This window comes from Clostridium sp. (genome assembly GCF_036781005.1).
Lineage (GTDB): Bacteria > Bacillota > Clostridia > Clostridiales > Clostridiaceae > Clostridium_B.
Genome location: NZ_DAIQBT010000018.1, coordinates 1 through 57,671 on the forward strand (window position 1 = coordinate 1; position 57,671 = coordinate 57,671).

Here is a 57,671-nt window from a genome sequence, read left to right on the forward strand (position 1 = left end):
GCAAGTGTACAGGAATTTCTTTTATTGATTCCACCACTTTAGATGTATGTCATAATAGGAGAATACATTCCCACAAGGTTTTTAAAGGAATTGCAGAAAGGGAAAAGAGTTCAACAGGGTGGTTTTATGGCTTCAAACTTCATCTTGTCATAAATGACAGGGGTGAAATTCTTTCTTTCTATCTGACACCTAGAAATGTAGATGACAGGAATATAGAGGTAATAGAACAACTCTCAAAAGAACTTTACGGGAAATTATTCGGGGACAAAGGTTATCTTCCTAAAAAGCCTTCTTTGAAATTGGACAAACATCCTTATTTAGCTTAGTCACAATATCACTTTAAATGTAAATAAATGTTAAATTATTTCTTCATTTGTAGTTAAATTATTTTTTAGATTTTCTATATCTATATTTACACAAAATTGTATTTTATTTTTTTCGAACTCAGAATATATAATTAAAAAAGAGGATTTCTCCTCTTTTTTATTAAATTTAATATGCCGCTATATATTTTACTTCTCTTTCAAAATCTAAAATATATCTATCTACATAATCACCTGTTATATCAATTAAATGTAATGGTGATACTTTATTTTCATATAATAATCTTATTAGATTATGTACCTTATGCCTGTATGGACTTATATGTTCTATGCAATCTCTCTGTACATTCACTAATTCTTCATTCAACATGTCCTGTCTTTCCACTTCTATGCCATAGGATTGAACTTCTATTGACTCTTTCTCATAAGTTATAATCGTTTTTCCCTTAAGTAATCTATAAAAATATACATACTTTGTATTTTCTACTACTTCCGTGGAAATAAAATTCTCTACTACCATAAATCAATACCTCCCCCATAATTATTTACAGTAATAATATTATTAAAATTATATTAACATATACTATAAAAAAAATGTGTCAGTTCATAGATTAATGAAATTATAAATTATCCCTTATATATGACAATAAAAATCTTGTACCTACGGTTATATAAGAATATATATACTTATATACAACTTATTAACAATTTTTATTAAACAATATTGTCGAAAATTCCACTATTTTGACTTTCTGTTTTTTATTAATTTTTAGTACCATCACTATTAAACCTGCTATTTTCACTTTAACTTATATCCAATCAGCTGATCCTTCCCGGCCTTAACAATTTTACCCACATTATATTTTATATCTTTAACAATCTCTGAATTTGTTATAATAACTGAAGTTATAAGAGAATATCCTTTTTCTTCTATAAACTTTCTATCTAACTTTATTATAGGTTCCCCAACCTTTACATGTGCCCCCTCCTCTGCAAGACTTTCTAATCCTTCCCCATTTAATTCCACAGTATCAACACCTATATGCACTAATATTTCAGTTCCATTTTTTAGAGCCATTCCAAAGGCATGATTTGTCTTAAGTATGAGAATTACAGTTCCATCTGCAGGAGCCAGAACTATATCTCCAGTAGTATTAATTGCAACACCATCCCCGGCCATTCTTCCTGAAAATATTTGATCTGGCACTCGTGATAAATCTATTATTTCTCCATCAATTGGGGCAGTTAATTCAAAATTTTTCTTTAGAAAATGAAACATCCTTTAATCACTCCCAATATATTATTTTTACAATTTCATAATTTTATTATACTCAATTATGATGCATATTAATATACTGGTGAAAATTAAAATCAAAATATATTTTTATCTACAAAATCTATGTTTACCTATAATTTTAATTAGAGGTCTTGACCATATCCATGAACTAGTGGCAGTAGAAGGATTAAAATAATACATTGCACCTTCTGAAGGATCCCACCCGTTTAAAGCATCTCTGGCGGCATTTATGGAACTCTGTTGCATATTGGCATGCACCTGGCCATCTACCACCGCAGTAAATGCTCCCGGTTGATAAATCACTCCTGCCAAGGTAGATGGAAACTTTGGATCCCTTGTTCTGTTTAAAATCACAGCTCCAACTGCAACTTGCCCTTCATAAGGTTCTCCTCTGGCTTCACCATTTATAAGTCGTGCCAGCAGCATTACATCCTGATTATTGCTTTCACCTCCAGATGAACTACTACTCACATTTATAGCCAGGGCTGACAAAGTAGCATCTCCTACTACTCCATCTGCATTTAATCCATTCTTAGATTGAAAATATTTTACTGCAGTATAAGTTTGATATCCATATATTCCATCTACACTTCCATTATAATATCCCCAATCTCTGAGTTTTGTCTGTATTTTCATGACTACATCTCCCCTTGACCCATAATAATAGGCTATGGCTTTTACCGCATTTCCATAGGGAAGTAAAAACAACGAAGTAGATATATATGTAAATATTATAATAAGTATCAATATTAATTGTATTTTCATTTTCATAATTTTCCTACCCATACTAGCAACTCTCCTTTTGAAATTTTATTATGCAAATTTAGTTTGCTCATATATGCAGTAAAAAATACATAAAAAAATACTATTAATTTCACTATTCCAGTGACTTTAATAGTATTTTCTAAAAATTTGAATAATGATACTGATTACCCTACCTTTCTCAACCTTTTTTTCCAATTAGGTATTAATATGTCCTCCACTATATCATTCATTATTACTATACCACAGAGTTTTTCCTCATCATCTAATACCGGTAACGAAAAAAGATTATATTTTGAGCAAATTTCTATAGCTTTATCTATATTTTCATTATGGTTTATGGTAGATATACTACATTCCATTATATCCTTTAACCTATCTTCAAAGTTTGATAATATTAAATCTTTGAGAGATATCACCCCTTGAAGTTTTTGTTTATCATTAATAATATATATATAATAGGATACTTCATCTTCCGGTTTGATTTCCTTCAAAAGTTCAATAGTTTCCTTCACTGTTATGTTTATATTAAAAGAAATGAAATCTTTATTCATTATACTCCCAACAGTTTCTTTTCCATAACCCATAAGTTCCTTTACTTCCTCTGAGTCTTCTTTTTTCATATTAATAAGTATCTCCTCAACAGTTTCTTCATCTGCTTCCTCTAAAATATCTGCTATTTCATCGTTAGGCATATTATATAATACCTCATCCCTTTTAGATTGACTTAAGTTTTCCAAAATATCTACTTGTATTTCAGGATCTATTTCCTCCAAAGTGTCTGCTGCCAAATTTTCATCTAAACTCTCAAAGACTCTCTTTCTATAGTTTATATCCATGTCTTCTAATATATCTGCTAAATCCGCAGGATGAAGCTTAGATAATTTTTTATAGGGTATACACAACTTAAGATTATTATCTATAACCTCCAGTGACTCTACATTATTCCATATTATTAAGCTGTCTTCAGGTTTTTTGCCGAAAAAACCATAACATTTCCTCACAAACTTCTCAATGCCAAACCTTCTGCCTAAAGCTAAAATTCCGGTATCTACAGCTACAACTCTATATTCTCCTGCTATTTCTGTAATTCTTATATCATTTACTTTTACAAGCTTTTTGCCATTAATATCTACTATCTGTTTATCTAATAAATGCTTTGACAAAAGATAAGAATACTTCTGAAGTATTATTTCTCTTATTCCTTCTCCTTTTATTACTACCTTGTCATTGTCTTCATAGAAATTTATATTTTTACACTCACAATTATATATCTCCGACTTTTTTTTTACCTTATATCCTATGGCTCTTGGTATTCCATCATCAACAGATACATAAATATCATACAATCTTCCTACATATTCATTAAATTCATCATAGATCTTCCTGTAGAGAATTTTGCTCAAAAAGAAGCTAGATAATTTTTTCATAAATATTCCTCCTCTAATATACAGAGAAATATTTCATAAAAATTAATACAGCCACTTATTTGAAACACTTCTCTATATATTTTTCAATTTTTGTTTTAAGATACACCGACCTCCATAAGGTCCGTTTTCCATTTAACACACCACCTAAATTAAAAAATTCAAACATATGCAAAACAAATTAAAAAAAGCCCTAAAGGGGCCCTTATTAAACTAAAACTTTTTAAATCGTCTGAGTTTTAGCACTATATAGCTTTAGACCGATAGTCCAGCTGCATTAAGTAAAACCTTAATTCGGTAGTACCTGTTGACCCATTGGCATCTCTCGATGTTTCCGGGCAGCAGCATATGTCTATATAGGAGCCTCACCTAACATAATAAAATATATAATTTTATCGTATACTATAATTATATTACAAATTCATTGAAATGCAACAGTAAATATAAAATTTATTTATATTTACCCATTACAGAAATTTATTTTAAATTTACTCATTTTACTGGCATATATCATACTATAACTTCAATTATCTTAAAAGCCAATATTAATTTACCCAGGTATTATAATTCTTTTTAACCTTATTCAAAGCATAAATTAACGCAATAACCCAAAATATATCTCCAATTATATTCTCTGTTAAAATCTTTATCCCTACAACCCACAGTATGGATTCTATTACAGTTACGGAGGCTGCTGCCAATACCAAATATATTCCTAATCTACTGCTGCTTTTTTTATTAACAAATCCTATTATAAAGAATACTATCAAAGTATTAAATACTATGTATGTCCAATATATATACATATGCTGTAAAAAAACTAATGTGTATGCAGATTCTTCTACACTCTGCAATATAGCCCTACAATTATACATAATAAAAACATACAATAATGTCAAAACTGAAGATACTATAAATATATAATAAAATTTAATATTATTTTTTCTTATAAAAATATATAATATGGTGAATGCAATTATAGGAATTGCAATTAGATTTAAAAAAAAAGGAATTTTAAGCATATATAAATACTCCATATTAGTATCAAAAAGCATAATAAATATGGAAATATACCTAAATAGCATAGCTGTAATAACAATAAGACTTATTACCTTTATTTTATAAGGTAAGAACTTAACCCAGATCAAGCCCTGAATTAGCAATAAAAATACAATAGGTAATAGAAAAATATAAATTGCCATAGATCCTCCTTGTTCTTAGTAGTATCCTAAATTATATTTATTATTATTACCCTATTCATATTACTATTTTTAAGTAAAAACTTATTGAAATTATAATTTCTTCTGTATTCCCAAAACCTCTAATCCACCTTTTATACATTCTACCATAAGAGGAAAATCCGGTCCCCTTTCCCCATCTATATCAGTTACTATACCTTCCTCACAGTATACTTCTATTTTATTTGATTTAAAATATAAAAGACCTGTTGTATTTTCCAGATGATCGCCTCTCAACATTTTTATAAAAAGGGCAATAGTATCCTTTATAATTCCCGCTTTTATTATAATTATGTCCAGTAATCCATCATCTATTTCAGCTTTATATGCAAATTTAAGATTACCTGCTGTCTGACCATTAAATATTAACATGAGATACATATTTCCTTCAAAAATAGCATTTTCAGATTTTACCCTTACTTTCAATTTTCTGAGATTGGTAAGTTGCTCCAATCCCTTTACATAATAAGCCAGCTTTCCAATGGTATTTTTTAAATTCACATCTGTTTTTTGAGATACATCTGTAAACAAACCCGTACTAGCTACATTTATAAAATACTTATCATTTACCTTTCCTAAATCCAACTTTTTAGGAATGCTGTTTACTATCTGTTCACAAGCTTCTTCAATATTTTCTGACATACCTATAAATTTGGCAAAATCATTAGCAGTTCCCACAGGAAGTATAGCTATAGGTATATTTATATTTAATCTTTTCATATAGTTTACAGCAGTATCTACTGTTCCATCTCCTCCAGCCACCAATATATATTTATAGCTCTTATCTATATCTTTAAAAGCCTCTTTCATACTAAATTCAAAACTAACTCTAAAAGGTATTATTTGATATCCATATTTTTGATGTATCCTAATAACGTTTTCTATATTATATACTATAGTTCTTTCCCCGGAATATGGATTATAAATAAATTTTACTTTATTCATATTTAACTCTCCTAAATGATAAAGTTATTTAAATGCCCAGGTAAAATTTACCATAGAGAAATATTTATCTCCATCTGAGCCTTAGAAGAACTTATCCAAGCGTATAGCAGTGCTTATCTCCCGATTGGAGTATTAGCAATGGCAACGTTCAGATAAAACCTTACTGTTAAATGTATAGTGTATCATAATTATATCACCACAAACAACAAATCCACAAGATTAGTTGTAATTCTTGTGGATTTATTTACAAATTGTTAATCTCTAAAATTGTGAGTTAGTAGGTTCTGATATACTGCTTAAGGCATCTCCTGCCTGGCTGTTGGATTTAGGATTTATTGCCAGATCACCTAGAGATACTATGCCAACTACGTTACTATTTTCTACCACCGGAATTCTTCTTATCTGTCTTTCACTCATTATTCTAGAAACATCTTGAATATCCATATCCGGTGATGCTGTTACTGGATTTGATGACATAATATCTCTTACTGTTTTGGAATTAGGATTTTTACTTCCCATGGCTCTTGTTGATATATCTCTATCGGTCAAAATTCCTATAATTTTTCCTTGTTGACATACTGGCAAAGAACCTATATTATTCTCTATCATAGCCTGTGCTGCCTTATCTATGGTATCATCCGGGGTTAAACTAGCTACTGACTTAGTCATTACATTTTTAACTTTCATAATAACACCTCTTTAAACTTTAGATTTCAAAAATTATTATTTCCTAATTTAAAGAACTATATTACTTATAAATACTGGTACTTTTATTCTTTTTATATATATAAATTGAAATAAAAGCTACTATAAAGATAATTATGACAGGTACAATAAATTTAAGGGAAAAAGGACTTCCTAGATGTTTTCCCATTAAAGAATAAGCTATAATTTCTGGAAAAACCCCTATTAAAGTTCCTAAAATAAAATCTCTATATTTAATTTTTGTAAGTCCCGCACTATAACTTAAAGGATCATATGGAAATACAAAACAAAGTCTCATCATAGCCATAATCTTAAAACCATATTTTTCTATGTTTTTATTTAATTTCAAAGCCTTTCCTTTCAAATACTTGTCTACAAACGAACGTCCCAAAAACCTAGCTAAAAAGAAAGCTATGGTAGCAGAGCCAAAACACCCAATCATGCTTAACAATACGGCTACATAATAATTAAAAATATTCCCTGCAATAATAGACATCAAAGATGCAGGTATAACAAATACTATGGGCCTTAACATGTAAATTAAAAGAAAAATCAGAACTGATAGTTCACCATAACTTTGTATATACATTTTAATACTTTCTGCATTTATATAACTCAAGTATTTTTTATTTTTAAATATTATAATTATAATCAGTATAATCAATGAAACATTTACTACATATTTCAAAATATTTTTTTTATTATATATCATAAACTTTTAACTATCCCTCTAACAAAAATTTATATTAATAACTCTACATTATTTTTGTAAATAATGTACTCATGTATGTATATAAATATAATATATATTATATTTTACTTAACTAATTTATTAAAATAGGTTATAATTAGCTTATGTAATTATATACTTTTTACTCATTTAAAACAATAAAAAATATTTTTTATTTTAAGGAGTGATTACAATGGCTAAAATAGCCAAAAGTTCTGTACCTAATGTATTCACATTTACAAATCTCAGTTGTGGTGTAATGTCTCTAATGATGTCTTTTGAAGAAAATTATATATGGGCTGGTGTATTTATATTACTGGCATGTTTAGCCGATAGGTATGATGGACGAATTGCCCGATTTTTAAATGTTTCTAGCAACTTAGGTAAAGAATTAGATTCACTTGCAGATTTGGTTTCATTCGGCGTAGCCCCTTCTGTATTGGTTTTTAATATTTATAATTTTTCACAGTTGGGATTATTGGGGTATTTATTAGTGCTGCTGCTGCCAATATCTGGTGCTTATAGACTGGCTAGGTTTAATGTTAATGATTTTAACGGGGAATTTGTGGGTATTCCTATAACTTTTACAGGTATGTTTATATCCCTTTATTGTTTACTTACTTTAAATCACCCTATCCCTTTTGAAATTACAATTATACTTATCATGGCACTTTCTTATCTTATGATATCTAATTATAAGTTTAAAAAAGTTTAATTTCAATTAAAATCAAATAAAAGATTAGGTGAAAATTATTGTGCCTAATCTTCTTTTATATCCCCCATATCATCATTATCATCTTCTAAATCATCCAAACTATTTAAAAACAATTCTTCATTTATTTCAGTTTCTATGTATTCAACCAACATTTTTCCCTTCATGATTTCAGCTCTTATTTTACAATAATCCACATATCCTCCAGCAGACTTTTCCAATACATTTAATACTTTATCAATTATATCCCCCAGTTTATTTGCCCTGTGCAGTGCATCTTTAATATCCTTTTTATGAGATACTGCCATAGAATTCATCTCTCCAGCACCCCCTATAAGCAGCCTGTAATTATTAGATAATTTAGATAATAAATCTGTCAAATTATTTATATCACAATAATACTCCTCCATTAATTTTCTATGAGACATATTTATCACCCTATCTTAAACTTGTCATAATATAATTCATCTAAATACTGTAATTGATTTATATTTTCTAATGTATTATCTTACAACTAATATAACTATATTATTATTTGATATAAATCATGCTAATTAAAGAAAGGAATTAATGATAAAAATAAAAATAGTCTCATAGATAAAAGCCATGTATAAAGGAGATACCTTTTATGCACATGGCTTTTATCTATAAAAATACACTCTTTAATATATTATTATTTTATACCTTTAAAATAAGTTTAATACTTACATCTAAATCTCTTTTCAAATTCATCCTTTAATCCATCTCTAAAATCAGGATGTGCAACCTTTATAAGTTCTTTAGCTCTTTGTTTCAACGTTTTACCTTTAAGAGAAGCAATACCATACTCTGTAATAACATATTGAAGATCATTTCTTGAGGTTGTAATTGCAGCTCCTTGACTTAAAAACGGAACTATTCTTGAAACCTTTCCTCCTCCTGCGGTAGATGTTATAGCAAGGATAGATTTTCCTCCATCAGCCATACTAGCCCCTCTCATAAAGTCAACTTGTCCACCTACACCACTTATCTGTCTCATTCCAACACTTTCAGCACATACCTGTCCCATTAAATCTATTTCTACGCAAGAATTTATACACACTAGCTTAGAATTCTTCATAACTACTTTAGGATCATTTACATAATCTACAGGATAAGCTTCCACCATAGGATTATTATCAACAAAATCATATAGTCTTCGTGTTCCCATCAAGAAGGTAACGATTATTTTTCCTGGATGAAGTGATTTCTTCTTATTTGTAATTACTCCTGCTTCAACTAATTCCACAACACCATCAGATATCATTTCTGAATGTATACCCAAATCTTTCTTATCCTTTAAGAATAAAAGTACTGCGTCAGGAATAGCCCCTATTCCAAGTTGAAGTGTAGAACCATCCTCTATAAGTGATGCACAATTTCTTCCTATTGTCTTTTCTATATCCGTTATCTTTGGAGGTTTTAACTCAGCTATTGGATCTGAATTTTCCACTATGTAATCAATATCAGAAATGTGTATAAAATTATCTCCTAAAACTCTTGGCATATTTTCATTTACTTCTGCAATTACAAGCTTAGCATTTTCTGTAGCAGCCTTTATATAATCTGTGGATACCCCATAACTACAGAATCCATGTGCATCAGGTTTACTTACTTTAATAAGCGATACATCTACCGGTATATAATTTTCTTTAAATAATCTTGGTATTTCGTGAAAAAAACATGGAATATAATCTGCTCTACCTGAACTTAGGGCTTCTCTTGTTCCGCCTCCTGCAAACAAAGAATTATAATGAATATATTTCTCTAACCCTTCTTGAACATATGGCTCATTTTTGGTCATAGGTATCATGTTATATAACTCTACACTCTTATATTTTTCCTTATTTTTAGCTAATGCATCAAGAAGAAATAATGATGCTTCGCAGGCATTACCGAAAACCACCCTATCTCCACAGCTTATCTTAGATACAGCCTCATCTTCACTAACAATTTTACTTTTATAAAGATCTTGCCAATTTTTAAAAACCATTTTTAAAACCACCCTTCAAAAATTTTATTATTTAATCTTTTAAATAAAGACACCTTCCCCATTAACCTCATACGGATAGGTGAGAATATAAATATAATTGCTTGTTAAAATAATAACAACACTTGGCAAAAAAAATACTACTCAATCTTATAAAAACATATTACAAAATGCCTATCATTCTAATTTGAGTATAATATACACATCATTAAAAGTCAATATATTTTTTATTTACTTAATTTATAACATATTGCAACCTACGCAATTGTAAAAATGCATTTATTTTATAATTTAATTCCACAAAGTTCTCATTTAATCATGCAATACAAAGTAATTATTACCGTTAATTATACATTATTCACTATAAAAACAACTTCCTCCTATAAACTCTCTTAAAATAGAATTATCAGGAACAAACTTCAAATCTACAGATTTAAAAAAGTGCAAAAAGCTTTCAAGCCTTAATGCTTCATAATATACAGGACTGGAACTCTTTATTTTTGTCAGTTCCTCTAATGCATAATTTTTCAATACACAAAGCTCATACACCAGCGTAGAATTAAACATAATATCAGCATTTTCCTGAAATACAAATATATTTTTTTCCTCTCCTTTTCTTATAGAATGCCACATTTTCAAAGTATCCTCTCCACTAAATGCTCTATAAAAGAAATCCCTTACCATTCTCCTTATTATTCTTACATCTGTAGTAGCTATCCTATTGTGATTATCCAAATTTAACTGTGTAAGAGCACTTATATATATTTTAAACTTGTTTTTTACATCTATTGAAGAAGTTAATATTTCATTTAATCCATGTATTCCTTCAATTACAATCACTCCATTTTGCGGAAGTTCTATTTGTCTTCCATTCCATACCCTTTTGCCTTCTTTAAAATCAAAGGATGGAATTTCAATTTTTTTACCTTCCATCAGATATTCCAAATGTTCATTAAAGAGTTTCAAGTCCAGGGCATATATGGATTCAAAATCATAATTACCATTTTCATCTTTAGGAGTATTCTTTCTGTCTACAAAATAATCATCTAAAGAAATTGGAACCGGTTTAATTCCATTTACCCTTAGCTGTATAGAAAGCCTTTTTGCAAAGGTAGTTTTTCCTGAGGAACTTGGCCCTGCAATTAATACAACTTTTATTTCATTTCTATCAGATATCATATCTGCTATATATGCAATTTTTTTCTCATGAAGTGCTTCAGCTACTCTTATCATGTCTATAATTTCATTGCTTTTTACTTTATCATTCAGTGCACCTACATTTCCTACATCTAATATATTATCCCACTGCTTGGTTTCATAAAATATATTACTCAATTTTTTATATTCCAAAAATTCGGGTAAACTGTGAGGATCTGACTCTATAGGATATCTAAGTATAAATCCTGGTTCATAATACATAATATCATATAGTTTTAATATACCTGTAGAAAATGCCATGGAACCATAAAAATAATCATATCTTCCATCCAATTCATACAATTTTACTTTTTCTGCATTTATGTGCTTTAAAAGCAGTATTTTATCTTCCATTCTATAACTCTTGAAAATTTCTATAGCATCCTCTTTTTTCATTTCCACTTTTCTTATACATATATCTTTTTTTATTATTTCATCCATTTTACACTTTATAAGTTCTATATCTTCTTTAGAGAGGAGTGTACTCTTATGAATTTCTCCAAATATGCCCTTACCTAATGAATGTTCTACAATCACCCTAGCTTCTGGAAATAAATCGTATACAGCTTTTATAAGCACAAATTGAAGTGTTCTTATATAAGTCTTGTTGCCCAATGTATCCTTTATATCCACAATTTCAAATATTCCAGATTCCTTTAAAGAATTAGTAAATTCATAATACTTGCCATTTACTTTTGCCAATACTATAGGTACATTACAAATGTTATAATTATCTTTAAATATTTTATATAAACTAGTTCCAAATGGAACTGATATATCCCTGTTATTTAATTTTAATTTTAACATAATATCCTCTTTTCTGTGTGAAAAAGGTTCACTACAGTTATTTTTCAATTCAATATCTTTATTACCCATGCAAATTTCAACTCCTTAGTAATATATTATACTTCATATTTAATTATAATTGTGCTAATTTCACTTATAATTTTCTATATTAAATGTAAAAATATAATTAACTATAAAATTTTAGAAGGTGATTCTTTATGTTTACAATACTCTTTAGAACTATTGTATTATATTTACTGGTAGTTATATCTATGCGTCTTATGGGAAAAAAACAAATAGGTGAAATGGAACCTTTTGAACTAGCCATAGCAATAATGATATCAGAATTGGCCTCTCTTCCAATGCAAGATACCAGAGTTTCTATAATTCACGGCATAATACCTATAATAACACTTTTAATGCTGCAAACTTTAATGGGGTTATGTCAGTTAAAAAGCGAAAAAATCAGATTACTTTTTAACGGAAGGCCTAGTATATTAATTGAAAAAGGAAAACCAAATTTAAAAGAATTAAAAAATGAAAAATTTAACATGAATGATTTAATAGAAGAACTTAGAATGCAAGGATATTATAATTTAGCTGATGTGGAGTATGCCATACTTGAAACCAGCGGGCAGCTATCTATTATACCAAAAACAGAATCTGCTCCTGTAACTAGATCGGATTTAAAAATAAAATCCACACAAGATACCTTGCCTATAACCCTGGTATTAGATGGAAAAATAAATTCAAAAAATCTAATTAAAGCCGAAAAAACCGAGGATTGGCTATATAATATGTTGAAAAAAAACAGTATACATTCTACAAAGGATATATTAATAGCTATCTTAGATACAAAGGGAAAATTTTATTATCAATTAAAAGAAAAAAGTAACTAGGATGTGATTAAATGAAAAGCACAATAATATCTTTCTCCATATTTATTTTAATGCTGTTTTCCATAATATTCTCAATAAGATATTTAAATACAGTCTGTATGAAATTAGAAAATCTAAATACTAAAATAGAACAAACACTTCAATCTAACAACTGGAAAGAATCCTATAAAAATTGTCAACATTTTATGACAGAATGGAAAAAATATTCCTCTAAATTATCTATATTTGCTAATTATAATGAGATAGACGATATTAACAATGAACTATGGAGACTTGTTCACCATATAACATACAAAGATAAAGAAGAAGCTTTAATCTCTGTGGATATAATAAAAAATTCAATTTACAGTATACTTCATATGCAACAATTGAATATGACAAATTTATTCTAGTAAATACACTTCATGGATATAGTAGTAAAAATAAATTATTTATGATATACTATAAATGTATATATGCTATGTTTATAGTATATCGTCTAATATATAGCATATACTTAATATCAAGAGATCTGGGAATTAATATATAATTTATTTACCTAAAAAATACATTTTCCCCATAATAGTTTACCTAAATTTTTATGGGAGATAAATAGCAAGTTAAAAAAATTTTAAAAATTAAGTTATGAAAAATAATAAGTATTAATGTATAATGGAAATTGCCTGTTAGCAGTACTGGCATTTAAGATAAGATTAAGAATATATATTTTAAAAAAGGCATCTGGAAACAACTAAATAATTGATATAAGGATCTATTTTAAAAATAAACCTATTATCTTGCAATTAATATTTACTCTCAGATACCTAAAATATTTTATTATTGAAAGGGTGAAATAAGAAATGGCATTAGTTACTACTAAAAAAATGTTTGAAAAGGCTTACAAAGGGCATTACTCAATAGGTGCATTTAACATCAACAATATGGAAATAATTCAAGGGGTGGTAAACGGGGCTAAAGCTAAAAATTCTGCTGTTATCCTACAATGTTCAGCAAGTGCAATGAAATATGCAGGGCCAAAATACTTAAAAGCTATGGTAGATGCTGCTGTAGAAAATACTGGTATAGATATTGCCCTCCATTTGGATCATGGTCCAGATTTCGAAACTGTAAAATTATGTATAGAAACTGGCTTCACTTCTGTTATGTTTGATGGTTCACATCTAGATTATGAAGACAATGTATCTCAAACTAAACAAGTAGTAGAATATTCTCATTCTCACGGCATAGTAGTGGAGGCAGAACTTGGTGTACTGGCAGGAGTTGAAGATGAAGTATCTGCTTCTGATCATATATACACAGATCCAGAACAAGCTGTAGACTTTGTAAATAGAACCGGTGTAGATTCTCTAGCTATAGCTATAGGTACATCTCACGGAGCTTTTAAGTTTCCTCCAAACTTTAAACCTAAATTAAGATTTGATATATTAGAAAAAATACAGGAAAACCTTCCGAACTTTCCTATAGTTCTTCATGGAGCTTCAGCTGTAGATCCAAAGGCTGTGGAAACTTGCAACAAATATGGTGGAAACATCGCTGATGCCAAAGGAATACCTATAGACATGCTTAGAAAAGCCTCTAGTATGGCTGTATGTAAGATAAATATGGATACAGATCTTAGACTTAGCATGACTGCCGCTATAAGAAAAACTTTTGGAGACAATCCAAAGATTTTTGATCCAAGAAAATATCTAGGTGCTGGAAGAGATGCTATTCAAAAAGTTGTTGAAAATAAAATAGACAACGTTTTAGGCTCAGCTAATTCCTTAGAATAAAAATTATATTATAGAACTTTCCAAAATTCAGGAAAGTTCTTTATTTTATGCAATAAAAATTTTATTAAATTAATTATGCCAAATGACTTTTATGGTATAATGCAAAATAAGTAGTTTTGTAAATGGAGTGAACTTTTATGAAGGAATATGAAACACGAATAATAAAAATCCATCCTGAAGACATACGAAATAAATTAAAAAAAGTCAATGCTTTAAGAGTTAAGATGGAAAACCAGCTAAATGACATATATGATTTTGAAAATGGACTTTTAATCAAAAATAAAGGATATGCTAGAATAAGAACAGTAGAGGACTTAATACATAATTCCACTCATTATTATATGACTATCAAAAAACTTTTGAGTCAGGAAAAATATAAAATAATGGAAGAAAATGAAACAGAAATATTAAATGGGAATGCAGGAAAAAATATATTTGAAGCACTTGGATTAAAATTATTACAATCTATAAAAAAATATAGAGAAAGTTATAGATATAAAAATAGTTTAATTGAAATAGATATAAATGAAAAATCCTTTTGTCCATTCCCCTATTTGGAAATAGAATCAACAAATGACCAGGAACTTCATGAAATAGTAAATTTGCTAGGCTATTCTTTAGAGGACACTACCTCAGAAACCATATATGAAATATTGGACAAAAATAAAAAAAGATAGGAAAATTATATGTTTGGTTATGTAACCCCGTGCAAGATGGAACTCAAACTAAAAGATTATGAAAAATTCAAGGCTTATTATTGTGGACTATGCATATCCATAAAAAATAATATAGGAAATATACCTAGGGTTTCTTTAAATTATGATATGACTTTTTTAGCTTTACTTTTAGATTCACTAGAATATGACAATCAAATTTATATAAAAAAACGTTGTTTGCTCCATCCTGCAAATAAAAAAATTATTCTAAAAGATAACGCTGCTTTAAAATATTCAGCTTTTTGTAACATATCTTTAAGCTATTTTAAAGTTTTAGATGATATTTATGATGAAAATTCCTTAAAAGGCAGAATAATATCCCTGTGCTTAAAAAGATACTTAAATACTATGCCAAAAGACTTCAAAGAAATTTTTAATACTATAAACCACAAATTAAAACATTTATACACATTAGAAAGAAATCCAGAAAACTTATCTATAGACGCTTTATGCCATCCTTTTGGAGATCTCACTGGATTTATATTAAAATCCTATAATAATTCTACTACTACTGGTGAAAACTTGTACTTACTCGGATATAATCTTGGAAAATGGATATATATCATAGATGCATTGGATGACTTAAAAAAAGATATGAAAAAAAACAAATTTAATTTAATAAATGTGTGCTTTAATGAAAATAAACTTTGTTATGAAAATTTTATAATAGAAATATCCCCTAGAATAGATTTTATTTTAGGAACTTGTGCAGCACAATGCACAAATATTTTTAATAAACTTCCTATAAAAAAAAATAAAGAATTAATTTATAATATACTGCAATATGGACTTTTAGATAAAATGGATAGAGTATTTAAAAGGGGTGTTTACAAAAATGAAAAATCCATATGAAATACTAGAAATAAAGGAAACCGCTTCCCAAGAGGACATAAAAAAAGCCTATAGAACCCTGGCAAAGAGATATCATCCAGATCAATACGGCAACAATCCACTTAAAGATTTGGCAGAAGATAAAATGAGAGAAATAAACGAAGCTTATGATTATTTAATGAAAAACCCATCAAATGGAACATATAATAGTAGAAATAATGATACTTACAGCGGCTCCAATTCCTCAATCTATCAATCTGTGGAAAATGATATTTACAACGGTAATATGCAAAGTGCAGAATCAGTACTTATGGGAATTAAAACCAGGGATGCCCAGTGGCACTATCTTATGGGAATTTTAAATATGAGAAGAGCCTGGTATAATGACGCTTATAATAATTTGACCACAGCTTGTCGTCTTGATCCTAACAACTTTAAATATCAAAATACACTTAACAAACTCAGAGGAATGAATAATTCTTATAGACAGCCCTATTATGATACTAGAAAAAGAGATGATATATGCAATATTTGTGCCACCTTGTATTGTCTTGACTGTCTTTGTGATTGTGGTGGCGGTGGCTGTTAATATTTTAAAGAAAGGATGGGTTTTAATATGGCTAGGATTTCTAGTAACTCCTCATATATTGCAAAGGGAAGCCTATTAACTGCTATAGGCGTTATTTTAGTGTATTTAAGTGGAATAGTTCCTTTAAACAAAACTTATTTACTGACCTTGTCTTCATTTATTATCCCTTTAACTGTAATAATTACAAATGAAAAAATAGCCTTTATAAATTATATCTCAACTGCCCTATTATCTTTTCTTATATGCGGATTAAAGGGAGCAGTATTATCCTATGTAGTATTTTTTGGTCTTTACGGACTTGTTAAATACTACATAGAAAAAATAAAAAAATTGCCTATTGAAATCATATTAAAACTATTATTTTTTAATCTATGTCTATTAATATTATTCTTGTTATATAGCCTGTTCTTCCCTGAACTCTTAAAAATAAAGTTTAACTTATACTTGATTATAGCAGGAATACAAATAATATTTTTAATATACGATTATTTATTAACATTGTTTATAAATTATATTAATAAATATATGCTAAAGGCTCTGAAATAAATTAAACTTTATTAAAATGAAACTATTGACATATAAATTTATGATGATATAATATTTAGTGTTGAGATTCACATAATATTGCCCATTCGCCAAATGGTAAGGCACCTGTCTCTGGAACAGGCATCTGTTGGTTCGAATCCAGCATGGGCAGCCAAAGAGAACTCTTGTTTTATGAGTTCTCTTTTAAGATTATTTTAAAATTATAATTTACTTCTCTATCAAAGAATAACTCTTGACAAGAAGTTCATTACTATTGTAAAATGTAAAATAATTCAATACTGGGCTTTGAAGAAGGAATAGTAGTATTTATATCACCAAAGAGAACTGTTGCAGGGTGAAAAACAGCGTGAATAGAATATGAACTCACCTTAGAGCCTTATCTGAACAAAATCAGATACGGTAGAAACCGTTATTTATTTTGAGTGAAATCAATTTTATTGATTTAATTAGAGTGGTACCGCGGAAAGTAGTCTTTTCGTCTCTTGTAATCCTGAGAGATGAAAAGCTTTTTTATATTCTAAAACTATACTGAAATAAAAAAATGTGGAAGTATCAATAAAAATTATTAAAAACCTACTGTTTCTTATCTGATGTAATTTATCAGAATCTCTTTAATCTATAAAAACATAAGTAAAAGGAGAAGATATTATGTACAGTACTAAAACAGATAAAAAATGGCAACAAAAATGGGACCAAACAAATATTTATAAATTTGATGAAAAAAAATCAAACAAAAAATTATATACTCTAGAAATGTTCTCTTATCCTTCTGGCAGCAATTTACATGCAGGTCACTGGTTTAATTATGCACCTGTAGACTCCTGGGCTAGAATGAGAAGAATGCAAGGATACAATGTATTCCAACCTATGGGATTTGATGCCTTTGGTCTTCCTGCTGAAAATTATGCCATAAAAACTGGAATCCATCCAAAAGATTCTACTGAAAAAAATATTGATACCATGGAAAAACAGCTTAAATCCATGGGTGCTATGTTTAATTGGGAAAATGAAGTGGTTACCTGCCGCCCTGATTACTATAAATGGAATCAATGGCTATTTCTCCAATTACATAAACATGGTTTAGCCTACAGGAAAAATGCTCCTGTAAATTGGTGTCCCAGCTGCAATACAGTACTTGCCAACGAACAAGTAAAAGAAGGCGAATGTGAACGCTGCGGTACGGAAGTCACAAAAAAAGATTTAACCCAATGGTTTTTTAAAATCACAGATTACACCGAGGAATTACTTAAAGATCTTGATACCCTAGATTGGCCTGAGAAGACAAAAGCTATGCAGAGACACTGGATAGGTAAATCTACAGGCACAAACGTAACTTTTAAAGTAGTAGATTCTGATGTGAAATTTAATGTATTTACTACTCGTGTGGACACATTATTTGGCGTTACCTACGTAGTTATATCTCCTGAAAATGATTTAGTAGACAGTATTACTAAAGATGAATATAAAGAAGAAGTTGAGAACTATAAAATAGCTGCTAAAAAACAGACTGATATTGAAAGACAATCAATTACCAGAGAAAAAACAGGAGTGTTCTCAGGCTCTTATGCTATAAACCCTATAAATAACAGGAAAGTTCCTATATGGATAGGAGATTATGTACTAAACACCTATGGTACAGGTGCTGTAATGGCAGTTCCTGCTCATGATGAAAGAGACTTCGAATTTGCTACAAAATATAAATTACCTATTGAAAGAGTTATAGAAGGAGGTTCTTCCTTACCTCATATAGAATATGGCAATATGATAAATAGTGGTAAATTCAATGGATTATATACTCCAGAAGGTAAAGAAGCTGTAACTAAAGAATTGGAAAGTATGGGTTTAGGTTCTGGAAAAACAAACTATAGGTTGAGAGACTGGCTTGTATCCAGACAAAGATACTGGGGAACACCTATACCTATAGTATACTGTAAGAAATGTGGTACAGTTCCTGTACCAGAAAGTGATTTACCCGTTGAACTTCCTTATAATGTACAATTTTCTCCTGATGGAAAATCTCCTCTTCTAAAGTCAGAAGAGTTTATTAATACCAAATGTCCCATTTGTGGTGGACCTGCAAAAAGAGAAGCAGATACATTAGATACATTTGTATGTTCTTCTTGGTATTATTTAAGATATGTTGATAATAAGAATACAGAGAAAGCCTTTGATAAGGATAAAGTAAATAAACTACTTCCCGTGGATATGTATGTAGGTGGTCCTGAACACGCATGTATGCACCTTTTATATGCCAGGTTTATTACTAAAGCACTTAGAGATATGGGATTTTTAAATTTTGATGAGCCTTTCTTATCTTTGAGACATCAAGGACTAATACTTGGACCTGATGGTCAAAAAATGAGCAAATCCAAAGGTAATACCATATCCCCAGATGATTGCATACAAAAATATGGCTCAGATGTATTTAGAATGTACTTGATGTTCGGATTTGATTACGCTGAAGGTGGTGCTTGGAATGATGACGGCATTAAATCCATGAGTAAATTTGTAGATAGAATTGAAAGAATTGTAGGAAATATAAAAGAACTTATAAATAGTGATGAAAACTTTAAAAATTCAATAGATACTGCGGAAAAGGAATTGAATTACTCAAGAAATTATTCAATAAAATCCGTATCGGAAGATGCCGGAAAGTTTCAATTTAACACAGCTATTGCTAGAATCATGGAATTTACAAATTCACTTTATAAATATATTCAGGAAGATATTAAAAATATATATCTCCTAAAAGACACTATACTTGATTTTGTAAAAATAATAGCTCCTTTTGCACCTCATTTTGCAGAAGAACAATGGGAGACATTAGGACAGAATTATTCTATATTCAATGAAAAATGGCCTGAATTTGACCCTAAAGCCTTAATAAAGGAAGAAGTAGAAATAGCCATTCAGATAAATGGCAAAATCAAAACAAAGGTAAATATACCTACAAATTCAAGTGATGAAGAAATAAAAAAGTTATCCCTATCTAATAATAATATTAAACCTTTATTAGAGGGAAAAAACATAAAAAAAGTTATAGTAGTAAAAGGAAGGCTTGTAAATATAGTAGTTAAACCTTAACCACCAGTCCACTGGTGGTTTTTCATATCTACTGTTTATAAATTTTAAGTAATTTTTCTGTAGCTCTCAGTAAATTTACCAATTCAAATACTTCTCCCTCTTCAATTAATTTATTTAACTGACCTTGGTATCTTGTTGCTTCAACTAGCTTACCCATGGATGACAATGTTAATATATTATTCATTATGTCAGAAACTAAATTGGATTTTACTTCAAATAACTTTTGAGCATCCTTTATTTCATCTTTAATTTGAAGCATTTGTTCATCAAGCTGAAATGCAGCATCTGCAGCATTTTTAAGCTTCAGTTTAATATGATCTGGAATATCTTGCTTATATTTATAATTCAAAGAATGTTCTATAGTAGCCCAAAAATTCATGGCCAATGTTCTTATCTGAAATTCTGCCAATATTTCCATTTTGCCTTCTGCCATATTGACTGGATATTTAATTATTACGTGATAACTTCTGTACCCGCTTTCTTTTACATTATCTATATAGTCTTTTTCATACATTATATCCATATCTTTTCTGTTTCTCACTATATTAACTACCTTGTCTATATCATCCACAAACTGGCACATAATTCTTATACCTGCTATATCTTCTATTTCATATCTTATTCTATCAAGTGGTATATTAAATTTATTAGCCTTTTCCAATATACTGGATATTTCTTTTACTCTTCCTGTAACAAATTCTATTGGCGAATATTCATTTCTTTTTCTATATTCTTTTCGTATACTTCTAAACTTCACTTTTAATTCTTCTACAGCCTGGTCATATGGTATTAAAAATGTTTTCCATTCTCCTACTGCCATATAAATCACCTCCAACAGAAAAGTATATAATAACATTATATCAAATATACAAAATATATGATTTTAATCCCCAGTTTTGTTATAATAATTATACTACTTAGCGGAGGTGATAACGACATGACTGATAACACATTTTCAACTTCAGACACTTCAGAAAATAAGAATCATCTATATGATGAAGATAAGCAAAAGCTAATGCTTTACAATAAAAAGATAACCTGTCCTGTTTGTAGTACATTATTTAATGCTAGAGCTATAAAAAAATCTTCATATAGAATATTGAAAAAAGATTCAGATTTTTTCATAAGATATTCAATTATAAATCCGTATTTTTATGATGTATGGGTATGTAATAAATGTGGTTATGCATCTATAAAAAATGATTTTGAACGTTTAAGTGACTTTGATGCAAATATAATAAGAACTAAAATTTCACCTAAATGGCACAGTAAAAATTATCCTGAAGTATATAATTTAAATTTAGCAATACAAAGATACAAATTATCTCTTTTAAACTACGATATCATTAAAGCCAAATCCAGCAAAAAAGCAAATAATCTTATAAAACTAGCCTGGATGTTTCGCTTAAAAGGAAATAAAAAAAGTGAACTGGCGTATTTAAACTATGCCCTTGAAAACTTTAAAAATGCCTACTATAATGAAAATTTCCCCATATCCGGCATGGATATATTTACTACCATGTATCTCATAGGAGAGCTCTGCAGACGTACTGGTAAAGAAGAGGAATCCCTGATATGGTTAGGACAAGTAATAACAGCTCCTACAGCACCACAAAAAATTAAAAATATAGCTCGAGATCAAAAAGACTTAATAAAATTGAATATAAAAAATGCAAAATCTGAAGATAATTTAGGAGATGATTTAAAAGACACTAAAAAACAAAATATTTTTTCTAAATTTCATAAATAATATTTAAATCTTACAGGTTGAATGCAAATTAAATTTGTTTTAAAACATTTTAAGTTTGCAGTATGGCCTGTAATTTATTTCATAATATCCTTATGGGATTAAAATTTATATAATCCGCAGAAGTTAATATATAGTCCACCCCATTTATAACTCCAGTTATGGATTTTAAGAGAGATTCCCCATGAAGGTGCCCATATATAACCTTTTCTACACCGTACTTTTCAAACATATATTTAAAATCAGAACATATAAGTTTTTCTCCTATAGGAGGGTAATGAATCATAACTATAAATTTTTTATATCCAGCTTTCACTGCAGAATTTAAAGAATTCTTCATTCTCAAAAGTTCCCGATTATATATTTTGTTGTCATGAGCCGAAAAATTTTCATTCCCTGGACAAGTCCATCCCCTAGTTCCACATATGGCATAATCCTCATATGGAAAAAAATTATTTTGTATGAAGTTCATATCTTCATACAAATTATTCAGTTTTGTAATACTGCTCCACCAATAATCATGGTTACCTTTTACCATAATCTTTGTTCCAGGGAGATTACTGATCCACTCTAAATCACCAAATCCTGATTTTATATTTATAGACCAAGATATATCTCCTGCTATAAGTACCGTATCCTCCCTGGTTATATTTTCAATCCAATTTTTCCTGATTTTTTTATCATGTTCTACCCAATTATATCCAAAAACACCCATGGGTTTGTTTCCAGTTATATCTAAATGTAAATCTGATATTGCAAATAACGCCACATAATCACCTTCTACTTATATTTTCATCTACATCTACTACATAAGCTATCACTTTTGCTACTACATCATATAGCTCAACAGGTATACTATCTCCTACATCCACATTACTCAAAAGATTAGTAAGTTCCCTATCGTAGACTATAGGAACATTGCTTTCTTTTGCTTTATTTAATATGTTGTCCGCTATTTGTCCAATACCTGCTGCAGTAACCATAGGTGCTTTATATGTTGCTTCATACTTTAAAGCTACTGCTTTTTTCCTGTTTTTCATAATACTCTCTCCATTTATTTGTCACATATTTTTCTATAATTTAATCATGCCTTAGTATTTAACATTCCTATATCATTATCATCAAAAAATTCTCTACAGGTAGATATATTCATCTCTTCCTTTTTTTCATGAAATTCAATATCTATATTATAACCTATGTTTGATAAACTCTCTAGTATTGTTTTATATCCCTGCTTCATCAAACTTATCCACTCCTTACTGCATTTAATATCTATGTTCATATTGACATTATTCACCGTCAGATAAGCATCTACTATTCCCATATTTTCTGTACTTATAGATGTTATTATTTTCACATTAGTTGCATCTATCTTTTTTCCCTTTTTTCTGTCATCTTTAATCATAAGCTTGCACTGATAATCCATGTTATTTAAATTTATAGGCAAATCCACATAATAGTAAGAATTGGATATGGTATTAAATAACTTAAAATCATTTACACTGCTATTTAACTGTGAAATTATATTTTTAGAAAATTTATTTTCACTATCATTATTTTGTTCTAAAAACGTTCTTATTATATCTTTCATTTCATCCGTCTTAATACTTACCTGCCTTTTTATGTTATCCGCCATTTCATCTACATTGCCTGCAGCTAAATTTAAATCCTTGGAAGCTTGAGAAGATACAAATTTTCCCTTTTGGGAAAAATCAATTAAATTATCTAATTTCCCTTTAATACCTTTTTGCTGTACATCCTTAGAATTAATATTTTTATTTGTATCTAATGATTGATCATTCTTAGCCTGTAATTTACCTTCATCATTCATATTTTTTATTTTATCTGAAAGCTGATTTAATCTATCCTCATCTATACTTTCCATGGTTGTAGCCAACTTCATATTTGCATTTGATCTTTCTCCATTTGTATAACTAACTTTTTCATCTGCATTCCAGGTATTCATTTTGCTCCCTGCTGTACTTTCTTCTTGTGTCTTATACATACTCGATTCTTTTGTATTTTTAGTATCTTCTATACTCTTATAAGTCAATTCACTAGCTTTTGCAATGATTTCTAGATCTTTTATTTCATTATATATAATACCCTCTTGCTTAAATATTTTATTGAAACTTTTTATGTTATCTTCATTTAACTCTATATTGTTTTCTAATAAAATAAATAAATCCTCTTTACTTACATTTTTTAGTTCACTAAAAAAATTTTTAAGAGTATCCTTTATAAACTTTCCTTTTTCACTGTCAAATTCTACATTTTTACTAATTAAATAATTTTTTATAAATATATCCTCTTCTGCTGGATTTTCTTTTATTTTATTCATAAAATCCATGGTAGTTTTTACATTGGAAATGTTATCCTTAGTTAAGGGTATCTCACTTTTTACCATTCTTTCTATAATACCATAATCTTCACTGTTTAAATCCATGGAATTCTCTTTGATAAAAAGCTTTATGGAATCTTTGCTTTGATTTTGACCTTTTTCTTCTGCTGTAACAATTTTTAATTTTAATTTATCATTTTCAAATCCTTCTACTTGAAGCCTTATAAGTTTATTTTCTACTATATCTTTAGGATTATCTATCTGAGCTGAAAATTTCCACCCATCCAAAAGTTTCAAAAGTATTTCTCCTGTATATTTATTTAAATTTAATACTCTAGCAGAAAATTTCTCTCCTATTTCAAAAGACAATTTTGCAGATATCTGTTTGCTATTCATATCATATACACTATTTACATTCCATATTCCCGCCAACTTAATCACCCTTTATAATTTATTAAAAATATCTCTTAATTGAAATTATCGTATATATTTACTGTTTTATAAAGTCAAAATATATTAAAAAAATCCGGGATATAATCCCAGATTTTTACTAATGTTTTATACTAAATCTTTACTTTTTCCGAATTCTTTATCTTATTATGTTCCTGTTTTAACAGAGGTGAAACGCTCTTATAAAGTATTAAGGTTAAAATTGTAAGAGTTACACCTTTTAATAAGTTAAATGGAACAATAGCAAATAATACAAGTGTATTTAAATCCGTTACGCTGCTGTTTATTTTTGCTGCTATATCCACCATTGCACTTATAGGGATATTAAGTGCTTTTTCATAAAGTGGAAGCAATATAAAATAATTCAAAAGCCCTGCTACTGCCGACATAGCAATAGTGGCTGCCCCTAAACTTGCCACTGCCATCTTTTTTGTCTTATGCCTGTTATATATATATCCTGCCGTAAAAACCAAAACAGAGCCTACTGCAAAGTTTGCCAGTTCTCCTACAAATGCAGTTTTTCCATTGAATATACCATGAAGTATATTTTTTAAAAACTCTATGGCAATTCCCGCTCCAGGCCCTAATGCAAAAGTTCCAATCAAAGCTGGCAAATCACTTATATCCATTTTTAAAAATGTTGGAAATATGGGAATTGAAACTTCTATAAACATAAATAAAAATCCTATTACACCTAACAATGATACCTTTACTAATCTGTTTAATTTACTACTGTTCATTTTAAATACCTCCTAAAATATCAAGTATAATCTTCTAGGTGAACAATAAAAAAACCCGGCAAAAACACCAGGGCTAATAAACATACTATTCTATCTTCTCCCATCCAGACTCTACTGTCGGCTCCAGAATTTCACTGAATCATGCTACACACGCAGCTCGCGGGCTATACCGCCGGTGGGGAATCTCACCCCGCCCTGAAGATTATATTTTAATTTTTATAGGTTCATTATAATACTTTTATCTATAAAATTCAATACATTGTTAAAATAATTTTTATTTATTACTAATTATGCTTCTTTTAGAATAATTTTCTATTTTCTCATACTCAGTGCGATTCTTTTTCTTTTTTCATCTACTTCAAGTACAGTGACATTTACAATATCTCCTACTTTAACTACATCTAAAGGATGTTTTACAAATTTATCGGAAAGTTGACTTATATGTACTAATCCATCCTGATGAACTCCTATATCCACAAAAGCACCAAAATCTGCTACATTTCTAACCGTGCCTGTAAGTGCCATTCCAGGTTTAAGCTGATTCATATCAATTATTCCCGTTTTTAATATAGGTTTTGGAAGGTCTTCTCTTGGATCTCTTCCTGACTTTTTTATTTCTTTTATTATATCCCTTAATGTAGGAACTCCTATATCAAGCTCTTCTGACAAATTGTCCATGCCAATTCTTTCAATCCTACTTTCTACATCTAAAAGCCTACTATTTTTCAAATTTTCATTATTATACCGAAGAGTCATTAAAAGTTTTTTAGCAGCATTATAAGACTCTGGATGTACCGAAGTATTATCAAGTGGTTCATCACTTTCCATAACTCTTAAAAATCCTGCACATTGCTCAAAAGCTTTTTCTCCTAGTCTTTTTACCTTTAAAAGTTCTCTTCTATTTTTGAACTTACCATTTTCTTCCCTATAGGCTACTATATTTGAAGCTATGGTAGAATTTATTCCAGATATATAGGATAATAAGGATGAAGTTGCCATATTCAAATCTACACCTACACTATTTACACAATCCTCTACAATACCTTTCAAGGATTCATCTAATTTCCTTGAAGAAATATCATGTTGATATTGTCCCACCCCTATGGACTTGGGATCTATTTTTACAAGCTCCGCTAGTGGATCCTGAAGCCTTCTTCCTATGGATATAGCTCCCCTTAAAGATACATTTATATCAGGGTATTCTTTTGCAGCTAATTCTGACGCAGAATATACAGAAGCACCTGCTTCAGATACTACTACATAATAAAGAGTTTTGTTTTTTTCTTCTTTTACTTCCTTTATAAGTCTTCCAATGACCTCCTCTGACTCTCTACTTGCAGTGCCATTTCCAAGGGACACAACACTGACATCATATTTATATACTAAATTCTTTAATATCTTCAAAGATCCTTCTACATCATTTTGAGGTGCAGTAGCATAAACTGTAGCAGTATCTAAAAATTTTCCCGTATCATCTAAAACTGCTATCTTACATCCTGTTCTAAATCCTGGATCAAACCCCAGCACATTTTTCCCTTTTATAGGAGGCTGCATTAAAAGAGCTTTTAAGTTAGCCTTGAATATCCTTATAGCACCCTCTTCTGCTCTATCTGTAAGTTCAGATCTTATTTCCCTTTCAATAGAAGGATATATTAGTCTCTTTAAGGAGTCTTCTACACTTCTCTCTATGTAAACATCCGTTACTTTATTTCCCTTAAGGCACTCTCCGTTTAAGTATTCAATTATCTTATCCATGTTACAGGTTATTTTTACAGATAAAATTTTTTCCTTTTCCCCCCTATTTATAGCAAGTATTCTGTGAGGAGGAATAGATTTTACAACTTCACCATATTCATAGTACATTTCATAAGGATTGGGTTCCTTATTTTCTCCCTTTGTCTCAATACTTCCATTCTCCTGAACAAATTTCCTTATCCACTTTCTGTATTTTGCTTCATCAGATATAACTTCACTTATTATATCTACAGCCCCCAATAGAGCATCTTCTATAGAACTCATACCCTTTTCTTCATCTATAAATTCTTTTGCGTATTCTTCTATATTATTTTTAAAACTACCACCTAATATTGTTTGTGCCAGTGGTTCCAGCCCTTTTTCTTTTGCAATAATAGCTCTTGTTCTCTTCTTTGGCTTATAGGGTCTATATATATCCTCTACTTCTGTTAAAGTGGTACAACTCTCTACAGAGCTTTTCAATTCCTCTGTAAGCTTGCCTTGTTCTTCTATTATCCTTATTACATCTTCTTTTCTAGTTTTAAGATTTCTAAGATATATAAGCCTTTCTGCCAAATTTCTTAAAGTGACATCACTCATGCTTCCTGTTAGTTCTTTTCTATATCTTGCTATAAATGGCACTGTATTGCCACAGTCAAGCAACTCTATAACATTATCTATATATTTTTTATTTACACCCAGTTCTTCAACTAATATATCTGTTATATCCTTCATCGTTACCTCCCGTCTAATTTCACTTATTATATTAAGCTAAATAACATTATATTACAATATTTACATGGACTTTTGCAAATACCAAAATCACAAAAAATTTCTATACAATTTTAAATACTATATTACTTCCCAAATTCCTTGTTGTAGAAACTTAACTGCATTTTTTTCCGCTTTACTTACAATATCATTATCATATCCTAAAATCCCTAAAAGTTTTATAGCATTCTGAGTTGTAGCCCTGCCATTATAAATTTTATAATCGAATGATATTTCATCATTTGAAATTTCCTCTTGAAAGTGATAATTTTCAAAGTACTTTTCTAATATATAAGTGAGTTCTACATCATGGCTGGCAGCTATACATATGCAGTTATTTATAGTTAAATATTTTAAAACCTGTGAAGACGCCGCTATTCTTTCCACAGTATTGGTTCCTCTGAGTATTTCATCCACAAAACATATAGTTGGTATTTGTACATTTAAGTTATCAATTATTCTCTTTAGCGACTTAGTTTCTGCAATATAATAACTCTCATTGTTAAATATATTATCTTTAAGTGCCATAGAAGTATATAACTTAAAATAACACCCTTTAAAATATCTTGCAGTACAAGTACATATAGTTTGAGCAAATATTATATTTATGGCAACAGTCTTCAGAAAGGTAGATTTTCCTGAAGCGTTTGAACCTGTAATTAAAATAGACTCTGAAATATTTATGGAATTTCCTATGCCACTTTTTATGAGGGGATGGACTATGTCCTTAATTTCAATATCTTGTTCTTCCTTTCTATTGCACCTATGTAATTCAGGAACAGTATAAAATCCCAATTTTTTTCTATAGGAAGCAATTGATATATAACTGTCCAAAGTTCCTACCACCTGAAATATAACTTTAAATTCATAACTTTTTTTCTCAAGAACAATACACATTTTTTCATACTTTATTAAATCTCTTAAAAAAAGTATATTAGCATACTCCCACATTAAAGATATATCTGTACCATTACTACTTAAATTAAAAGATATATTTTTTATACTTCTTATGGAATTCAATGAGCTTTTAAGTTTTCCATTATAATATTTTAATTTGTTTATATTTTGTTTTAAAATTAAATTAGCACATCTCACTATTTTAATCATATACATAAAGTCCCTCAGTTTATAGTCTATCTTGCCTTTTTCAATATAATGCACTGCCGTATTTATTCCAAAGAACATTATTAAACAAATAACTGCAAGATGTGCATTAAAAAGAAATAAAATTAATGATACTAAAGGCATACTTCCTAATATTCTATAAAGAGTTAAAGAAGATTTCCTATTTTCACTATCATTATAAAAATAATCAGTTATGGAAAGACCTCTTCTTTTCCCTAATTTAGCGAGAAAATATTGAAGAGTTTTTCTCTCATCCTCATACTCTTTAAAAAAATTTATTATCTCATTTCTACATTTAAGTTCTTTTTCATTAAATAATGGTTCCCTTAGGATACTATATAAACATTCTTCCCCTGGAGTACTCCAAGTACTGTTCATATCTTTAAAAATCTCATCCATATCTAAATCATTCCATGTGATTTCATCAACAAAGAATCTTTCTATTTCATGATGGGTTCTATTAACAAAATATTTTGATATATTTGTTATATCTTCCTCGCCATACTGCTTTTCTGGTTCTTTTCCCCATTGTGATAATATTCTTTTTTTTATTTCACTATTATCTTTCACACCTGAAGCAATAGAGATTAAAAGACTTATTATAAAAATTATTGTTATGTATCCTATAACAGCTAGCATTCGATTTTTCTCCTTAAATTAAATCTAGTATTACTTGTAAATAGCCTTAATAGGATCCAAATTTGCTGCTCTATATGCAGGAATTATTCCAAAAATTATTCCTACAGTAATAGATGTAATAGAGGCTCCTATTAATATTCCTATAGTTACAACAGGTTTAAATGGTAAAAAAGCTCCTGAAATCAAAGATATCAGATATCCCATAATTATTCCAACAATTCCGCCTATACCTGTAATAAATATTGATTCTATCAAGAACTGCAGTAAAATTGTGTTTGTTTTTGCACCTATGGCTCTTCTAATACCTATTTCACGACGGCGTTCTGTTACAGATACATACATTATATTCATTACTCCAATTCCACCTACAAATAGGGATATTCCTGATACAACAGCTATAAAAATAGTTACACCGCTTATTATCTTTTCAAAAGCTTTAGAAACAGCTTTAGGATCCCCCTTGGTATAACTTCCTTTTACATCAGGGTGAAGAACTTCCAGCTCTTTTTTTACTTCTTTGAATGTTGAATCAGAATCAAATCCCTGCTTAATTTTAACATCAATTGAAGAAATGGATACATCATTTTCTAAAAGCTTCTTTGCAAATTTAGGGACATAATCATATTGCATGGATAATAAACCTGAATTTCCGTTTTCAATGCCTATAACTTCAAAAAACTCATCTTTTATTTTAATTCCCTTTCCAATACCTTTATTTATATCCTCTCCAAACAATTCCTTGGCATGATCTTTTGAAAGCACCACCACATAATGCTTAAAATCATTATCTTCCTGGCTTATACCCCTTCCTGCCATGACACTTGAATTCTTATCATAATCATTTATCATAAGATAAGATTGCTTATCAAAAAAAGTTGCATTTTCAACAACTCCTATCAAACCTTCCAACCCGCTGCTGCTCTTAGTAACATTTTCTACACCATCAACATTTTTAAGAGATTGAAAATCCTTATATTCAAATGGTGTATCTACTTTTTTAGAATTTACATCTGAAGGTTTAAAATTAACAGTAATAGTATTTGCCCCTACATCACTAGTGGATTGATTTACCTGTGCTTTTAACCCTTCTCCAATAGAAAGAATAATAACCACAGAACTTATTCCAATAATTATTCCTATCATAGTTAAAAAAACTCTAAGTTTATGTGTACGTAAACTTAAAATCGCACTATATATAAGTTCCCACAAATTCATATATTATCCTCCTGAGAAAAAATGCCATCCTTGAGAAAAACACAATGAGTAGCGTATTTTTTAAGATCACTATCATGAGTTACCATTATAATAGTTTTATTTTGCTTATTCATCTTAGCCAGTATATCAATAATGTTTAATCCAGTTTTCCAGTCCAGTGCACCTGTAGGTTCATCTGCCAGAATAACATCGGACTTGTTAACAAGTGCTCTTGCAATTGAAATACGCTGCTGCTGTCCCCCAGATAATTCATGTGGATAACTTTTGAATTTTTCCTCCAGTTCAACCTCTTGAAGACTTTTCTTTACCATATCAATTCTTTCATCACTATTATATCCACCATGATATAATAGTGGAAGTTCAATGTTTTGGGCTACTGTTAAAGATTCGATTAAATAAAACTGTTGAAATATGAATCCAATATGATTATTTCTAAAGGAACAACGCTGGTTTTCTGTCATTTTTGTCACATCTTGACCGTTAAATATATAACTTCCCTCATTGAAATTGTCAAGAAGTCCTAGAATATTCAACAAAGTGGTCTTTCCACTGCCTGACTTGCCCATTACGACCACAAAGGAGCCCTGCTCTACTTTAAAATCCAGATTCTTTAAAACATGATAGCGATTTTTATCTTGTTCATACCACTTACATAAACCCTTAACTTCCAGAAGATGCTTTGTCAATGCTGTCCCCTTCTTTCATTTCACCAGATGGGTTTTTTATAATTTTATCATTAAAGTCTAATCCACTTTTTACTTTAACATATGTGGTGTTATATTTTTCAACCCTTACACGTACTTTTCTTAATTTTTCGTTTTTTACAAGCCATACTGATTTATGTCCATTATCATTAAAAACTGAGGATGCTGGAATTTTAGGCAGTTCACTTTCATCTACTGCAGTTCCCTGGATATGAAAACCTGCATATATACCCTGCTGATTGTTTATATCAATATAGACAGGATAATAAGACACACTGCTTCCTGTAGTTTGTGTTAAATTTGAGACTGAGGCACCTTGAATAGTCTGCGCTTGTGATGGTTCAGTACTAATAGAACTAATAGTGCCTTTAAATTCTTCATTTGTACCATAAACGGTAATTTTTATTTTTTGATTTTCTTTAAGTTTTAACACATCTTTTTCACTAACACTGGCTACTACCTGCATTTTAGGGTCAATCAATGTCAAAATAATTTTATTAGCACTGTCTTCAGTATCTGATGTCATGGAAACAATTCCATCAAAGGGAGCAGAAATTGTGGTATATCGTTTATCTTTAATATTGTTTAACTGCTGTTTTAAACTTGTCTTCTGACTATTAATTTCAGAAATTTGAGCACTATTTTGTACACTTGCTATAGATTTTGCCTGAGTCTCAATACTTTTAAGCTGCTGGGTTAGAGTGTCATATTGCTCTATTATCTGGTCATTCTTATAGGTGAATAAAGTTTGCCCCTTTCCTACCTGTTCTTTATCCTCCACATTTATTTTATCAATGGTTCCCTTAGTTGCATCTTCAGTAAAATTTAATTTTCTGGAATATTGAACCTCTCCGTCTAAAAATATATTCTGCTGTGCTGGAATAGTATATACATCAAATAATGAATCACTCTTATGTGCGTTTTGTCTATTATGACTTAAAAAAAATGTTACAACAAACAGTATAATAATTACAACAACAACAGAACCAATAATTAATATTTTCTTTTTATCTTTCATGAGTCCATCCCTTTCTCTGCATTTAAGTCATCAAAATTACCGTTTAAAATTACCTTAAAGTTTTAAATAGGATCGTAAAGATATAATCATAACAAATATACAGCAAATTGCAACAATGGCAAAACTTTTCTTCTTTGAAATCTTTCCAACTACAGATATGCCTATGGTCAATAATACTATCTGCCATATATTGAATATATCAAAACTATCTAAAAAACCATTTAATAATGTAGGTTTAGCCAATGCCTTTACTCCTACAGGGTTATTTGTGATAGCCATATACAGCCATTTTACAATTTTACCAATAGTTATAGACAACATACTTAAACAGTATACAGATACAATCTGCTTGTATTTTATTTTAGAGCCAAAAATTCTGGCCAACCCCATATAAACTAATGATGCTAAATATATACCTATTATAGTAGTTACTATAATAGTTACAACCTGTATAGGTATTGATGCTGCTTTTCCTATAAGTGCTTGAGATATATCAGGTGTATCTTTAAATTTATCTGTAATTGATTTTTTTAAAATATCCATAGAAGTAGTTGTCTGCATAATTCCATAAATTATATTAATTAAAATAATTAAAAGCATTGTCCATAAATACTTAGGTTTTTCTATGAATTCACTAAAAACAATACCTGGCTTCTTGAAAAAATAAATAATCTTTTTGTCAATACTTAAATTTTGTTCATTTTCTTTAATATTCATAAAATAATTCCTCCTGATTTCATTTTTTAAATTATATATTCTACATAATCATATAGAATCCCTGCTTAATCTTATAAAAATGACCATAATACGACTAAAAATACTTACTAAAATTATAGCATAATCAGCTAATAATCTTTTAGATAAAACAATAAAAGATGCATTCAGGTCACAATACCCTAAGCATCCTTTTATTATTTACCACCATGTTGTTTTAAATATGCCTTTATAAAGTTATCTATATTCCCATCCATTACAGAAGATACATTACTGCTTTCTACACCAGTCCTATGGTCTTTAACCAGATTATAAGGATGGAACACATAAGATCTTATCTGACTTCCCCATCCCATATCTTTAAGTTCTCCTGTAAGATCCTCAATTCTATCCTTGTGAGCTCTTTCCTTCAGTTCCACTAATTTGGACTTTAAGATTTTTAGTGCCTGTTCTTTATTATAATGCTGACTTCTTTCATTTTGGCACTGTACAACTATTCCAGTAGGTATGTGAGTTATCCTAACAGCAGATTCAGTTTTATTTACATGCTGTCCTCCTGCTCCTCCTGCTCTAAATGTATCAACTTTAAGATCTTCAGGTCTTATTTCTATATCCTGCTCCCCAGTAAGTTCAGGCAGAACCTCTACAGATGCAAAAGAAGTCTGTCTTTTTCCATTAGCATTAAAAGGAGATATTCTCACCAGACGATGAATACCCTTTTCACTTTTTAAATACCCATAGGCAAATTCGCCAACAATGCTAAGGGATACATTCTTTATACCTGCATCTTCCGCTTCAAGGATATCTATAGTATTTACTTTATATCCCATTTTTTCTGCCCATCTTGTATACATTCTAAGAAGCATTTCAGTCCAGTCCTGGGCATCTGTGCCACCTACACCCACATGTAGATTTAATATGGCATTATTTTTATCATATTCCCCGCATAAAAGTGTTTCTGTTCTAAATACCTCAACTTGAAATTCTATATTCTTTATATCCTTTAAAACCTCTTCAAAGGATATAATATCTTCTTCTTCTCTTATAATTTCCAGTAAAACCCTGGCATCTTCTATACCCTGTGATAATAGATTATATTTATCTATTCTACTCTCCAAACTTTTTTCTTCACTTGATATTTTTTGTGCATTATCTACATCATTCCAAAAATTAGGTTCTTGCATCTTTGCCTGCAATTCCTCCATCTTATTTCTTAAGTTATCTAAGTCAAAGAGACTCCTTTATTTCTTTTACAATTTGTGATAATTCATTCAGCTTGCTAATAGTTTCTTCTAATTGAATCAACATACAATCACACCTTTCCAGTCTTAAACAGTCCTACCACAGCAATTTTTATACTTTTTTCCACTACCACATGGGCAAAGATCATTTCTTCCTACGGTCTTCTCTTTCTTCACAGGCACTTTCCTTACAGAATTCGATTCCTGATTTGTTATAACATTTTTTACTACTCTCTCCCTTTCTGGAGCTCTTTCAATTTGCACATGCATTAGATATTTTACTGTATCCAATTTGATATTATAGATCATTTCCTCAAACATTTCACTACCTTCAAATTGATATGCCTGTGCTGGCTCCTGCTGTCTATAAGCCCTAAGTCCAATAGCCCTTTTTAAATGTTCCATATCATCTATATGATCCATCCACCTTGTATCAACAACTCTAAGCAGTATAACTCTTTCTATTTCCCTCATTTGTTCTGAAGTAAATTCTATTTCTTTTTGTTCATAGATTTTCTCAGCCATATCTATAAACTTATCCTTAATAGCTTCATTAGAAAGACTTATAATATCCTCTTTTTTAACGGAATCTTTAGGTACATATACATCTTCCATATATTCAAGTAATTTTACTATTTCGTCCTCAAATTCTTCTTCTATTCCTGATATGTGTGAATCTACAATAGAGCTTATTAAACTCTTTATCATATCCTGCACGTCATTTTTCAAATCTTCTCCCTCAAGAACCTGAGATCTCTGCTTATATATAATTTCTCTTTGTTTATTTATTACATCATCATATTGAAGCAAGGTTTTCCTTATATCAAAATTATTTCCCTCTACTTTTTTCTGAGCATTTTCTATGGCATTTGAAACCATTTTACTTTCTATAGCCTCATCATCTTTAAGGCCTAGTTTTTCAACTATACCTTGAAGCCTATCTGAACCGAATATTCTCATAAGATCATCTTCGAGAGATACATAAAACCTTGACATTCCGGGGTCTCCCTGACGTCCCGAACGTCCTCTCAATTGATTGTCAATTCTTCTTGACTCATGTCTTTCAGTTCCTATTATTTTTAGTCCTCCTAGTGCAACTACACCTTTTCCAAGCTTTATATCTGTACCACGGCCTGCCATATTAGTAGCTATGGTAACTGTTCCTTTCTGCCCTGCATAGGAAATAATATCTGCCTCTTTTTCATGGAATTTGGCATTTAAAACCTGATGAGGCACCCCTCTTTTCTTTAACATATCTGAAAGCAACTCAGATTTTTCTATACTTACTGTACCCACAAGTACTGGCTGACCTTTTTTATAGGTTTCATATATTTCATCTGCTATTGCTTTAAATTTACCTTTTGCACTCTTATATACTACATCCGGGAAATCCTCTCGGGCTATAGGTTCATGGGTAGGTACAACTATTACATCCAACCCGTATATATGCCTGAATTCATTTTCTTCCGTTTGTGCAGTACCTGTCATACCCGACAACTTATTAAATATCCTAAAATAATTTTGATAAGTAATGGTAGCTAGCGTTTTAGATTCTCTTTCTACCTTTACTCCTTCCTTTGCCTCTATGGCTTGATGGAGCCCATCACTATATCTTCTTCCTTCCATCATTCTTCCTGTAAATTCATCTACTATAAGCACTTCTCCATTCTTTACCATATAGTCTTTATCTCTTTTCATTATATAGTTTGCCTTTAAAGCTTGAACTACATAGTGTTGTATTTCCATATTTTCCGGATCAGCATAATTTTCAAGACTAAAAAAAGTTTCTGCTTTTTTTATTCCTGTATCATTAAGCATTACTGCATTTGCTTTTTCATCTACTTTATAATCATCTTTTTCTAAAGATTTTGCAAATCCATTAGCAATATTATAGAATTCTGTTGACTTTTCCCCTTCTCCAGAGATAATAAGAGGTGTTCTAGCTTCATCAATCAAAATAGAGTCAACTTCATCCACTATAGCAAAATTTAGTTTTCTTTGAACTCTTTCTTCTTTATAGATAACCATATTATCTCTTAAATAATCAAATCCAAATTCACTGTTAGTTCCATAGGTTATATCACAATTATAAGCTTCCTGTCTTTGAGATTGACTCATGTCATGTAAGATAACTCCTACTTTAAGCCCTAATGCCTCATATATAGGTGCCATGGTATCCCTATCTCTTTTTGCAAGATAATCATTTACCGTAATTATATGAACTCCTTTACCTGTGAGAGCATTCAAATATGCAGGTGCAGTGGCAACAAGGGTTTTACCTTCACCAGTTTTCATTTCTGCTATTCTTCCCTGATGAATAACTATTCCACCTATGAGTTGTTCTCTATACTGCTTAAGCCCTACAGTCCTGAATCCCACTTCTCTGACAACTGCAAAAGCTTCAGGCAATATTGAATCTAATGATTCCCCTTTATCAATCCGTTCCTTGAATTCATCCGTCTTATTTCTTAACTGTTCATTGCTTAATGCCTGAACTTTTGAATCTAAAGCATCTATTTTATCAACTATAGGCATAATTCTCTTTACTTCTCTTTGACTATATGAGCCAAATATTTTTTGAAAAAATTTCATTCTCTTCATCCTCACCCGTTAAATTTTATAAAAAAGTACATCTTTTAAATTATATCACCTAATTATGTGCTATTCAACTTAAACACTGATTTGAAATTTAACAATTACTGTATATATTAAATTATAAAGAGAGGAAGCTGTGCTTCCTCCCTGTAGCTACCATCAAAATTCAGGTTCTATCAATCCATAATTTCCATCTCGTCTTTTGTATACCACATTTACATCTCCTTGGTCAGCATCTCTATATACAAAAAAACTGTGACCCAGAAGTTCCATCTGAAGAACTGCTTCTTCTGATGACATAGGCTTTACTGCAAATTTTTTAGTTTTCACTATTTTGTGTTCCTGGTGGTCAATTTCCTTTTCATCTGGTATAAATTGAAACCTTAAAGATTCAGAATTATTTCTTTTTAAAAGTTTCGTCTTTTGCTTTCTTATCTGTCCTTCCAATTTGTCTAAAACTAAATCAATTGAAGCATACATATCATCATTTTCTTCTTCTCCTCTTAGTATAACCCCTCCAAAAGGAATTGTAACTTCCACTCTCTGCCTGTTTTTTTGTACACTTAATGTAACATGAGCTTCTACATCAGGGTTGAAATACTTATCAATCTTAGATAACTTTTTCCTCACTGCATTTTTCAATGCATCTGTCAGCACTATGTTCTTTCCATTCACAGTTATTTTCATATTTCCAGCCCCTTCCTTATGATTATCCTTGGCATATACTTATGTAAAGGATATATTTCATAAAATTATTATTGATTATTAACTATATTTTAATACTGTTGCCCATAAATTACAATAGAGTTTAATGGTAAATTAACAAAAATTCAGTTTTATTGATATCCTAAAAATCACTTGATATCTCTACGATCCACCCTTGTGGAGCCTCTACATCTCCAAATTGAATACCATAAAGTGTATCATAAAGTTTTCTAGTTACAGGCCCTACTTCTGTTTCACTGTAGAATACATGAAGCTTATCTTTATACTCTATGCCTCCAATAGGAGTTATTACAGCTGCTGTACCACATGCTCCGGCTTCAGCAAACTCATCTATCTTATCTATGTAAACATCTCTTTCCTCAACCCGCATACCTAAATATTCCTTAGCTATATATAATAAAGAATATTTTGTAATACTAGGCAATATAGATGGTGACTTTGGTGTTACGAATTTATTATCTTTGGTAATTCCAAAAAAATTTGCTGCTCCTACTTCTTCTATTTTAGTATGGGTAGCAGGATCAAGGTATATACAATCTGCGAAACCTCTCTTAGCAGAATTTTCATGAGGAAGTAAGCTTGCAGCATAATTTCCTCCAACTTTTGCTGCTCCTGTGCCATAAGGTGCTGCTCTATCATAATCTGAAATCATAAAGTTAACAGGTGTAACTCCTCCTTTAAAATAAGGTCCTACCGGGCAACAGAATACACAAAATATATACTCTTCTGCAGGTTTAACCCCAATATTATCTCCCACTCCTATTATAAATGGTCTAATGTAAAGAGTAGCTCCTGTACCGTAAGGTGCAACATATTCTTCATTGGCTTTTGCAACCTGAACACATGCGCTAATAAATTTTCCTTCTGGTATTTCGGGCATTAATAAACGTCTACAGCTATTGTTTAGTCGCTTTGCATTTTGATCAGGTCTAAATAATTGTATTTTTCCATCTTTTCTACGATAACATTTCAATCCCTCAAAACATTGTTGTCCATAATGAAGCGCTGGTGAGCCTTCACTTATAGTAAGCATATTATCTTCTACTAGTTTTCCATCATCCCAGCTGCCATCTTTCCAAACAGAAATATATCTAAAATCTGTTTTGATATAATCAAATCCCAGCTCATTCCAATCAATATTTATAGTCTTACCCATATTATGTTAATCCTCCTTTAGATTTAAGATAATATTTTATACTGATATTTTAAAAAATATCCCTGTATTATTCATTAAAGTTTTTACTTAATTATAGTACTTTAATAAATAAAAGTATACACAACAACCTATTTATAATATGCAATTATACTCCAATAATATATAAAATTTAATTGTTTTTGACATTCCACTAAAATTATTATATATTAGTTTAGATAGAGTTGTATGGTACTTTGAATATTTTATGAAATATATTATGACAAAATTGTACAAAATAATTATTTTGTATAATAAATAGTTGAGGAGAATAATTATGTCAAGAAATAATGAAACTAAAATTAAATATTTAACACAACAAGAAGCATATTCTCTTTTTAAAACAATTGAAAACACTTATACTTCTCATTCTCTCAGGGATTTAGTGATTTTTAGAATAGCTTATAGGTGCGGTTTAAGGGTTTCGGAAATTGCTTTATTAAAAATGCAAGATTACAATGCTTCAAAAGGTGAACTTTACTGCAGACGACTTAAAGGCAGCAATAACAACACCTTAAGATTAGATTCTAAAACCAAATATATTTTAGATAAATATATTGTTGAGAATAACATAACTTCAACTTCTCAGGTATTATTTTCAAGTCAAAAAAATAATCCAATTTCAAGACAGACTCTGGATTATCTTATGAAGAAATATTGCTCCATGGCTGGTATTGAAGACAAATCCAAACATCATTTTCATGCTTTAAAGCATACAACCGCTGTTCATCTTGCTGAGTCTGATATGGATATAAAGGAATTACAATGGTGGTTAGGTCATAAATCTGTTTCTAATACAGAAATATATTTTCAATTTACAACTAAGCAGCAGGATAGGATGTATGCAAAATTAGATGAAAAGAGTGAAATGGTATAATTTTATTAATTATTTCACTCTCTTTGTACAAATATAATAATACCTCATGAAATGTAGGGTTTTCTATTAAGATATAGAAATCCTACGCTAATTAATGTTCGTTAACATTATTAACTAAATTTTCAAAAAATACAAATTTAATTAATTAATATAACACCATATTGTAACAGTATAAACATAAAATAATAAATATCAAATGATTCAGAGGTTCAGATGGAGTTTACTTACAAAGAATATTTTCTCCACCTGAATATTGGGAGAACTTATCCAAGGGCACGCAACACTTATCCCGCACTTTGAAGAAATTGGCAGTTAGCTAATTCTAACGTTTGGATAAAATATTACATAAATATGGGGTTTAATATGAATTTAAAAAATTATAGAGAAAATTATTTTGATAATTTAAAATTATTATTAATTACTCTGGTAGTAATTGGACATACCATAGAACCACTAATAAATTCACATCCAAACATTAAATTATTATATGTAGTTATATACTCTTTCCATATGCCTTTATTTGTTTTTATTTCAGGATATTTTTCAAAGGATATTAACAACGAAGAAAAATTATTTTCTAAAATCACCAATATTTTTGTACCTTATGTTATTTTTCAATTATTATATTCTCTATTTAACATTTACGTTTTAAAAGCAGAAAATTTTAAAATCACTTTAGTTTATCCTTATTGGATTACATGGTATCTTCTTTCTCTATTTATATGGAATCTTATATTACCTTATTTTTGTAAGGTTAAATATTCTATTATAATTTCACTTCTTATTTCTATATTATGTGGATATGATACTAACATTGGATATTATCTAAGTTTATCAAGAACTATAACATTTTTCCCTTATTTCCTAATGGGATACTTTACTGAAAAGCATCATATAACTATCATTAGACAGTATATTGCAAAAAAATACGCGTTTTTAACTTTACTGGCTATTTTCCCACTGTTATATTTAATAAATAATAAAATTAATTATAAATGGTTCTATGGAAGTCTTTCCTATTCACAATTAAATAGCTCTGTATATCCAAATTATATTATTGATATAACTTTATATATATTAGCTATAATTATATCCATTTGTATATTGACACTAGTTCCAAATAAAAGATTCTTCTTTACTCATTTAGGTTCTAGAAGTATGACCGTATATGTATTTCACGGTTTTATTATAAAATTATTGCTTAAATATAACTTTTTTCATTACATAGAATCTTTCAGAACAGAAATATTTATTATTATACTTTCATTTTTTATTGTTATAATTCTGTCTTCCAAGTATATCAATAAGATTGCCAGAGTAATAATTTATCCAAAAATATTAAAGCAAGCCACAAGATAGTATTAAATGGTGCTGTCGCATTAGCATAAAAAAATAAGTTAACGCGGCAGCGTTTTTTTAGTACTTTATAAAAAATTTCATGATGTTCTAAGAGCAAATAAGTTCAATAATTAAAAAATGGCCTACTTTAATAAGCCTTTTCTGATAAAGGTTTTTTAACTCTCAAAGGGAACGTACCTTGATTTGTTTTACACAAACCTAGGTACGTTCCCGAGAAAAATGGATGGTGATTTTTCAGTAACAATTGAACTTGTGGATTAGAGTCAAAATTAAATTATCAAGGATGCCTGTAATCTCCATTGATTAGAATTCTAAAAGGACTTATAATAGTAATTCGTTGTAGGTTCTGTATTTATTGCTTGACTTGGAGGTTACTCTAAGTATTAGTATAAATAAAAACTTACAGAAAAGGAGAAGCTAATGAATTTAGACAATGATTCTGCATTAACACTCATGACCATTATACTTTAAAATCCAATTCCGTAACATTACTCTTGAACGTATTGCATATTTTTTACAGATTTCTTCCTGTGATCCTTTGCCTGATAAATAATCCTGAATAGCAGACAATTTTAACTCTTTCGAATAAGAAGAATTAGTGCGCACAGTTAATAATCCTTCCATGCCCATTGATTGATAATTATAGATCCAGTCACGTACTGAAGTCAGAGTAACCTGATATTTTGTTACCAATTCTCTTACACTTTTTTTGTTACTCAAATAATCCTCAATAGCTTTGCACTTTTCTTCAAATGATATCTTAGCTTTTCTACCCATAAAATATGCTCCTCCTTATAGCAAACAGTTTTTATTATTTTAACTGTCTACCACAAAGGGAGCATATCATTCTTTCGAGTGGGAGATTTATTTTTTTTAGTAAAAAGCTGTCCAACTAAATTTTTTAGTGCGACAGCCCTTACTACAGCAGTTTTTTAAAATACCACTATCATCATACTTGTAGATCAATTTACTAACTCACAATTTTAAGAATATTTTCAATTCTAAATATATGAGTAGAGATTTTTGACTTATCTTCGATTTTGCAATAAATCTACTGTTCCCAAAACAATATGGGCTAACCCGAATCCCAAAGCAGCTGTTTCTATCATAGGAACAATATCATTTTTATGCATTCTTCTATTTTTCAAATCCGATGCCCTTAATGCAACTGAACCCGCAGTAACTGCAGTACCTAACGCCGTTGTAATTAATCCATTTCTCATATTATCATCACCTATATTATTTTTTGTGTACATCTGTTCTTATTTTAACCAGTTATTAAATTTGTATTTAGATAATACAAATTTAAATCTTAAACATTCTAATCCATTGTAAATTTGAAATAAAGCCCGCATTCCTATTAAAGGTACAGGCTTTTTTATTAAATATTATTTTAAACCTTGTTCATAAGCTTCAACCATTTTTTTAACCATATTTCCACCTATAGAACCAGCTTCCCTAGAAGTAAGATCTCCATTATAGCTATTTTTTAAATTTACTCCCACTTCTCTAGCTGATTCCATTTTAAATTGATTTAAAGCTTCTCTAGCTTCTGGTATTACTAATTTATTACTATTATATGCCATAATAAACACTCCTTTTATAGTGATTTTTACTGCTTATACTTAAAGTTTATACACTTTTATAAAAAATACTCTAGGCAATTGGATGGATATTTAGATATATGTGTAAATATGTTATGCATAGTCATTAAGAACTTTTGAAAAATTTAATTATAAAAAATAAAGTGAAAAGTTCTTTATAAAAAAAGATAGCCATTGCACTAAAAATATAGTATCCTTTTAGTTGTCAAATCAAAAAGGAGGATTGGCAATGTATGACTATTTAATTGTTGGATCTGGTTTATTTGGATCAATATTTGCATATGAGGCTAATAAAAGAGGTAAAAAATGTCTCGTGATAGATAAACGTTCTCATATTGGGGGTAATATATATACAGTACAAATAGAGGGAATTCAAGTACATCAGTATGGTGCACATATTTTCCACACAGATAGCAAGAAAGTGTGGGAATACATGAATCAGTTTGCTGAATTTAACAGATACACCAACTCCCCTGTTGCTAGATATAAATCTGAACTCTATAATATGCCCTTTAATATGAATACATTTAATAGAATTTGGGGAGTAATTACCCCATCAGAGGCAAAAGCTAAAATTCAACAACAGATCAAGGAAGCTGGTATTATTGAACCGAAAAACCTTGAAGAACAGGCAATAAGTTTGGTTGGTAGAGATATCTACGAGAAATTAGTGAAAGGTTATACAGAGAAACAATGGGGACGCAGGGCAACAGAATTGCCAAATTTCATTATAAAAAGGCTACCAGTCCGTTTTACCTACGATAACAACTATTTTAATGATAGATATCAGGGAATACCCATTGGAGGTTATACACAGATCATTGAGAAAATGCTGGAAGGCGTCCAGATTCGTCTTGAGACTGATTTTTTTATGCAACGTGATAAACTGACATCTCTTGCAGATAAAATTGTTTTCACCGGAATGATTGATGAATATTACAAACATTGCTATGGAAAACTTGAATATCGTTCTCTTCGTTTTGAGACAGAAATTTTAGATTGTGAGAATTATCAAGGTAACGCAGTTGTTAACTTTACAGAATATGATGTTCCATATACCCGAATAATTGAACACAAGCATTTTGAATTTGGTTGTCAAAGTGGAAATTCTAATCCTAAGACAGTAATCACAAGGGAATACCCCGCCATATGGCATCATGGTGATGCTCCGTATTACCCAATGAATGATGATAGAAATAACAAATTATACGCAAAGTACAAGGCATTAGCAGCTACAGAAAATAAGGTTATATTTGGAGGACGTCTTGGGATGTATAGATATTTTGATATGCAAAATATTGTAGCAGAGGCTTTGATGTGCATAGAAAACGAACTATCTAAAAATATCTAGTAAGATGCATTGAAAGTTTAACCATAAAACCTTCGATGCATCCACAAACAATACTTATTAACAATATAGTCCCCTATTAGTTAAATCCAAATATCCTTCTTGATAATGAATAAGCTAATAATATAATATTCTTTCCTACTAAGCCTTTAATTTGCATAAATAATCCCAGAAAGGATTTATTTATTTCTTTATACAAATCCCTATTTTTAGAATTTAGATAACACCAAAGTTCCTTTTTTTTACTTAAACTTTTTTCTGTATTATCTTTTAATAATAGTACCGTACTAACTGTCATCATCATTACTAAATATTTAATCATATATTTGCGTAACTTTTTACATTCTATAATCATTGGATTATAACAGTCAATAATTATTTTTGTCACTTTAATTTGTTGATCAATACGCTTAATCATTACTTTCTCATTAACTGATTGATCTTCTCTGCCAATAAAATATCTATAAAGGTCTACATTAACATAATACATTGTTCTCACATAAGGCAGCGGTTTATATACAAAAATGTTATCCACATAAAATGTATGTTTTGGAAGCTCCAAATTACACTCTTTAAGAATCTCTGTAAGGTATATAACCGAGTGCATTAATATATTTTGACTATTTTTGAGATGACCTAAATCATCCCATGTAAATATTTTTTCTTCCGGCATTGCACCTCTATAATTAATACTTTTTGATTTATGCATATTTATATTCTCATACACATAATTTACAATAAGCATGTCCAATGTTTGGGAATTATTAATCATATTTTTTAATATATCAAGTACTTTTTTTAAGCTATTTTTGTCAAACCAATCATCACTATCTAAAACTTTAAAATATATGCCCTTTGAATGCTTAAGTCCTGTATTTATAGCATCCCCATGCCCCCCATTTTCCTTATGTATTGTACGTATTATTTCAGGATACTTTTTCTCGTATTCATCGGCAATTATTGGAGTATTGTCACTAGAACCATCATCTACAATTAAAATTTCTAAATCCTCATCCCCTATTAACAGCGATTCTATGGCTCTGTCCATATAAGCTTCTGAATTGTAACAGGGTATTACTATAGTAAGAACTTTCATTTATACCTCCTGATTAATAAGTTTAAATGTTTTATAAAGTTGCAAACGTAAAGATAACTTCCATGTTAACTCAGCTAACATGATTCCTCCCAGGACATCAATTATGACATGCTGTTTCGTTGTTAATGTTGAGATGCATATCATTATAGCCATAAATAAAGAAAAATATCGATACCAAATAGAAATATCTTTACAATTTCTAAGACCGACAAAACAATACCAACTAACTAAACAATGAATTGACGGAAAAAGATTATCCGCTGAATCTATGCTATATAAAAACTTAAGTATGTCCGAAAAAATATCTGATGTGACGATGTCAGGTCTTATATTTGTTGTAGGAAAATTTATGTATATAATACCACATATTAGTTTTCCTAATAAATCTGCCATTAAAAAGCGATAACAATGTTCTTTATTTATTTTACTGATTAATATATAATTAACAATCCAAAAAAGGTAACTTCCAAAATAAAAAAGTACAAATATTGAAATTACCGGAATCCTATTATCATAATATGAGGTTAAATTATGAAAAACTCTATTTTTATAAAACAGCCGAGATCCCCAATATATGGTAAAATTAAAAAGCACACATAAACTTAAGGGTTTGATGGAATATTTTGGTATAAAGTTATATATTTGTTTTACTATTTTCATCTTTTTCACCTAGACTATTCTAAGTATAATATTTTATGTCATATTAAGTCAATATATTAATATCTTTTTATAAAAATTCCGTTTATTATCATTTATCCAAACTTTTTTCAACTTTACATATCATAAACCTATAATATATTACAGTTATTTATAATTTATGAACTTAGTGAAAATTTTTTATTACTTTATTTGAAAAAAGAAAGGGGGTGTTACAAATCTTTTTATTTACTTACTTTGTTAGTTATTTTGATAATTCAAAAATCCCTTAGATATATCTAAGGGATAAAAATACTCGCTGATTAAAGAATAGTAATATTTTCTGCTTGTGGTCCTTTTTGTCCTCTTGTTTTATCAAAAGAAACTTTTTGACCTTCCTCAAGTGATTTATATCCTTCTGAATTTATTTGAGAAAAATGTGCAAAAATATCTACTCCATCTTCTCCTGTAATAAATCCAAATCCTTTATTTTCGTTAAACCATTTAACTGTACCTGTCATATAAGTACCTCCAAAATTTTATTTCTTAAACTCTTTGTAATAACCATAATACACTAAATAAAATTTCGATAATAATAAATGCATATATTATTAAGTACTTATTGAAATATATCTGTGTTTAAATTAATTACCATTCATTTAAGGTGTTTGTTAAGTATAGCACACATTATTGAATAAATCAAATTATTTCTGTTGAGTTATCAAATTCCAGTAATACTAACTTTATATTTCAATTAAACTTGCATAACTCATTGTCCCATCTGGATATTGCAATATAATCAAGAGAATTATCATAGAAAAACCATTTAGATATGGCGTGTTTTAGTTTAAATGCCTCATTATGGTATTGAAGCATATCATTAAACTTATCATCAGAATGTAAATAGGGATTATTTCCATCTAACTCTATACTATACCTATATTGGAAAAAATTACTGCCATCTTCATTTTCGAGAAACATTTGAGGATTGGTAGTTAAAAATAATACTTTCTTACCTGTAATATTTTCTTTTCCAAATCGCCTCTTTTCTCCTAGTTCTGGAACCAATCTTCTATGTTTTTTATTTGAGAAATGATAAAGTATCATTCTTTTACACCTCGTTTCACTTATAATGTTATCACTAATTAGCATATATGTATAATGCAAATAATGTATATTATTCTATATAACTTATGATAAAACAGAAAACAAATCCTGAATAATTACACCAATTTATCAAGTGATTCAGAGGTTCAGATGGAGTTTGCTATAGAGAAATACTTATCTCCATATGAGAGACTTATTAACAGTATTCTTAGTGTCTTTGGGACTTAGAATACGTATTAGGAGAAGAACTTATCCAAGCGTTGTAGCAATGCTTATCTCCCACTTTGAAGATGATGGGAGTATTAGCAATGGTAGCGTTCTAATAAATTATAGATGGGTATTTGAGTTGAGTAAGATATTCTAAGTTGCACATAAAGTTAAAGAAAAGATTTGAAATGATTTTATGACAGAATATTTGAGCCTTTAAAAAACTTTGGCTTTCTTTTCTTAACTAAAGCCTGTACCCCTTAAGGCACAGGCGCATTGCTATTTTAAATATTCCTGATAAGCTTTAGCTTTTTTATTGCCATTTACTGTTCTGACTCATAAGCCTTAGCTTTTTTATTACCAGCTAATGAACTAGTGTCTATATCAACTAACTCTCCATTATAAATCTTCTTTGAATTTGTTTGAACTTTTTCAGCCGAGTTTCTAAACTTAGCCACCTTACCTTCTGGGGCTACTAAATTACCATTGTTACGTGCCATAACAAGCACCTCCCTCTAGAACAATTTTAAATACTATATTTAAAGTTTATGCAGTTGTATAAAAGATACTCTAGGTAATTGTAAGAACTTTTAGAAGAAAATATGAGAACCTTAGCTCTCTTTTTATGGTCATGAATTATTTTCCTAAAATAACCTTAGTTCGAAAAAATAGAAAAAGAAATTATAGATATAAAAAATCCCATCAAAATGTTTTAATATATAAGTACAAGTAAAAAAAATAAAACAAAAGGATGGGATTTTATGCAAAATTTGTTAGTCGAAATATTTTATGATGTTGATACCTATGTTCTAAGACCCTATTTCCCTAAGCTTATAAGCTATAACTGGAAATGTAGATGACAGGAATATAGAGGTAATAGAACAACTCTCAAAAGAACTTTACGGGAAATTATTCGGGGACAAAGGTTATTTGTCCAGGAAAATATCAGATATACTGTATTCCAGGGGGATACAGCTCATAACAAAACTAAAAAAGAATATGAAAAACAAGTTAATGTGTATGGAAGACAAAATTATTCTCAAGAAAAGAGCTGTTATAGAAACCGTAAACGACTTTTTAAAAAATGTATGTCAAATAGAGCACAGCCGCCATAGAAGCTTTACCAATTTTATGGTAAATATAGTTTCAGGACTGGCAGCATATAGTTTTCTTCCTAAAAAGCCTTCTTTGAAATAGGACAAACATTTTTATTTAGCTTAATCACAATATTGCTTTAAATATAAATAAATGTTAAATTATTTCTTCATTTGTAGTTAAATTATTTTTTGGATTTTCTATATCTATATTTATACAAAATTATATTTTATTTTTTTCGAACTCAGGTTAATTTATATAATATCTGCTAACAATCTTATACCATTTTCCATTTGCTCGGTTTTGGTATTGCCATAACCAAATATTAATGCGTTGTCTATTCTAGACGCTGAATTATCCAATATATAATGTTTATTCATAGCCGTGATCTCTATATTTTTCTCGCCAATCTTATCCATAAAATCTTTGTCAAAAGTAACATCTTTAAAAGTAGCTACAAAATGCATTCCAGCCTGAGCACCAGTAATCGTTACACGCTCACCAAACTCTTTCTTAAGGCATTGAATAAGATAGTTTCTCTTCTTAAGATACAATCTTCGCATCTTGTTGATATGACGATCAAAAAGACCTATTTCTATAAACTTTGCTAATGCAATTTGTTCAAAATTTGGTGAATGTAGGTCAGCTACATACTTTATATTTTCTATTTTACGAAGCAATTTATTAGGCAAAACCATATATCCTATCCTCAACGCTGGCATTAAAGTCTTAGAAAATGTTCCTACATAAATGACCTGTTCCGAATCTAAATATTGCATAGAGTGTATGGGATCCCCATAAAATCGAAATTCACTATCATAATCATCTTCCACAATGTAAGTTCCGTGTTTCTGAGCATATTTTATCATTTGAATTCTTCGATTAATCGGAAGGACTACTCCAGTTGGAAATTGATGACTTGGTGTGGTAAATATCAGTTTTGGAGGTTGTTTAGGTAATTCAGAAGTAACCATTCCATATTCATCAACCCTAATTGGTTTCATTGTCACCTGATTACTCTCTAATGTATGAAGAATACCATAACTAAGTGGATTCTCAACTAAGGCATATTCATAATCTTTCACCAATTGACATAATAGAGAAAAAGCTTGTGCTGCACCATTTGTAATCAGTATATTATTTGGGGAAGTGCATACACCCCTGACACGTTCTAAATAACTAGAAAGTTGTGAACGTAATTTATAACTCCCAAAAGGATTTTGATAATCCATCTGCTTCACTTCGATGTTAAGAATGCTTTTCTTATATACCTGTGCCCATTTATTAATTGGTATATTATCCAAATCTGGAATTCCTGTACGAAATGATATTTTTTCTATGTTATTATCACTTTTATTAAAATGTGATTCCGTTCTTATTTTAATTTGTTGGAATTTTACCCCTTCACATATATAAGTCCCTGAACCACTTTTCGTATAAACATATCCTTCCGCCATTAACTGTTCATAACAATCTAGCACTACATTCCTTGCAATATTTAAATTTCTTGATAATTCTCGTGTTGAAGGAAGTTTATCGTCTGATTTCAGATTACCGTTCAATATTAATTCTTTGTAATGCATATAAAGCTGTTTTGACAAAGAAACTTTAGATTCCCTATCAATATTTATAAACTTCATATAACCACCTTCCATATTTATTTGTTAGTGTAAAGTTTTTTTACACTATCATTTATTTCAAAATGGTTCCTAAAAACTTATTAAAATGCGGATCTTATAACGACCACTATATCATGATACATTATATCATATCAGTTAATAGAACTAAACTAGGAGGTTATTATGAATACATTTAGTTTTTTAATTACATCATTTATCATCATATTAATTCCAGGTACGGGAGTTACATATACGATTTCAACTGGAATAACAAAAGGAAAAAGAGCCAGCATATTTGCTGCTTTTGGTTGTACTATGGGCATCATTCCACATTTATGTGTAAGTATTGCACTTTCATCATTTATTATGAAAATAAACAATAACGCTTTTTTCATTCTAAAACTACTTGGTGCAATATATTTGTTATATCTTGGTATTGGTATGATAATATCAATACCAAGTTTTAACCTAGCAAATAGTAAATCAGAGAAAAAAGTAAGTACAATAATTCGTAGTGGCATTCTTATTAACTTACTCAATCCGAAACTCACTTTGTTTTTCTTCTCATTTTTACCTCAATATGCAAAGTCAACCAGTGGTAATTATATTATTGAATGTTTGCTTTATGGATTTGGATTTATGATTATTACACTTTTGGTTTTTATAGGATATGGTTTATTAGCAGGAATAACAAATGAGTTTTTTATAAACTCTCCAACAAGGATATCTCTACTCCAAAAAATATTCGGTATTATCTTTATTGTTTTTGCAATACAGCTTGCATTTAGTTCGATTTAGAATATTTATTTTTATTTAATAATAAAAAAGGACAGGGGAATCTAGGTACCCTTTAAGATATCATTTTCCCTGACCTCCATATTATGTTTAAACAATACATAAACAAATTACTATTTATTGAGTTGTTTAATATTTTGCATGTAACGCAAGTGTAAGAAAAGACTACGAAATTACCTTAATTTAAAATTTAGGTAATTTTTAATCTAATGTTCCAATAACATTATTTAATTTCAATAAAGCATCTGGATCAACTTTTAAAGTAGTATTTTCTTCACCTAATCCACCATATACAAAAGAAAATTTAAGAAGTCTCTTATCAATTATATATGGCAATGAAATTCCGAACATCGGAACATTTCCAACTGAAAATCCCGTTATCAATTTGACTTCCTCTTTAGTGGCTAATCTAACATTTTTGCAGTTTAGCAAACATTTTATTTCCTTGAAATTTACATGACCTCTTTCACCTGATATAACTATTACATAAAATCCTTTAGTTGTATATATTATTAATGTTGGTGCTATTTGAGCAATATCAATTTTAAAATAGTCAGCACCTTCTTTTGCTGTATAAATAGGCTTATCATTATGAATTAATTCAAATGAAAAACCATTCCTTTTTAAAATATCTTTTATATTTTTCATTAAATTCACCTCCTAGTAGTACATATTTCAAAAAAATTCGCTATCGCTTATAACCTTTTCAATTGGAAATTTTGTAAATTTCTATACATTAAAAAAATATATTATAAACTTGCCATCTGAACTGTTATAACAATCACCTTCAGAGGTTTATCTGTTTCATTCCATATAGATTGAATTGATGAACTAAGTACTATTATTGAACCCTGATTACTAGCATTTCGTTTCCACCTTTCACAAATTCATAATTTACTTTTACTGTTTTAATTTCATATTTAGAAAAGCATCCATCCTCTATTAATTTGTCAACAAACAGAGATTTTTCACATTTTAAATTGACTATTGGAAATACTCTTATTTCCTTAGATGTTATCCTTACTAATTCTTCAATAACCTTTTTATGGAATTTGTAATTTAAATCTTTATCATACATAAATAAAAAGTGTGATACAAGAGCTATATTAAACTGTTTATCTTTAAAATGGCTTTTAGGGTACTCAGTAGTAACATATTCCGCCCTTGAATTTTGCTTAAAATCCCGAATAAATGCTTCATATGCTTTTTTACGGTATTCTTTTAAATGTTTAATGTCACGCGTGTTGATTAACTAATTTTTACCACAAATCTTATTGATAATTATTGATATTTTTCAATAATTAGTCAATAAGTACTTGGACTTCGTCTTGAAGTGTAGAATTAAGAAGTTTCCTAATAAACTGACAAAATGATAACTTAACAAATTTCAATTTTTTAGATACATTAACATAAGAAAAGTGAAGTAATACATATGCAATTAAAGCTATAAAAAGCTGATTGTAAACTGAATTTTCATTTGTTCCAAACAATCTTTTAACATTTAAATTTTGCTTTATAAATCTAAAAAAACTTTCAACCTTCCATCTTCCATCTTTCCTTATAAATATCTGCAATTTTTTCAGGGGTAATAGACATTAAATTAGTACATACTCTTATAGCCTTTCCGTAGAAATCATTAAATTCAACAACCCTGAATCTATTTTCAGTTTTAGAAGAACCTTCTCCAAGATAACAAGTGATATCCTTAACTATGCTAGAATTTTCAGTTCTTAGACTTTTTATGTTTTTAGGATAACTTATAGTTATATTATCTTTGATTCTTATAACAAATGCTTGATTTATAGATTTAAACATATCATATCTATCGTGTTTCCCGTAAGCTCTATATTCTACCATGATACAATCTGTATTAATAAGTTCTTCACCTATTGGACCATCATGTTTGCTTGCGTTAGTTTCAACGACTTTTTGAGGCATTAAAGTATTTACATTAAAAGCTACATGTAGCTTTATTCCTGCCTTAGTACCTTTGAACTTTGCCCATTTCAATCTGCCTTCACCAACAGTTATAGTAGTAGAATCTACTGCTAATAAATCTTTTGGCAACTTAAGTACTCTTCGAGTTGAGCGATTACATTTATTTATAAGAATCTCAAATAATTTCTTAGCTATTTTATAATCTACATATGCTGCTTTCTTTGAAATTGTTGAATAATCAACTGTCTTTAACCCAACTTCATTCATAGAGTCTGAACCAGCTTGAAAGCTTTTATATTCATTAGTTGCTGCTGATATAAGAAATTGAAACAAATCGTATACTGTAAATTTTCTTGATGTATCTTTATAGCCTAAAGCCTCACATACTGTAATTACTTCTTCTTTTGTTAAAAGTGTTTGAAATATATCAAATATAGTGGTATTATTTCTCATGAGGTTATTCTCCTAAAAAGTAATATTTTTTCTATCCAAATTAATATTACCATAGAATAGCCTCATTTTTTATCTCTTTTTTGGTTACATATTTTGGATAATCAACACTCATGATCAAATATATTTTTAAGATGTGCCTGAATATCCTCAATGCTTCCCTTACACTCAACAGCACAGCTTACTATAACCCTTCTAATTGTCTTTTTATCTATATTAATTGATGCATAATTTTCTTTATTTATGGAATTATAATAGTACATGTGTTCAACCTCCTTAAAACTTTTAGTTTTATTTAGAGGTTGGCTTTTTTTTAAGGCTTTTTATACTATGAAATTTATGGGGTATTTATTAGATCTTAAATTTTATAGTATAACTAATTTGTTTGAATTTAATGTAAAATTATTTTCATTTCTTTAATTGGTTAATTTCCTGTTTTTCCATCCATATTATTCTAAATGAAAATTTCCATCATACTTGAACTACGCCAAAATTAGTGAAGAAGTTCTTCAGGCAATTAATTCCTTAATCTATTCTGATAAGGTCAGTTAATTTTCTTGTAAAGTGGTGTTGATAAATACTTAAATAGTAATATTAGTTTATTAATTTTACTTACGCTATCAATGGTAACATTACCTTTTGTTGAATTTATTATTTCAAAAAAATATCAGTAAAATAATAGGGGACTTTTCTTATTTATGGCAGTCATATCGAGTATCGATGTTTTAAAGCTTATGGAGATAAGGAGTGGCTACAATACTATGTGTAAGAGGTATATAGTGCATCTTTAAGAATATTTAAATAATTCAATTTAATTACCTCAAATTTCATGATATACTAGAAATAGTTATGATTGAATTATAAAATTTTATATATAACTTATTGATATAGATTTAGATTCAACCAATAGTAGGAAATAATCAATCAATAATTGGGTGAAATATTGTTAAACGTGTTTTATTATTTATATAATTAAACAGGAAGGAAGATTATTTGTGAAGTTATCTGAAAAACTAAGAGAATTAAGAAAAGTAAGTAAACTATCCCAAGAACAATTAGCCCAAAAATTAAATGTTACGAATCAAGCTGTTTCTAGATGGGAATTAGGTAAAAATTATCCTGATATCTTAAACCTTGTAAAACTTTGTGACATATATAATATTTCTTTAGATGAATTAATAAGAGATGATTTAGATTTTCAAAAGAGTTTATCTAGTAAAAATAGGATTAAAGGTATTTACCTATTTCTATTTGGCATATTCATCGAATGTTTAAGTTTTTTAACATTCTATTATTTTAACACTCTTAATATAGAAAATTCATTAACAAATTGGATAATAGGTACAACTGGTGTAATTGGGTTTGTTTTTATTGCTGAAGTATTAATAAAAAAATTTCCTAAGAGAATCAGGTATTGGCTTGGAATAGAGTAATCAAATCAGCCTTATCTATATTCAAAATTTATCTAACAAACCTGGGTTTTAGATAAAAAGATAAGTTTTGCGTGGTATACGGAAGTTACATTGAGTGCTGATATTCTGAAATTAAAGGAGATAAGGGTTAATTATAATACTGTGTAGAAGAGGAAGTGGTTTGAAAATTTTTCGAGTGATTTAAATTACCTCAAATTTCATGATATACTAGAATTAGTTATGATGAAATTGTAAAATTTTACGTTCTAAATGAATAAAATAATATTAACGGGAGGATATTTAATGAAAATACAATCGCTGAAACTGGTTTGTTTTTCACCTACGGGGACAACAAAAGCAATTATTCAAGGTGTTGCACACGGAGTTAATCAAAGCACTGTGGAACTAATAGATATTACCAAACCAAATGCAAGACAACAACAATTACAAACATTGGAAAATGAATTACTTGTTGTTGCTGTACCAGTTTATGTTGGAAGAGTGCCGGCTCTTTTAAATGAATGGCTACATACGATTAAAGCTCATAATACGCCGACTGTATGTATTGTCGTTTATGGTAACCGTGAATATGACGATGCACTACTTGAACTTAAAGATATTTTGATAAAATGTGGATGTACACCGATTGCCTGTGCAGCATATATTGGAGAACACTCCTTTTCCAGTTCCGAAACGCCAATAGCCGAAAATCGTCCTGATGCAATTGACTTAAACCACGCAGAATTATTTGGGCGTAAAATAAATGAAAAACTACTATCTGTTTCATCGGTCGATAACATTTCTGATATAAATGTACCTGGTAGATATCCCTATAGAGGAGATTCGAAGCTTTGGAGTGTTGATTTTATAGCAACTAGTGATGCGTGTACCCAATGTGGCGTTTGTACAGAAGTGTGTCCTGTTGGGGCTATTGATTCAGGAAATAGTAATTTAATTGATAAGGAAAAATGCATCACGTGTTGTGCATGTATTAAGAACTGTCCACAAAACGCCAGAGTGATGAAAGCTGGTCTAGTCAAAGACGCTGCAATGCGACTGAATAATCTGTATAAAGAGCGAAAGGAGCCGGTAGTCTTTTTTTAATAAACTGCAGCTAATATTGCTTCCAGTGACAGATGTGTTCTTCATATCCCCTATACGGGAGCATCTTTGCTTCGGAATATTTATATATGGTTTATTAATCGTAAATCTAAGGTATTTGAACAGTGGTGAAAAATTATGAAGTAAAGATTACTTATATAGTCTATAGATAAATAGTAATTTGTAGGGGAGTCTCATAGGATGATCATATAATGGCAAAATGTTGGAAAATTGATATTTGATAATAGCCTATCTTATATAATTTACTACATGTAAGTTTCTTTTAGGGACAATTATTTCTTTATTTAGTGGTTTGTATCCTAAAGCTACACCATAATAAGGTTCATATCCGTCTGGAACGCCAAGTCTTCTGACTTCACCTTCTAGTTTCAAGAAAAATGTTATCAAGCCGATCCAGACAGAACCAATATTTAAGCTTTCTGCTGCTAGAAGCATATTTTGTATTGCTGCGCAGCAATCAGTTTTTGGAGAAAGTGCATTTTTATTACCAGATACAATAATTAATGTTGGAGCATTATATGTTAGATTTATTTTGGGATTTAATCCTGTATTTTTAATCCAATCAATTTGTGATTTTACCATCAACTCTTTAGATTTATCACTAATGTGTTGTAGTATTTCTTTGTTTTGAATAACAGTAAAATGCCATGGTTGGTCATTGTGACCAGAAGGTGCGTAAATACCAGATTCAATAATTAAATCTAAATCCTCTTGTTTTATTTGTGTAGGTAAGTATGCTCTTACACTCCTCCTATTTTTTATTACATTTAAAACTTCGTTCATATAATTTCTTCCTTTCTTGTTGGTTTTATAAAATAATAACATTAAAAGTATTATGATAAAAGTACGCACAAATTTGATATGTAATATCAAAAATGATACTATTAAGATAATTAAATACAAGATGTATTGATATAAAAATGTATTAGGAGAAGAATTAATGTCAAAATCAATTGATTTAAAATCAGATTGCCCTATGAATTTAACTATAAATATACTTAGTGGAAAATGGAAATTAGCAATTCTTTGGCACTTGTCAAGAGGAACTATTAGATTTAATGAATTACAAAGAACATTAGCTAATATTACTCAAAAAACATTGACAATGCAATTAAGGGAACTGGAGAAAGATGGAATAATCTACAGAGAAGTCTATCCAGAATCACCACCAAGAGTAGAATATGGACTCACTAATATTGGGAAAAGTATGCAGTCTATACTGAGTGCCATGTGCCAATGGGGAAAAGATTATAAAAAATTAATGAATGAAAACAATACTGTTAGTTTGTAAAATTGTGTAGTAATTTAGTAAAAACTCTGACCTACGGACACCTAATATCCATATAAAGGGTAATTAAAACTTGTAGAAAAAAATATTCTGAAAATAATAAAAAACCACCAATTTATAGTATAAAATTGATTTGCAGACCAATTTTACTAGAAAAGGTGGCTTGTTATGATTAATGATCAAGAATATATTACAACAG

At 29.5% G+C, this 57,671-nt stretch carries 58 protein-coding genes, 1 tRNA gene, 2 pseudogenes, 2 riboswitches and 1 other annotated feature; of the genes and pseudogenes, 20 read left to right on the forward strand and 41 right to left on the reverse strand.

All coding sequences use genetic code 11. The features are described 5' to 3' along the window. A pseudogene (locus V7Q02_RS08795) lies at positions 1–287 on the forward strand (transposase); the annotation flags it as partial. A 205-nt stretch (positions 288–492) separates the two neighbouring features. Here the strand turns inward: V7Q02_RS08795 and V7Q02_RS08800 are convergent. The 8 genes from V7Q02_RS08800 to V7Q02_RS08835 all read right to left on the reverse strand — a co-directional run bounded on the left by V7Q02_RS08800 (position 493) and on the right by V7Q02_RS08835 (position 7,409). Further along, positions 493–843 carry a DUF6514 family protein gene (locus V7Q02_RS08800; RefSeq protein WP_333860640.1) on the reverse strand — a complete coding sequence of 117 codons (351 nt, stop codon included), beginning with the start codon at positions 841–843 and terminating at the stop codon, positions 493–495. A 279-nt stretch (positions 844–1,122) separates the two neighbouring features. Beyond that, positions 1,123–1,602 carry a PTS sugar transporter subunit IIA gene (locus tag V7Q02_RS08805; RefSeq protein WP_333860641.1) on the reverse strand — a complete coding sequence of 160 codons (480 nt, stop codon included), beginning with the start codon at positions 1,600–1,602 and terminating at the stop codon, positions 1,123–1,125. Positions 1,603–1,707: 105 nt separating this feature from the next. Next, positions 1,708–2,406, reverse strand: coding sequence for a spore cortex-lytic enzyme (gene sleB, locus V7Q02_RS08810; protein ID WP_333860642.1), 699 nt, complete (start codon positions 2,404–2,406; stop codon positions 1,708–1,710). Between the two features lie 143 nt (positions 2,407–2,549). Further along, positions 2,550–3,812, reverse strand: coding sequence for a magnesium transporter MgtE N-terminal domain-containing protein (locus V7Q02_RS08815; protein ID WP_333860643.1), 1,263 nt, complete (start codon positions 3,810–3,812; stop codon positions 2,550–2,552). A 214-nt stretch (positions 3,813–4,026) separates the two neighbouring features. After that, a riboswitch (M-box (ykoK) riboswitch) is annotated at positions 4,027–4,193 on the reverse strand. 161 nt (positions 4,194–4,354) lie between these two features. Continuing rightward, positions 4,355–5,011 carry a hypothetical protein gene (locus V7Q02_RS08820; RefSeq protein WP_333860644.1) on the reverse strand — a complete coding sequence of 219 codons (657 nt, stop codon included), beginning with the start codon at positions 5,009–5,011 and terminating at the stop codon, positions 4,355–4,357. 90 nt (positions 5,012–5,101) lie between these two features. Further along, positions 5,102–5,992 (reverse strand): YegS/Rv2252/BmrU family lipid kinase, encoded by an 891-nt coding sequence (locus V7Q02_RS08825; RefSeq protein ID WP_333860645.1) that lies wholly within the window; start codon positions 5,990–5,992, stop codon positions 5,102–5,104. Between the two features lie 261 nt (positions 5,993–6,253). Further along, positions 6,254–6,679, reverse strand: coding sequence for a CBS domain-containing protein (locus V7Q02_RS08830; RefSeq protein ID WP_333860646.1), 426 nt, complete (start codon positions 6,677–6,679; stop codon positions 6,254–6,256). 61 nt (positions 6,680–6,740) lie between these two features. Then, entirely contained in the window at positions 6,741–7,409 is a 669-nt protein-coding gene (locus tag V7Q02_RS08835; protein ID WP_373844824.1) for a TVP38/TMEM64 family protein, read from the reverse strand. Between the two features lie 211 nt (positions 7,410–7,620). Here V7Q02_RS08835 and pssA point away from each other — a divergent pair, with 211 nt between their 5' ends. After that, on the forward strand, positions 7,621–8,142 hold the full coding sequence (gene pssA / locus V7Q02_RS08840) for a CDP-diacylglycerol--serine O-phosphatidyltransferase (RefSeq protein WP_333860648.1): 522 nt from the start codon (positions 7,621–7,623) through the stop codon (positions 8,140–8,142). A gap of 44 nt (positions 8,143–8,186) precedes the next feature. Here pssA and V7Q02_RS08845 read toward each other — a convergent pair whose 3' ends face one another. The 3 genes from V7Q02_RS08845 to V7Q02_RS08855 form a co-directional block, all read right to left on the reverse strand. Then, on the reverse strand, positions 8,187–8,567 hold the full coding sequence (locus V7Q02_RS08845; RefSeq protein ID WP_333860649.1) for a hypothetical protein: 381 nt from the start codon (positions 8,565–8,567) through the stop codon (positions 8,187–8,189). A gap of 269 nt (positions 8,568–8,836) precedes the next feature. Next, on the reverse strand, positions 8,837–10,150 hold the full coding sequence (locus V7Q02_RS08850; protein ID WP_333860650.1) for an acetyl-CoA hydrolase/transferase family protein: 1,314 nt from the start codon (positions 10,148–10,150) through the stop codon (positions 8,837–8,839). Between the two features lie 351 nt (positions 10,151–10,501). Next, positions 10,502–12,151 (reverse strand): nucleoside kinase, encoded by a 1,650-nt coding sequence (locus V7Q02_RS08855; RefSeq protein WP_333860693.1) that lies wholly within the window; start codon positions 12,149–12,151, stop codon positions 10,502–10,504. A gap of 197 nt (positions 12,152–12,348) precedes the next feature. Between V7Q02_RS08855 and V7Q02_RS08860 the strand changes: the two genes are divergently transcribed. The 9 genes from V7Q02_RS08860 (at position 12,349) to leuS (ending at position 20,567) form a co-directional block, all read left to right on the forward strand. Next, positions 12,349–13,029 carry a DUF421 domain-containing protein gene (locus V7Q02_RS08860; protein WP_333860651.1) on the forward strand — a complete coding sequence of 227 codons (681 nt, stop codon included), beginning with the start codon at positions 12,349–12,351 and terminating at the stop codon, positions 13,027–13,029. 11 nt (positions 13,030–13,040) lie between these two features. Continuing rightward, complete coding sequence (locus tag V7Q02_RS08865; RefSeq protein WP_333860652.1) at positions 13,041–13,421, forward strand: DUF4363 family protein; 381 nt, start codon at positions 13,041–13,043, stop codon at positions 13,419–13,421. Between the two features lie 447 nt (positions 13,422–13,868). After that, the gene (gene fba, locus V7Q02_RS08870) at positions 13,869–14,801 is read left to right on the forward strand and encodes a class II fructose-1,6-bisphosphate aldolase (protein WP_333860653.1); all 933 of its coding nucleotides are present in this window, start codon (positions 13,869–13,871) and stop codon (positions 14,799–14,801) included. Between the two features lie 137 nt (positions 14,802–14,938). Then, complete coding sequence (locus tag V7Q02_RS08875; protein WP_333860654.1) at positions 14,939–15,478, forward strand: class IV adenylate cyclase; 540 nt, start codon at positions 14,939–14,941, stop codon at positions 15,476–15,478. Positions 15,479–15,487: 9 nt separating this feature from the next. Then, on the forward strand, positions 15,488–16,369 hold the full coding sequence (locus V7Q02_RS08880; RefSeq protein WP_333860655.1) for a DUF5685 family protein: 882 nt from the start codon (positions 15,488–15,490) through the stop codon (positions 16,367–16,369). Next, on the forward strand, positions 16,353–16,937 hold the full coding sequence (locus tag V7Q02_RS08885) for a J domain-containing protein (protein ID WP_333860656.1): 585 nt from the start codon (positions 16,353–16,355) through the stop codon (positions 16,935–16,937). Before V7Q02_RS08880 ends, V7Q02_RS08885 begins: the two co-directional genes overlap by 17 nt. A gap of 27 nt (positions 16,938–16,964) precedes the next feature. Beyond that, on the forward strand, positions 16,965–17,483 hold the full coding sequence (locus V7Q02_RS08890; protein ID WP_333860694.1) for a hypothetical protein: 519 nt from the start codon (positions 16,965–16,967) through the stop codon (positions 17,481–17,483). 79 nt (positions 17,484–17,562) lie between these two features. Then, positions 17,563–17,637: transfer RNA gene (locus tag V7Q02_RS08895), tRNA-Gln, on the forward strand. 122 nt (positions 17,638–17,759) lie between these two features. Then, positions 17,760–17,969: a binding site (T-box leader), on the forward strand. A gap of 162 nt (positions 17,970–18,131) precedes the next feature. Next, the gene (gene leuS / locus V7Q02_RS08900) at positions 18,132–20,567 is read left to right on the forward strand and encodes a leucine--tRNA ligase (protein ID WP_333860657.1); all 2,436 of its coding nucleotides are present in this window, start codon (positions 18,132–18,134) and stop codon (positions 20,565–20,567) included. 28 nt (positions 20,568–20,595) lie between these two features. Here leuS and V7Q02_RS08905 read toward each other — a convergent pair whose 3' ends face one another. After that, entirely contained in the window at positions 20,596–21,387 is a 792-nt protein-coding gene (locus V7Q02_RS08905; RefSeq protein WP_333860658.1) for a GTP pyrophosphokinase, read from the reverse strand. A gap of 117 nt (positions 21,388–21,504) precedes the next feature. Here V7Q02_RS08905 and V7Q02_RS08910 point away from each other — a divergent pair, with 117 nt between their 5' ends. Continuing rightward, entirely contained in the window at positions 21,505–22,317 is an 813-nt protein-coding gene (locus tag V7Q02_RS08910) for a DUF2225 domain-containing protein (protein WP_333860659.1), read from the forward strand. A 79-nt stretch (positions 22,318–22,396) separates the two neighbouring features. On the opposite strand, the gene V7Q02_RS08915 is transcribed toward V7Q02_RS08910, so the two are convergent. The 14 genes from V7Q02_RS08915 to V7Q02_RS08980 form a co-directional block, all read right to left on the reverse strand. Then, on the reverse strand, positions 22,397–23,083 hold the full coding sequence (locus V7Q02_RS08915; protein WP_333860660.1) for a metallophosphoesterase: 687 nt from the start codon (positions 23,081–23,083) through the stop codon (positions 22,397–22,399). Positions 23,084–23,087: 4 nt separating this feature from the next. After that, entirely contained in the window at positions 23,088–23,354 is a 267-nt protein-coding gene (locus V7Q02_RS08920; RefSeq protein ID WP_333860661.1) for an EscU/YscU/HrcU family type III secretion system export apparatus switch protein, read from the reverse strand. A gap of 44 nt (positions 23,355–23,398) precedes the next feature. Beyond that, positions 23,399–25,096, reverse strand: a complete 1,698-nt coding sequence (locus tag V7Q02_RS08925; RefSeq protein WP_333860662.1) for a hypothetical protein — start codon at positions 25,094–25,096, stop codon at positions 23,399–23,401. A gap of 122 nt (positions 25,097–25,218) precedes the next feature. Further along, positions 25,219–25,845, reverse strand: coding sequence for an ECF transporter S component (locus V7Q02_RS08930; protein ID WP_333860663.1), 627 nt, complete (start codon positions 25,843–25,845; stop codon positions 25,219–25,221). An 88-nt stretch (positions 25,846–25,933) separates the two neighbouring features. Next, positions 25,934–26,052: riboswitch (FMN riboswitch) on the reverse strand. A 105-nt stretch (positions 26,053–26,157) separates the two neighbouring features. Beyond that, a complete protein-coding gene (locus V7Q02_RS08935; RefSeq protein WP_333860664.1) occupies positions 26,158–28,314 on the reverse strand; it encodes a Tex family protein in 2,157 nt (718 codons plus the stop codon). Positions 28,315–28,431: 117 nt separating this feature from the next. Next, positions 28,432–30,114: a MutS-related protein gene (locus tag V7Q02_RS08940; protein WP_333860665.1), complete on the reverse strand. Its 1,683-nt coding sequence runs from the start codon at positions 30,112–30,114 to the stop codon at positions 28,432–28,434. 30 nt (positions 30,115–30,144) lie between these two features. After that, a complete protein-coding gene (locus tag V7Q02_RS08945) occupies positions 30,145–31,329 on the reverse strand; it encodes an ABC transporter permease (protein WP_333860666.1) in 1,185 nt (394 codons plus the stop codon). Beyond that, on the reverse strand, positions 31,326–32,015 hold the full coding sequence (locus V7Q02_RS08950) for an ABC transporter ATP-binding protein (RefSeq protein WP_333860667.1): 690 nt from the start codon (positions 32,013–32,015) through the stop codon (positions 31,326–31,328). Before V7Q02_RS08950 ends, V7Q02_RS08945 begins: the two co-directional genes overlap by 4 nt. After that, positions 31,990–33,051, reverse strand: a complete 1,062-nt coding sequence (locus tag V7Q02_RS08955) for an efflux RND transporter periplasmic adaptor subunit (RefSeq protein ID WP_333860668.1) — start codon at positions 33,049–33,051, stop codon at positions 31,990–31,992. The genes V7Q02_RS08950 and V7Q02_RS08955 overlap by 26 nt, the downstream gene beginning before the upstream one ends. Positions 33,052–33,105: 54 nt before the next feature. After that, positions 33,106–33,768, reverse strand: coding sequence for a Yip1 family protein (locus tag V7Q02_RS08960; protein ID WP_333860669.1), 663 nt, complete (start codon positions 33,766–33,768; stop codon positions 33,106–33,108). 194 nt (positions 33,769–33,962) lie between these two features. After that, a protein-coding gene (gene prfB / locus V7Q02_RS08965) for a peptide chain release factor 2 (RefSeq protein ID WP_333860670.1) occupies positions 33,963–35,073 on the reverse strand; the annotation gives its coding sequence in 2 pieces (ribosomal slippage) (positions 33,963–34,994 and positions 34,996–35,073; 1,110 coding nt in all). 20 nt (positions 35,074–35,093) lie between these two features. Continuing rightward, a complete protein-coding gene (secA, locus tag V7Q02_RS08970; RefSeq protein WP_333860671.1) occupies positions 35,094–37,598 on the reverse strand; it encodes a preprotein translocase subunit SecA in 2,505 nt (834 codons plus the stop codon). A gap of 162 nt (positions 37,599–37,760) precedes the next feature. Next, entirely contained in the window at positions 37,761–38,288 is a 528-nt protein-coding gene (gene hpf, locus V7Q02_RS08975) for a ribosome hibernation-promoting factor, HPF/YfiA family (RefSeq protein ID WP_333860672.1), read from the reverse strand. Positions 38,289–38,448: 160 nt separating this feature from the next. Beyond that, complete coding sequence (locus V7Q02_RS08980; RefSeq protein WP_333860673.1) at positions 38,449–39,483, reverse strand: branched-chain amino acid aminotransferase; 1,035 nt, start codon at positions 39,481–39,483, stop codon at positions 38,449–38,451. Positions 39,484–39,796: 313 nt separating this feature from the next. Between V7Q02_RS08980 and V7Q02_RS08985 the strand changes: the two genes are divergently transcribed. After that, positions 39,797–40,396, forward strand: a complete 600-nt coding sequence (locus V7Q02_RS08985) for a tyrosine-type recombinase/integrase (protein WP_012103943.1) — start codon at positions 39,797–39,799, stop codon at positions 40,394–40,396. 363 nt (positions 40,397–40,759) lie between these two features. Continuing rightward, positions 40,760–41,755: an acyltransferase family protein gene (locus V7Q02_RS08990; protein WP_333860674.1), complete on the forward strand. Its 996-nt coding sequence runs from the start codon at positions 40,760–40,762 to the stop codon at positions 41,753–41,755. A 444-nt stretch (positions 41,756–42,199) separates the two neighbouring features. On the opposite strand, the gene V7Q02_RS08995 is transcribed toward V7Q02_RS08990, so the two are convergent. The 3 genes from V7Q02_RS08995 to V7Q02_RS09005 form a co-directional block, all read right to left on the reverse strand. Continuing rightward, positions 42,200–42,532, reverse strand: a complete 333-nt coding sequence (locus tag V7Q02_RS08995) for a transposase (protein WP_333860675.1) — start codon at positions 42,530–42,532, stop codon at positions 42,200–42,202. A 251-nt stretch (positions 42,533–42,783) separates the two neighbouring features. Beyond that, positions 42,784–42,978, reverse strand: coding sequence for a hypothetical protein (locus tag V7Q02_RS09000; protein WP_012103945.1), 195 nt, complete (start codon positions 42,976–42,978; stop codon positions 42,784–42,786). Between the two features lie 165 nt (positions 42,979–43,143). Further along, positions 43,144–43,341 carry an alpha/beta-type small acid-soluble spore protein gene (locus V7Q02_RS09005; protein ID WP_333860676.1) on the reverse strand — a complete coding sequence of 66 codons (198 nt, stop codon included), beginning with the start codon at positions 43,339–43,341 and terminating at the stop codon, positions 43,144–43,146. 247 nt (positions 43,342–43,588) lie between these two features. Between V7Q02_RS09005 and glf the strand changes: the two genes are divergently transcribed. Beyond that, positions 43,589–44,710: a UDP-galactopyranose mutase gene (gene glf / locus V7Q02_RS09010; protein ID WP_333860677.1), complete on the forward strand. Its 1,122-nt coding sequence runs from the start codon at positions 43,589–43,591 to the stop codon at positions 44,708–44,710. A gap of 76 nt (positions 44,711–44,786) precedes the next feature. Here glf and V7Q02_RS09015 read toward each other — a convergent pair whose 3' ends face one another. The 5 genes from V7Q02_RS09015 to V7Q02_RS09035 all read right to left on the reverse strand — a co-directional run bounded on the left by V7Q02_RS09015 (position 44,787) and on the right by V7Q02_RS09035 (position 48,253). Then, entirely contained in the window at positions 44,787–45,803 is a 1,017-nt protein-coding gene (locus V7Q02_RS09015) for a glycosyltransferase family 2 protein (protein WP_333860678.1), read from the reverse strand. Beyond that, on the reverse strand, positions 45,804–46,463 hold the full coding sequence (locus V7Q02_RS09020) for a phosphatase PAP2 family protein (RefSeq protein ID WP_333860679.1): 660 nt from the start codon (positions 46,461–46,463) through the stop codon (positions 45,804–45,806). A gap of 299 nt (positions 46,464–46,762) precedes the next feature. Continuing rightward, a complete protein-coding gene (locus V7Q02_RS09025) occupies positions 46,763–46,960 on the reverse strand; it encodes a cold-shock protein (RefSeq protein WP_333860680.1) in 198 nt (65 codons plus the stop codon). A gap of 229 nt (positions 46,961–47,189) precedes the next feature. After that, positions 47,190–47,546 (reverse strand): hypothetical protein, encoded by a 357-nt coding sequence (locus V7Q02_RS09030; RefSeq protein WP_333860681.1) that lies wholly within the window; start codon positions 47,544–47,546, stop codon positions 47,190–47,192. A gap of 530 nt (positions 47,547–48,076) precedes the next feature. After that, the gene (locus V7Q02_RS09035) at positions 48,077–48,253 is read right to left on the reverse strand and encodes a hypothetical protein (RefSeq protein WP_333860682.1); all 177 of its coding nucleotides are present in this window, start codon (positions 48,251–48,253) and stop codon (positions 48,077–48,079) included. A gap of 346 nt (positions 48,254–48,599) precedes the next feature. Here V7Q02_RS09035 and V7Q02_RS09040 point away from each other — a divergent pair. Then, positions 48,600–48,950 (forward strand): annotated as a pseudogene (locus tag V7Q02_RS09040) (transposase); the annotation flags it as partial. Positions 48,951–49,102: 152 nt separating this feature from the next. Here V7Q02_RS09040 and pdxR read toward each other — a convergent pair. Next, a complete protein-coding gene (gene pdxR, locus V7Q02_RS09045) occupies positions 49,103–50,503 on the reverse strand; it encodes a MocR-like pyridoxine biosynthesis transcription factor PdxR (protein WP_333860683.1) in 1,401 nt (466 codons plus the stop codon). Positions 50,504–50,650: 147 nt separating this feature from the next. On the opposite strand from pdxR, the gene V7Q02_RS09050 reads away from it, so the two are divergent. After that, positions 50,651–51,265, forward strand: a complete 615-nt coding sequence (locus V7Q02_RS09050) for a LysE family translocator (protein ID WP_333860684.1) — start codon at positions 50,651–50,653, stop codon at positions 51,263–51,265. 198 nt (positions 51,266–51,463) lie between these two features. On the opposite strand, the gene V7Q02_RS09055 is transcribed toward V7Q02_RS09050, so the two are convergent. The 5 genes from V7Q02_RS09055 to V7Q02_RS09070 all read right to left on the reverse strand — a co-directional run bounded on the left by V7Q02_RS09055 (position 51,464) and on the right by V7Q02_RS09070 (position 53,913). Further along, entirely contained in the window at positions 51,464–51,910 is a 447-nt protein-coding gene (locus V7Q02_RS09055; protein ID WP_333860685.1) for a YbaK/EbsC family protein, read from the reverse strand. A gap of 193 nt (positions 51,911–52,103) precedes the next feature. Beyond that, positions 52,104–52,340, reverse strand: coding sequence for a hypothetical protein (locus V7Q02_RS09060; RefSeq protein ID WP_333860686.1), 237 nt, complete (start codon positions 52,338–52,340; stop codon positions 52,104–52,106). A gap of 223 nt (positions 52,341–52,563) precedes the next feature. Beyond that, on the reverse strand, positions 52,564–52,836 hold the full coding sequence (locus V7Q02_RS15940; protein WP_373844827.1) for a transposase: 273 nt from the start codon (positions 52,834–52,836) through the stop codon (positions 52,564–52,566). Continuing rightward, the gene (locus V7Q02_RS09065; RefSeq protein WP_333860687.1) at positions 52,796–53,653 is read right to left on the reverse strand and encodes an IS4 family transposase; all 858 of its coding nucleotides are present in this window, start codon (positions 53,651–53,653) and stop codon (positions 52,796–52,798) included. Before V7Q02_RS09065 ends, V7Q02_RS15940 begins: the two co-directional genes overlap by 41 nt. A 101-nt stretch (positions 53,654–53,754) precedes the next feature. Beyond that, positions 53,755–53,913, reverse strand: coding sequence for a hypothetical protein (locus tag V7Q02_RS09070; RefSeq protein ID WP_333860688.1), 159 nt, complete (start codon positions 53,911–53,913; stop codon positions 53,755–53,757). Positions 53,914–54,645: 732 nt separating this feature from the next. On the opposite strand from V7Q02_RS09070, the gene V7Q02_RS09075 reads away from it, so the two are divergent. Together V7Q02_RS09075 and V7Q02_RS09080 are read left to right on the forward strand one after the other, a co-directional pair. Continuing rightward, the gene (locus V7Q02_RS09075) at positions 54,646–55,083 is read left to right on the forward strand and encodes a helix-turn-helix domain-containing protein (RefSeq protein WP_333860689.1); all 438 of its coding nucleotides are present in this window, start codon (positions 54,646–54,648) and stop codon (positions 55,081–55,083) included. Positions 55,084–55,365: 282 nt separating this feature from the next. Further along, positions 55,366–56,166, forward strand: coding sequence for an EFR1 family ferrodoxin (locus tag V7Q02_RS09080; RefSeq protein ID WP_333860690.1), 801 nt, complete (start codon positions 55,366–55,368; stop codon positions 56,164–56,166). Between the two features lie 246 nt (positions 56,167–56,412). On the opposite strand, the gene V7Q02_RS09085 is transcribed toward V7Q02_RS09080, so the two are convergent. Further along, positions 56,413–56,967: a nitroreductase family protein gene (locus V7Q02_RS09085; RefSeq protein WP_333860691.1), complete on the reverse strand. Its 555-nt coding sequence runs from the start codon at positions 56,965–56,967 to the stop codon at positions 56,413–56,415. A gap of 157 nt (positions 56,968–57,124) precedes the next feature. Between V7Q02_RS09085 and V7Q02_RS09090 the strand changes: the two genes are divergently transcribed. Continuing rightward, a complete protein-coding gene (locus tag V7Q02_RS09090) occupies positions 57,125–57,475 on the forward strand; it encodes a winged helix-turn-helix transcriptional regulator (RefSeq protein WP_333860692.1) in 351 nt (116 codons plus the stop codon). Positions 57,476–57,671 lie beyond the last annotated feature (196 nt).

What these genes read in the sequence shown, in the direction of transcription:
- V7Q02_RS08800 (WP_333860640.1), bottom strand. Translation starts at nt 843, where the DNA reads ATGGTAGTAGAGAATTTTATTTCCACGGAAGTAGTAGAAAATACAAAG.
- V7Q02_RS08805 (WP_333860641.1), bottom strand. Translation starts at nt 1,602, where the DNA reads ATGTTTCATTTTCTAAAGAAAAATTTTGAATTAACTGCCCCAATTGAT.
- sleB (WP_333860642.1), bottom strand. Translation starts at nt 2,406, where the DNA reads ATGGGTAGGAAAATTATGAAAATGAAAATACAATTAATATTGATACTT.
- V7Q02_RS08815 (WP_333860643.1), bottom strand. Translation starts at nt 3,812, where the DNA reads ATGAAAAAATTATCTAGCTTCTTTTTGAGCAAAATTCTCTACAGGAAG.
- V7Q02_RS08820 (WP_333860644.1), bottom strand. Translation starts at nt 5,011, where the DNA reads ATGGCAATTTATATTTTTCTATTACCTATTGTATTTTTATTGCTAATT.
- V7Q02_RS08825 (WP_333860645.1), bottom strand. Translation starts at nt 5,992, where the DNA reads ATGAATAAAGTAAAATTTATTTATAATCCATATTCCGGGGAAAGAACT.
- V7Q02_RS08830 (WP_333860646.1), bottom strand. Translation starts at nt 6,679, where the DNA reads ATGAAAGTTAAAAATGTAATGACTAAGTCAGTAGCTAGTTTAACCCCG.
- V7Q02_RS08835 (WP_373844824.1), bottom strand. Translation starts at nt 7,409, where the DNA reads ATGATATATAATAAAAAAAATATTTTGAAATATGTAGTAAATGTTTCA.
- pssA (WP_333860648.1), top strand. Translation starts at nt 7,621, where the DNA reads ATGGCTAAAATAGCCAAAAGTTCTGTACCTAATGTATTCACATTTACA.
- V7Q02_RS08845 (WP_333860649.1), bottom strand. Translation starts at nt 8,567, where the DNA reads ATGTCTCATAGAAAATTAATGGAGGAGTATTATTGTGATATAAATAAT.
- V7Q02_RS08850 (WP_333860650.1), bottom strand. Translation starts at nt 10,150, where the DNA reads ATGGTTTTTAAAAATTGGCAAGATCTTTATAAAAGTAAAATTGTTAGT.
- V7Q02_RS08855 (WP_333860693.1), bottom strand. Translation starts at nt 12,151, where the DNA reads ATGTTAAAATTAAAATTAAATAACAGGGATATATCAGTTCCATTTGGA.
- V7Q02_RS08860 (WP_333860651.1), top strand. Translation starts at nt 12,349, where the DNA reads ATGTTTACAATACTCTTTAGAACTATTGTATTATATTTACTGGTAGTT.
- V7Q02_RS08865 (WP_333860652.1), top strand. Translation starts at nt 13,041, where the DNA reads ATGAAAAGCACAATAATATCTTTCTCCATATTTATTTTAATGCTGTTT.
- fba (WP_333860653.1), top strand. Translation starts at nt 13,869, where the DNA reads ATGGCATTAGTTACTACTAAAAAAATGTTTGAAAAGGCTTACAAAGGG.
- V7Q02_RS08875 (WP_333860654.1), top strand. Translation starts at nt 14,939, where the DNA reads ATGAAGGAATATGAAACACGAATAATAAAAATCCATCCTGAAGACATA.
- V7Q02_RS08880 (WP_333860655.1), top strand. Translation starts at nt 15,488, where the DNA reads ATGTTTGGTTATGTAACCCCGTGCAAGATGGAACTCAAACTAAAAGAT.
- V7Q02_RS08885 (WP_333860656.1), top strand. Translation starts at nt 16,353, where the DNA reads ATGAAAAATCCATATGAAATACTAGAAATAAAGGAAACCGCTTCCCAA.
- V7Q02_RS08890 (WP_333860694.1), top strand. Translation starts at nt 16,965, where the DNA reads ATGGCTAGGATTTCTAGTAACTCCTCATATATTGCAAAGGGAAGCCTA.
- leuS (WP_333860657.1), top strand. Translation starts at nt 18,132, where the DNA reads ATGTACAGTACTAAAACAGATAAAAAATGGCAACAAAAATGGGACCAA.
- V7Q02_RS08905 (WP_333860658.1), bottom strand. Translation starts at nt 21,387, where the DNA reads ATGGCAGTAGGAGAATGGAAAACATTTTTAATACCATATGACCAGGCT.
- V7Q02_RS08910 (WP_333860659.1), top strand. Translation starts at nt 21,505, where the DNA reads ATGACTGATAACACATTTTCAACTTCAGACACTTCAGAAAATAAGAAT.
- V7Q02_RS08920 (WP_333860661.1), bottom strand. Translation starts at nt 23,354, where the DNA reads ATGAAAAACAGGAAAAAAGCAGTAGCTTTAAAGTATGAAGCAACATAT.
- V7Q02_RS08930 (WP_333860663.1), bottom strand. Translation starts at nt 25,845, where the DNA reads ATGAACAGTAGTAAATTAAACAGATTAGTAAAGGTATCATTGTTAGGT.
- V7Q02_RS08935 (WP_333860664.1), bottom strand. Translation starts at nt 28,314, where the DNA reads ATGAAGGATATAACAGATATATTAGTTGAAGAACTGGGTGTAAATAAA.
- V7Q02_RS08940 (WP_333860665.1), bottom strand. Translation starts at nt 30,114, where the DNA reads ATGCTAGCTGTTATAGGATACATAACAATAATTTTTATAATAAGTCTT.
- V7Q02_RS08945 (WP_333860666.1), bottom strand. Translation starts at nt 31,329, where the DNA reads ATGAATTTGTGGGAACTTATATATAGTGCGATTTTAAGTTTACGTACA.
- V7Q02_RS08955 (WP_333860668.1), bottom strand. Translation starts at nt 33,051, where the DNA reads ATGAAAGATAAAAAGAAAATATTAATTATTGGTTCTGTTGTTGTTGTA.
- V7Q02_RS08960 (WP_333860669.1), bottom strand. Translation starts at nt 33,768, where the DNA reads ATGAATATTAAAGAAAATGAACAAAATTTAAGTATTGACAAAAAGATT.
- secA (WP_333860671.1), bottom strand. Translation starts at nt 37,598, where the DNA reads ATGAAATTTTTTCAAAAAATATTTGGCTCATATAGTCAAAGAGAAGTA.
- hpf (WP_333860672.1), bottom strand. Translation starts at nt 38,288, where the DNA reads ATGAAAATAACTGTGAATGGAAAGAACATAGTGCTGACAGATGCATTG.
- V7Q02_RS08980 (WP_333860673.1), bottom strand. Translation starts at nt 39,483, where the DNA reads ATGGGTAAGACTATAAATATTGATTGGAATGAGCTGGGATTTGATTAT.
- V7Q02_RS08985 (WP_012103943.1), top strand. Translation starts at nt 39,797, where the DNA reads ATGTCAAGAAATAATGAAACTAAAATTAAATATTTAACACAACAAGAA.
- V7Q02_RS08990 (WP_333860674.1), top strand. Translation starts at nt 40,760, where the DNA reads ATGAATTTAAAAAATTATAGAGAAAATTATTTTGATAATTTAAAATTA.
- V7Q02_RS08995 (WP_333860675.1), bottom strand. Translation starts at nt 42,532, where the DNA reads ATGGGTAGAAAAGCTAAGATATCATTTGAAGAAAAGTGCAAAGCTATT.
- V7Q02_RS09000 (WP_012103945.1), bottom strand. Translation starts at nt 42,978, where the DNA reads ATGAGAAATGGATTAATTACAACGGCGTTAGGTACTGCAGTTACTGCG.
- V7Q02_RS09005 (WP_333860676.1), bottom strand. Translation starts at nt 43,341, where the DNA reads ATGGCATATAATAGTAATAAATTAGTAATACCAGAAGCTAGAGAAGCT.
- glf (WP_333860677.1), top strand. Translation starts at nt 43,589, where the DNA reads ATGTATGACTATTTAATTGTTGGATCTGGTTTATTTGGATCAATATTT.
- V7Q02_RS09015 (WP_333860678.1), bottom strand. Translation starts at nt 45,803, where the DNA reads ATGAAAGTTCTTACTATAGTAATACCCTGTTACAATTCAGAAGCTTAT.
- V7Q02_RS09020 (WP_333860679.1), bottom strand. Translation starts at nt 46,463, where the DNA reads ATGAAAATAGTAAAACAAATATATAACTTTATACCAAAATATTCCATC.
- V7Q02_RS09025 (WP_333860680.1), bottom strand. Translation starts at nt 46,960, where the DNA reads ATGACAGGTACAGTTAAATGGTTTAACGAAAATAAAGGATTTGGATTT.
- V7Q02_RS09030 (WP_333860681.1), bottom strand. Translation starts at nt 47,546, where the DNA reads ATGATACTTTATCATTTCTCAAATAAAAAACATAGAAGATTGGTTCCA.
- V7Q02_RS09035 (WP_333860682.1), bottom strand. Translation starts at nt 48,253, where the DNA reads ATGGCACGTAACAATGGTAATTTAGTAGCCCCAGAAGGTAAGGTGGCT.
- pdxR (WP_333860683.1), bottom strand. Translation starts at nt 50,503, where the DNA reads ATGGAAGGTGGTTATATGAAGTTTATAAATATTGATAGGGAATCTAAA.
- V7Q02_RS09050 (WP_333860684.1), top strand. Translation starts at nt 50,651, where the DNA reads ATGAATACATTTAGTTTTTTAATTACATCATTTATCATCATATTAATT.
- V7Q02_RS09055 (WP_333860685.1), bottom strand. Translation starts at nt 51,910, where the DNA reads ATGAAAAATATAAAAGATATTTTAAAAAGGAATGGTTTTTCATTTGAA.
- V7Q02_RS09060 (WP_333860686.1), bottom strand. Translation starts at nt 52,340, where the DNA reads ATGTATGATAAAGATTTAAATTACAAATTCCATAAAAAGGTTATTGAA.
- V7Q02_RS09065 (WP_333860687.1), bottom strand. Translation starts at nt 53,653, where the DNA reads ATGAGAAATAATACCACTATATTTGATATATTTCAAACACTTTTAACA.
- V7Q02_RS09070 (WP_333860688.1), bottom strand. Translation starts at nt 53,913, where the DNA reads ATGTACTATTATAATTCCATAAATAAAGAAAATTATGCATCAATTAAT.
- V7Q02_RS09080 (WP_333860690.1), top strand. Translation starts at nt 55,366, where the DNA reads ATGAAAATACAATCGCTGAAACTGGTTTGTTTTTCACCTACGGGGACA.
- V7Q02_RS09085 (WP_333860691.1), bottom strand. Translation starts at nt 56,967, where the DNA reads ATGAACGAAGTTTTAAATGTAATAAAAAATAGGAGGAGTGTAAGAGCA.
- V7Q02_RS09090 (WP_333860692.1), top strand. Translation starts at nt 57,125, where the DNA reads ATGTCAAAATCAATTGATTTAAAATCAGATTGCCCTATGAATTTAACT.